The organism is Clostridium sp. HBUAS56017 (assembly GCF_007115085.1).
Classification (GTDB): Bacteria; Bacillota; Clostridia; order Clostridiales; family Clostridiaceae; genus Clostridium; species Clostridium cibarium.
The window spans coordinates 1-57671 of record NZ_SULK01000006.1 but is presented as its reverse complement, the minus strand read 5'-3'; the positions used below and the strand labels follow the sequence as shown (position 1 = coordinate 57671).

Here is a 57671-nt window from a genome sequence, read left to right as displayed (position 1 = left end):
CTTAGTAATGAGCGGAATGCCATTACCACTTGCAGTAATGATTACAATACCAGAGCCATGGAGTAAAGATAATAGTATAAGTCAATCTAAAAAAGATTTTTATCAATATTATGCTACAATGATGGAACCATGGGATGGCCCAGCTTCTATACTTTTTAGCGATGGCGATATGATGGGAGCAATATTAGATCGTAATGGACTTAGACCATCTCGTTATTATATAACTGATGATGATTATTTAATACTTTCTTCAGAAGTAGGAGTGCTTGATATTGATTCTTCTAAAATTATTGTAAAAGAAAGATTAAGACCAGGTAAAATGTTACTTGTTGATACTGTTAAGGGGGAGCTTATTGACGATGAAGTATTAAAAGAACATTATGCGCATAAACAACCATATGGAGAATGGCTTGATAGTAATTTAATAAAATTAAAGGATCTTAATATTCCAAATAAGAGAGTGGAAGAATATTCGAATGAAGAGAGAGCAAGACTTCAGAGAGCTTTTGGATATACATATGAAGATTTAAAAACAGCAATTCTTCCAATGGCTAAAACAGGAGCAGAACCAACTGCTGCTATGGGAGTGGATAGTCCGCTGCCAGTTTTATCTAGAATGAAACAACCATTATTTAATTACTTTAAACAGCTTTTTGCACAAGTAACTAATCCACCAATAGATGCTATAAGAGAAGAAATAGTTACATCAACATCTGTATATATTGGGGAAGATGGAAATCTTCTAGAAGAAGAAGCGATTAATTGTAGAGTTTTAAAAGTCAATAATCCAATACTTACAAGTACTGATTTATTGAAGATAAAAAATATGAAGGTAGATGGATTTAAAGTAGTAGTAATTCCAATTACTTATTATAAGAATACATCATTAGAACGTGCTATTGAGCATCTTTTCCTTGAAACTGATAGGGCATATAGAGATGGCGCTAATATTCTAATACTTTCAGATAGAGGAGTAGATGAAAATCACGTAGCAATACCATCACTTTTAGCAGTTTCAGCGCTTCAACAACATTTAGTTAAGACAAAGAAGAGAACTTCAGTAGCTATGATACTTGAAAGTGGCGAGCCAAGAGAAGTACATCATTATGCAACTTTACTTGGATATGGTGCATGTGCGATTAATCCATATTTAGCACAAGATAGTATAAAAGAACTTATTGATAATAAAATGCTTGATAAAGATTACTATGCAGCAGTAGATGACTATAATAATGCAATACTTCACGGAATAGTTAAGATTGCATCTAAAATGGGGATATCTACAATTCAATCTTATCAAGGATCGCAAATTTTTGAAGCAATAGGAATTAACTCAGAGGTTATAAATAAATACTTTACAAACACCGTAAGTAGAATTGAAGGAATTACTATTAAGGATATTGAGAGACAGGTAGATGAACTTCATTCAACAGCTTTTGACCCACTTGGACTTAATGTGGATTTAACTTTAAACAGTGTAGGTAGTCATAAGCTAAGAAGTGAAAAAGAGGAGCATTTATATAATCCTCAAACAATTCATCTTCTACAATCAGCAACGCGTAATGGAGATTATGAAACGTTTAAACAATATACTTCACTTATTAATAGTGAAACAGATATTGGGAATCTTAGAGGCTTATTAGAATTTAATTATCCTAAGAATGGAATTCCTATTGATGAAGTTGAAAGCGTTGAGTCTATTGTTAAGAGATTTAAAACGGGTGCTATGAGTTATGGATCTATATCAAAGGAAGCTCATGAAACTCTTGCAATAGCAATGAATAAACTTCAAGGAAAATCAAATTCTGGTGAAGGAGGAGAGGATTTAGAAAGACTTACTGTTGGAAAAGATGGTCTTAATAAGTGTTCTGCAATAAAGCAAGTTGCATCAGGTAGATTTGGGGTTACATCTAGATATTTAGTTAGTGCTAAAGAAATTCAAATAAAGATGGCACAAGGTGCTAAACCAGGTGAAGGTGGTCAATTACCAGCAGGTAAAGTATATCCATGGGTTGCTAAAACAAGACATTCAACTCCTGGAGTAGGATTAATATCACCACCACCACACCATGATATATATTCAATTGAAGATTTAGCTCAATTAATATATGATTGCAAGAATGCAAATAAGGATGCTAGAATATCAGTTAAACTTGTTTCAGAAGCAGGGGTAGGTACTGTTGCAGCTGGTGTTGCTAAAGCTGGTGCACAAGTTATTCTTGTTTCAGGTTATGATGGAGGTACAGGTGCTGCACCTAGAAATTCAATATACAATGCAGGACTTCCATGGGAACTTGGAGTTGCAGAAACACATCAAACATTAATAATGAATGATTTAAGATCAAAAGTTATTCTAGAAACTGATGGTAAACTTATGAGCGGTAGAGATGTACTTGTTGCAGCTTTACTTGGAGCAGAAGAATTTGGTTTTGCAACTGCACCGCTTGTGACTTTAGGATGTGTAATGATGAGAGTTTGTAATTTGGATACATGTCCAGTTGGGGTTGCAACCCAAAATCCAGAACTTAGAAAGAGATTTAAAGGTAAGCCAGAATATGTAATGAATTTTATGCGATTTGTAGCAGAGGAATTACGTGAATATATGGCTAAGCTTGGAATAAGAAAAGTTGACGAGTTAATAGGAAGAACTGATCTGTTAAAACAAAAAGGAAATGTTAAGACAGGCACTGCTAGTGCAGTAGATCTTTCTAGAATAATCAATAACCCTTATATAGGAGAAAATTATGCTAACATTAGTTATGCTAATAAACAAGTATATGATTTCGAACTTGAGAAAACTGTGGATGAAAAAATTCTGCTTAAGAAGTTGAAATCTGCACTTGATAATAAGGAAAAGAAAATTATTGAAATAGGTGTGACCAATATAGATCGTACGCTTGGAACAATATTTGGTTCGGAAATTACAAAGAAATATCATAATACTTTAGAAGATGATACTTTTGTAGTTAAGTGTAATGGTAGTGGTGGACAAAGTTTTGGAGCATTTATTCCAAAGGGATTAACACTTGAACTTGTTGGAGATAGTAACGACTATTTAGGAAAAGGTCTATCTGGAGGAAAGATAGTGGTTTATCCGCCAAAGGGAGCTAGATTCAAAGAAGATGAAAATATTATAATAGGTAATGTTGCACTATATGGTGCTACTAGTGGTAAAGTATTTATAAATGGTGTTGCAGGAGAGAGATTCTGTGTACGTAACTCAGGAGCAACGGCAGTTGTTGAAGGAGTTGGGGAACACGGTTGTGAATATATGACTGGTGGACGTGTTATTGTACTTGGTAGAACAGGTAAAAACTTTGCTGCTGGTATGAGCGGTGGAATTGCTTATGTATTAGATGAAGACAGAGATTTATACAAGAAGCTAAATAAGGAGCTTGTTTCAACTGAAGGAGTTACTTCTAAGTATGACGTTTTAGAATTAAAAGAAATTATTGAAGAACATGTAAAACATACTAATTCTAAAAAAGGTAAAGAGATACTAGAGAATTTTGGAGAGTACTTACCAAAGTTTAAAAAGGTAATCCCATATGATTATAAGCGTATGCTTATGACAACAGTTCAAATGGAAGAAAAGGGACTTAGCAGTGAACAAGCACAAATTGAAGCATTTTATGCTAATACAAAGAGATAGGAGAGAATAACATGGGAAAACCAACAGGCTTTTTAGAATTTGAACGTGAAAATAGTTTAGCTATAGATCCAAAGGAAAGAATAAAGAATTTTAATGAATTTCATACACCACTGTCACAAGACAAAAGAAAAGCGCAAGGAGCTCGTTGTATGGATTGTGGAGTGCCATTTTGTCAATCAGGAATGACAATAAAAGGAGCTACTACAGGATGTCCTTTGCATAACTTAATTCCAGAATGGAATGATTTAATATTTGGTGATAATTGGGATCAAGCATATAAGCGTTTATTAAAAACAAATAACTTCCCAGAGTTTACAGGAAGAGTATGTCCAGCTCCTTGTGAGGCAGCTTGTACTTCAGGAATTAACTCTTCTCCGGTTTCTATTAAGGAAAATGAGTTAAGTATTATTGAAAATGCTTACGAAAATGGTTTTGTTGAAGTTAAAAAATCAAAGGTTAGAACAGGAAAGAAGATTGCAATTGTGGGGTCTGGACCATCAGGTCTTGCAGCTGCAGATCAGTTAAACAAGCGTGGACATGATGTAACAGTATATGAAAGGGAAGATCGTATTGGTGGATTACTTATGTATGGAATCCCAAATATGAAACTTGAAAAAAGTGTTATAGAAAGAAAAGTTTCTATAATGAAAGAAGAAGGCGTTAATTTTGTAACTAATGCAAATGTTGGTGTAAACATTAAGGTTGCAAAGTTAAAGAAGGAATATGACAGCATTATACTAGCTTGTGGTTCATCAAATCCAAGGGATATTAAAGTTCCAGGAAGACAAGCTAAAGGAATATATTTTGCAGTGGATTTTCTAAAGTCGACCACAAAGAGTCTTTTAAATTCGAATTTGCAAGATAGTAAGTTTATATCAGCTAAGGGTAAGAAGGTTATTGTAATTGGTGGTGGAGATACTGGAAATGACTGTGTTGGAACATCTATTAGGCATGGAGCAGCATCAGTAACTCAACTAGAAATGATGCCAAAATTGCCAGATCAGAGAGCGGAAAATAACCCTTGGCCAGAATGGCCTAGAGTTTGTAAAACAGACTATGGACAAGAAGAAAATATTGCTGTATTTGGACATGATCCTAGAGTTTATCAAACTACAGTAAAGGAGTTTGTAGCTAATGAAGCAGGTGAAGTTTGTAAGGTAAAGTTAGTTAAGCTTGAGAGTAAGAAAGATAAAGAAACAGGTAGAATAAAGATGGTAGAAATACCAGGATCAGAATATGAGATAGAAGCTGATTTGGTTCTTATAGCTGCAGGTTTTTTAGGAAGTGAAAACTATGTTACAAAAGCTTTTAATGTAGCTGTGGATGGACGTACTAATGTACTAACTGAGTCTGGAAAATATAAGACAAGTGTTGAGGGGATTTTTGTAACAGGTGATATGCATAGGGGTCAGTCTTTAGTTGTTTGGGCAATTAGAGAGGGGCGAGAAGTTGCAAAAGAAGTTGATTTTAGTTTAATTGGATATACAAATTTAGAGTAAAACAAAGAAAAGTGGATTCGATTGAGTCCACTTTTTTTATACATAGTTAAGTAGAAAGATTCTCATCTTTTAGGATTTAAAAATCACTAGAAGAGAGAATCTTTTATTTTTATTATTTATTAGATTTTTTTAGTTCATCTACATGTATTGTGGCACAGTTATTATCTTTTATGGATTTAACTATAGTTTTCATTGGAGAATCATCTTTTAGCGTATAGTTAAGTTTATCATTATTTGTATTAAAGTCGATGTAGTCAACTTCTATAGATGGATGATAAAAGAAACTTTTTAACACTTCAGGGTCATTAGAAGCAAGACCATTAGTTATACTTGCTGAACTTCCGTTTTCTACAAAACCTAGAGGGGTTGGAACAAAGAGATTACCACTCTTAGTTTTGTAAATATTTTTCTTTGAATTATCATAAGGTTCATAGACGTACCTAAAATATTCGCCTATTATTTTTTGTTGAAATGGAGTATCTCTATAATGAGGACTCTCATAAAAGCTTATTGGTATATTTAGTGCACTTGCAGTATCAATGCCCTTTTCAATAACTTGTCTAGTGGATTTTTCATCACTATTGACAGTTTTGGACATTTCTTCACCAACAGCACTTCTTTCATCTCCATGCTGATGAGTATATCCGTGTAATCCTATTTCACATCCTTTATTAAGTAAGTAATCAAGGATATTAATAAATCCTACATTAGTAATATTATTATTCTCCAGCAAATCATTATCTATATTATCAACAGGAGCCTTAAATCTAGGAATCCAACCTATATGAAATTTAATTCCTTGAGAATATAAATAGCTTGCCATAATTTTGACTTTTGTTTGATTTTTGTCGACCAAATTTGAATCACCACAAGCAAAATCTTCGAATCTAAATAATGCAATATCTTGATTGTCTTGAAGCGGTATTTCTTTAGGGGCTTTCACATCAGAAGATAACAAACTAATGCTATTTGTTTGAAAGTTAAAAACAGCAAATAAGTTGAAAATTTCTTCTATATCAGAGATAGAGATATAAGGTTCGTTATCTTTATATAGTAAATTTCCTCTGAGCGAACCAGTAATATTATTTTTTGTAAATGAGTTGCTACTGATCAAGATTTTAGTTGAATTATTTTGTAGTGAACACAATTGATCAGTGTTAAGATCAGTATAACCTAATTTTTTTGATATGTATGATACTGGAATGTAATACCTTTGTGCTTTTAAAAGCACAGGGACATTTTTTATATTATGATCGCTTAAAATGTTAAAAGTAACATTAGAAACTTCAGATACAGGCATATAATCAAAATACAGTTGAGCTTTATATACGCTCTTAAAGTCATCATCTGGTAAAAGATAGGATGACAATACGTTATTTCTTATTGTTACTTCATCGCTAAAGAAATCATAATATGAAAGCACCTCATATGCTACAAAAGCACTGATTAAAATAGCTGGAATAAATATTAATTTTATAATTTTTCTCACGTTAAACACCTACCAGTTATATTACAAATTTATATTTATTATAATTATACTATTTTTAGTAAAAGTAGTATACAAAAATTTTGCTTAATTTGACGAAAGAGATAATATTTATATAAATAAAAAATTGTGATTTAAATCACTTTAAATTATGGTAGATATAATATATAATACTATTATTGATATTAATTATCAACAAAAGGAGGAAATAAAAATGTATATTCAATGGAATGGTTTTAAAGAAGGAACTTGGCAAGAAAGAATTGACGTAAGAAATTTTATACAGAAGAATTATAAATTATATGAAGGTGATGGAAGTTTCTTAGAAGGAACTACTGAAAAAACTGATAAAGTATGGAGCAAAGCCCATGCTTTAATAGTGGAAGAAATAAAAAAAGGAATAATAGACGTAGCAACAGATAGAGTATCTGGGATAGACAACTATGAACCAGGATATATAGATAGAGAAAATGAAGTAATTGTAGGGCTTCAAACAGATGCACCACTTAAAAGAATTGTGAATCCTTTTGGTGGGATGAGGATGGTAGAAAGTTCTTTGAAGGAATATGGTTACGAATTAGATTCAGACATAAAAAAACATTTTTCAAATTATAGAAAAACACATAATGAAGGTGTTTTTGATGCATATACAAAAGAAATAAGACTAGCAAGATCCGCTGGGCTTTTAACTGGACTTCCAGATGCATACGGACGAGGTAGGATAATAGGAGATTATAGAAGAATAGCTCTTTATGGAATTGATTTCTTAATAGAAGAAAAAATGAAAGATTTAGATAGTGATATCATGCATGGAGATATGCTTGATGAATTGGTAAGAAAGAGAGAAGAGGTTTCAGAACAAATTAGAGCCTTAAAAGCTATTAAATCTATGGCGTTAAAATATGGTATAGATATATCTAAGCCAGCAGCTACAGCAGCAGAAGCTGTACAAGCTTTATATTTTGGATATTTAGCTGGAGTAAAAGAAAATAACGGTGCTGCAACTTCACTTGGAAGAACTTCTACTTTCCTAGATATTTATATTGAAAGAGATTTGGCAGCAGGAATTATTACAGAAAAAGAAGCTCAAGAATTAATCGATCAATTTATAATCAAGTTAAGATTAGTTAGACATTTAAGAACTCCTGAGTATAATGAATTATTTGGAGGAGATCCAACATGGGTAACAGAATCAATCGGAGGAGTAGGCATCAATGGAAAGTCATTAGTTACAAAAAACTCTTTTAGATATTTACATACTTTAATAAATTTAGATACAGCACCAGAACCAAATCTTACAGTTTTATGGTCTCAAAACTTACCAGAAAACTTTAAGAAGTATTGTGCTAAAATTTCAATAAAAACTGATTCTATTCAATATGAGAATGATGATGTAATGAGACCAATATATGGTGATGATTATGCTATAGCATGTTGTGTATCTGCTATGAAGGTTGGTAAGCAAATGCAGTTCTTTGGAGCTAGATGTAACGTTGCAAAATCACTTCTATATGCAATAAATGGTGGTGTTGATGAAAAGAAGGGTATTCAAGTAGTTCCAGGAATAGAAAAACTTACAGATGAACTTCTAGACTTTAATAAGGTTAGAGAAAATTACAATAAAGTTTTAGAATATGTAGCCAAGCTTTATGTAGATACAATGAATATAATACACTGCATGCATGATAAATATGCTTATGAAGCAGGTCAAATGGCTTTACATGATACACAAGTAGAAAGACTTATGGCTTTTGGTATAGCAGGTTTATCTGTAGCTGTAGATTCATTATCAGCTATAAAATATGCTAAGGTAAAACCAATTAGAAATGAAGAAGGTATAGCAATAGATTTTACTACTGAAGGAGATTTCCCTAAGTACGGTAATGATGATGATAGAGCAGATGATTTAGGGGTAGAATTAGTTACTAAGTTCTCATCAGAACTTAAAAAGCATCCTTTATATAGAGATGCACATCATACATTATCAGCACTTACTATAACTTCAAATGTTATGTATGGAAAGAAAACAGGTTCAACTCCAGATGGTAGAAAAGCTGGAGAAGCATTAGCACCAGGGGCTAATCCAATGCATGGTAGAGATATAAATGGAGCATTGGCATCTTTAAATTCAGTTGCTAAAATTCCGTATAATGAGGTGTGTCAAGATGGAGTTTCTAACACTTTTTCTATAATACCAGATGCTTTAGGAAAAGAAGATGAGCAAAGACTTAATAATCTAGTATCTATTTTAGATGGATACTTTGTACAAGGTGCACATCATTTAAATGTTAATGTACTAAATAGAGAAACACTAATAGATGCAATGGAAAATCCAGAAAAATATCCTACTTTAACTATAAGGGTTTCTGGATATGCAGTTAACTTCAATAGATTAACTAAAGAACAACAATTAGAAGTAATAAGTAGAACATTCCATAAGAGTATGTAAATAAATATAAAAATTATAGAAAGGTGAAAGAATTTTGTTTTATTATTCTTTCACCTTTCCATATACTATGATATGTTATAATAAAGAGTATTAAAAAGTTAGAGTTATTAATGGAGGAAGATATGGCTATAGGAAGAATACATTCAATAGAATCAATGGGTCTTGTAGATGGGCCTGGAATTAGAGTGGTAGTGTTTTTTCAAGGATGTGCGTTAAGGTGCAAGTACTGCCATAATCCAGATACATGGGCTATGGATGGTGGGGAAGAATATACAGCTGAAAGGCTGGTAAAAAAAATTGAAAGCTTTAAACCTTATTTTCAAAGAAGTGGAGGAGGAGTTACTTTTTCAGGAGGAGATCCTCTAAGACAGCCAGATTTTCTTTTAGAAGTGCTTAAACTTTGTAAGGAAAATGGTATAAACACTTGTATTGATACAGCCGGATATGGATTTGGAAATTATGATGAAATCTTAAAGTATACTGACTTAGTTCTTTTTGATATAAAAGATATAACTAGGGAAGGTTATAAAAACATAACGTTAATGGAAATGGACGAATCATTGAAATTCTTAGAAGCTATGAAGAAGAATAATACGAAAATGTGGATTAGGCATGTGGTAGTGCCAGGATTTACAGATGGAGAAGAGCATATAAGAGCATTTAATGAGTATATATTAGATATTCCAAATGTAGAGAAAGTAGAACTATTACCATATCATCTTTTGGGTGTAAATAAGTATGAGGGAATGAATATGAAATATCCATTACAAGATGTTCCTGCAATGGATAAAGAACTATGTGAAGGTTACAAGAAAATAATAACTAAATAAAATAAGCACCAGTTACTATAAAGTTTTAGTAATTGGTGCTTTAATTAACATTAATTATGAATATTTTCATTAGAAGTTTGTTTTTTCTCAAATTTTTTTTTAGCGGCTTCATATTTCTTTGGATCATAAAACATGCATATAGATAAAAAAAGACCTATTGGTATGCTTATATAGATTCGTTGAAACAAAAATGTGAAACAAGCAGACAAGCCTATAAAGGATAATAGAAATAAGAAAAAGTTTCTAGTAGTGAAATTCATAAATAAGACCTCCTAAATAGTTATAAGTTAATTATACATAATATTTGGAAAAGTAACAATAAATATGAAAAATAAAATTAAATGTTTACATTAGCTTTTTAAGGATTATTTCTTTAAGATAGTAATATATATAGAAGTGGATGGAGGAGATGTGATGAAGAAATTTCTTATAAGAACGATGGTAGGATTTGCTTTAATATTTGTTATATTATTTTGTATAACTATGTTTTTAGAGTATAAGAACAAAAGTAATTTACTAGAGGAGGTTAAAATTGAACAAATTGTTGAGGATGGAAAGATTCAGGTGCCTGCTACACCTAGTAAGGTAGAAGTTAATTATGAATTTTCACAGGTTTATTTTTATAGTGGAATTTTAATTAACTTATCCATTCCGGTATTATTTTATTACTTTGGAGGAATTGAAGTAATTAAGAAAGCAAATTTTAGGAAAAAGATAGTAGAAGGAGGAGTATTGTGTATTTTATATGGAGCATTATCTGAAATATTGATTTTTCCTAAAATATTATTTAGTAGTTTTTATAGAGCGAAGTTGGTAGGGTTAAGCAATCAAAGTTTTTTTGATTTTTTGGGTGATTTTGCAAAGGGAATAGGAGAAGATTTATTGCTAACTTTACCTATAGCCGTTATTATATATTTGATTTTTATAAATAAGAAAAGATGGTATATATGGGTATCAGCTATACTTGTAGCAATTAGTTTGGTTAGCAATTATGTTTATCCTTATATTGATGAAATAGAGAATGATCTTGTTGATATGGAAGGTGGTGGACTAAAAGATAAAATTTTAGAGCTATCAAAAGATGCAGGAATTGAAAATTTAGAGATTAAAGTTATTCCTAAAAGCCATAAAACTGGAAGTATGAATGCCTATATGACAGGAATACATAATAGTAGAAGAATTGTATTTTGGGATACAACATTAAATAAGTTAAGTGACAAAGAAATATTATCGGTAGCAGCACATGAAATGGGACATTACAAGCTTAATCATATTCAAAAGTCGATGATTTTTGAATTGATAGGGATAGTATTATTAATACTATCAATTCATATATTAATGACAAAAAATAAAGGAAAGGACTATAGGAAAATTGAAAATATCCCTAAAATACTTTTGATAATAAATATAATATCTATCTTAATTATGCCTATTGAAAGTGCCTATTCAAGAAAGGCAGAAGTAGAAGCTGACGAGTTTGCAATGAGGATAACTGGGGATAATTTAACAAATGGTTTATTAGAATTAAGATTTGTGGAAAGTAATTTAACACCTGTTGATGTTAATGGATTATACAAATGGTTAGCGTATGATCATCCAACGGTTAAGGAAAGAATTGAAAATAGTAATAACTTTAAAAATTAATTAATAAGAGGTTATCTAGTAGTAGATAACCTCTTATTATATCTATTTTCTTGAACTAAAATATCCTGGTGGAATATATCCTTGTTTCATACCTTCAATGATTAGCAAATATGTTGCGGCAGTATCAAATCTTGCATCATGATAATCACCACTACCTTGAAATAATTGATCAGCTTTAGCTGAAATTTGATCTTTGCTTATATTTAAGAAAGATATAACTTCTTCAAGTTTTGGGTTTTTATAGTCTCCATTAGGACGCAAGATTTTGCATATATCTTTATAATAGTTCATTGTACAGAAAGTGTTTTTTGGCATATAGTCAATCCCCATACCTTCAAGTTCATGCTTTAAAAACTTTATATCGAAATTAACATTATGACCTATAACAAAATCAGCTTGGCTAAAATCATCTTCAAACTCTTCAAGTAAATCCTCGAAATACTTACCATCAGAAAGCTCGTATAATTTTTCTAATGAAAAGCCATGAATCGCTTGTGCAGAAGAATCCATTTCATCTACTGTTATAAAAAAGTTTTTTCCTTCTGTTTTTTGAGGTTTAGCTGAAGCATCTATTGTAATATAGCTTAACTGGCATATGTGACCAGGTTTTATACTAGTAGTTTCTGTATCGAAAATTAGTAATTTCATTTTCTTCCTCCTAAAGATTATTGTAATAATAATTTTATTATATCATAAATTAATATTTAGGAACTATAGTGAATCACTAATAGTATTTAGAAGAGATATGCAACTATTTAAGCAAATGTTATCTCTATCAAGTAGAGGATTAAACTCTACAAAATCCATAGATTTTACTTTTTTTGTTTGTAATATATTACGTAATATTTTTTTTCCGCCTTCTATTGTTAAGCCATCACTTACAGGAGTACCAGTACCAGGCACAAAGGAGGGGTCAATCGAGTCTATATCGAAACTTAAATGGATATTTGATATATTTTTTTTGTTAATAATATCTATAACTTCTTGTAGGCAATTATCCAACCCTTTTTCTTTAATATTGTTCATTGTCCATACGTTTAAGTTGTTTAATTTTATCAAATCTAATTCACCTTGATCTAAATCTCTAGCACCTATTATAAAAACATTTTCCATTGATACTTTTACATTTTTAGAAAATATAGAAGTAAGGCTGTCGTATCCAACTCCCATAGAAGCAGCTAGAGGCATTCCGTGAACGTTGCCTGAAGGTGATGTAATTTCTGTATTGAGATCACCATGAGCGTCAATCCATATCACAGCAAAATCATCCTTGTAAAATTCCCCAGCTGCAGCTACACTACCGAGGGCTAAAGCATGATCCCCACCTATAACTAATGGAAATTTATTGTCCTTTAAAGTGTTCCATACAGAATTAGCTAAAAGTTCACTACTGTTTAATATTTCACTTAGATACTTCATTTTTTTACTTTTTATGAATTTATCATTTGAGTGCACATCATTTATTTGAATGTTTCCTAAGTCATCTACTGAATGAGTCTTAGAAAAAATATTAACAAGTCCATTCTCTCTTAGTGTGTCAGGTCCAAGCTCCACTCCAGGTTTATCACAACCATAGAATAAAGGGACACCAATTATATTTATATTCATATTGCACCTCCAATTTTAGAGTTTATAGTCCATTAATTATATTAATAGCATAATGGTATAAAGTAAATATTAAATTTTATTTTATTTTTCTAATATAGTTTATGTTAAAATTAGGAGGAAAATTAATAAATATGTGGTATTATGATAAATATAAGAAAAGAAGTACAAAGGAGGATTAGTTATGTTTCAAGATGGAAAAAGAAAAATATCAATAATTGGTGCAGGATTTGTTGGGGCAACTACAGCATATGCTTTAATGAATAGTGGTATAGCTACTGAGATATGTATATATGATATTAATATGGATAAAGCGCTAGGCGAGGTAATGGATTTAGTTCATGGAACATCCTTTGTTAAGCCAGTAAACATTTACGCAGGAGGGCTTAGCGAAACAAAGGATTCGGATATAGTTATAATTACAGCAGGAGCAGGACAAAAAGAAGGTGAAACTAGATTAGATCTTATAGAAAAGAATCATAAGATATTTCAAGGCTTTATACCTGACATAGTGAAATATAGCCCGGAATCTATATTATTAGTTGTATCAAATCCTGTTGATGTTTTAACTTATATAACTTATAAATTATCTGGTTTCCCAAAGGAAAGGGTAATAGGCTCAGGTACAGTCTTAGACACATCAAGATTAAAATATGTTTTAGGAAAGTACTTTCAAGTAAATAACAATAACATTCATGGTTATGTCGTGGGTGAGCATGGAGATAGTGAAGTAGTAACTTGGAGTAGTTCTAGCATTTCAGGTGAAAGCTTCGAAAAATATTCGAGTCAAACTAATTTGCAATGGGATGAAGATATAAAGACGGTAATAGAAAATGATGTAAAAAATGCTGCATATGAAATAATAAGTAGAAAGAAGGCTACCTATTTTGCAATTGGGCTAGCAGTTAATAGAATAGTTGAAGCTATATTTAGAGATGAAAATAGTATTTTAACAGTTTCTAGTCTTTTTGAAGGGCAATATGGAATAGAGGATATTTATTTAGCTGTTCCAACTATAGTTGATAGAAATGGAGCAAAAAGTGTTATAGAAATGCCTTTAAGTGATATAGAAAAAGATAAACTTAAAAAATCGGCAGATATTTTAAAAGGGCATTTAAATAAATGCAATTTATAATAATAAGACCTATTAGGTAATTTATATGGTATAGTAGAGAACGTTTAACTGATCTACTATACCTTTTTGTTTTTATACTAATCAAGAATGGGTTGGTACTATTAATTAGAAATTATTACAAATAAAAGTAAATGATAAAAATAATAATATTTTACAATAATAAAAAATAGAAGTATAATTAAAAAGTATGTTTAAAATAAAGTCAAATATTAAAAAAAAATTACTTTTATTGATATAATTAAGTAATAATTATATAATAAAGCAAACAAATAATTTGCAAAATAAGCAAATTAGATGGAGAGGAATTGAATGGAGAAAAAGGTTAGAAGGAAGATTAAGAAAGATAATAGAGTAATTAGAAAATTTAGTTGGAAGTTACTTATAGGATTTATGATATTTCAATTGTTTTTTACAGTTATAACAGCTCCTTTTATATTATTTTATGGGCCTTTTCAAAATGCAAAATCAATGTTTGTTGGTGGAGCTATGGGGTCAATGCATTATCAGTGGTTAGCAACTACTTTTCTTTCTAAAGAGCAAATTAACAAGATATTGGGGAAAAGTGAAGTAGAAGAAGATGTATCGACAGATGGTTCAGGTTTAATAAGCATACCAAAGAATCATGATGATAATATAAAATATGCCACTTTAGAGAATAATGATAAATTTCGTGGACATGTTCTTACTGTTAGTGATCCTACAAGAATTAAAATAGGATATACATCAAAGCTAAAAAAAGAAGGAGAAACTACATCACAAATAGCCGAAAACAATAAGGCAGTAGCTGGAGTTAATGGGGGAGCTTTTTCAGATGAAGCAAATTCGCAGGCATGGACTGCTAATGGAGGTACTCCTTCAGGTGTAATTATAACAGGTGGTAAAGTTATCTATGATGATACTTCAGGTAGTAAACAAGGTACTATACTTATGACAAAGGATGGACGCTTAGTTGCAGGTAATTATACTACAAAAGAATTATTGTCAAAAGGTGCTTCTGAAGCTGTAAGTTTTAATACGGATATTTTGGTTAGTAATGGAAAAGCAGCAAAATTACAATATCATATGGGAGGGTCTTCTCCAAGAACAATAATTGGGCAAAAACAAGATGGAAGCATTTTGTTAGTAGTTTTAGATTCAAAAAATAATAATAGAATTGCAGCGACTTTAGATGAAGCTCAGGAAATAATGCTTGATTTAGGTTGTGTAACAGCGGCTACATTAGATGGAGGTAAGTCTGCTACAATGTACTATAATGATGAAGTTGTAAATACACCTTCCTACGCATTTGGTGAAAGATATATACCAACTGCTGTTATAGTTAAATAAGTGAGAGAGGTATGATTTATGAAAGGATTCAAAAGAATTATAGTATGGGCTTTGCTTTCTATAATGATGCAAGTAGCAGCTCTATTATATTTAGATAAAGTATATTTAAAACATTCTTCTGAGTTTCAACTGAAAGAAGTTAAAGAAGATGTTGTTGGTAGTAAAGCTGACTTATCAATACCACAAGGAGCAAAAAAGATTCAAAGTTCTTATGATGGTAAATATATATCATATTTCGTTGACAGTAAGTTCTATCTTTTAGATACAAAGACAGGTACTTCAGAAGAGATAATAACTAATAAAGGTAATAGAGAAGTATTAAATAGTGAATGGTTGCCAGATAGAAATAGATTAACAATAGCAGAAAAGGTAACAAGTTCAAGCAAGAAAAATGTAATTAACGTTATTAATTATGATGCAAAGAACAAAACAGAATCTCAAATTACAGAAAATGAAAAAGTGTGTGATTACAAGAGTGGAATGCAAGTTGATGCAATTGAAACTACAACTCTTTCTGGAGTCACTTTTGTATCTGTGAGTAAAGGTGGGAATAATGCAGTTATTTATAGAATAAATATAGAAAAAAATGTGGAGAGTATTGGAAGCAACATTTCCGCTATGGGAGAAATGAAAGTATCCCCTAGCAGTGATTCTATAATTTATCAAGATAAAAAAGCTAAAAGATTTTATGAATATACAAATGGTAAAGCATCAAAAATCAATATTACAAATTCAAGTAACTTGACGCTTTTGGCAAGGGATAGTAATGGAGTAGTATATATGGGCGAAGAGATTGAAGATAAAGTAACTAAAATCTTTTCTGGAACTCTTAATCAAAAGTTTGCTACGTGGAAAGTAACTCAGCTAGATAAACCAAAGAATTCTACAGATATATATGTTAATGATAAAGGTGAGTTTCTAGTTAATGATAGTTTAGATGGAAAAGTTAAAAATCTTACAACATCAGAAAGTGTAAGTTATAAAGGAAAGTTTATATCTGTAAACAATAAAGTTATTTTAAGTTCTGATAATGGCAAGATATATTTAACAAGTCTATCAAAGTAGTAAAATAATGAAAATTGGTGAGCTATAAAAGACTTCTGTGGGAAATCTACAGAAGTCTTTAGATTATAAATTCAAATTTCAAAAAATTTATGGTATAATACCATTCAGAATACTTTTTAGGAGAGGAATATAGATTTAATGAATAGTTTCAATTTTATGGATATAATATATAACAAAATTCTAATTATTCCAGCTATACTTTTAGCTTTTACATTTCATGAGTTTGCTCATGCAAAGGTAGCTGATATGTTGGGAGATAAAACACCAAGATTTCAAGGAAGACTTACCCTTAATCCAATGAGTCATATCGATCCTTTAGGGACATTACTTATTTTAATTGCTGGGTTTGGATGGGCAAAGCCAGTTGAAACAAATCCTTCAGCTTTTAAAAATTATTATAAGGACGATTTAAAAGTAAGTCTAGCAGGGCCATTAGCAAATTTAGTGTTAGCCTTTTTGGGATATTTGTGTTATGGACTATTTGTAATTTTTCAAACAAAAACAGGCTTATTACCTGCTTCGATTTCGAATGTGTTAGCAGAGATGTTAGATGGGGTTTTTTCTATTAATGTTTCGTTATTTGTATTTAACTTATTACCAATACCTGGATTAGATGGCTTTTGGGTATTAAGAGATTTAAAACCAAAGTTTTTCTACAGTATTAGCGAGTCAATATATAAATATCAGATGGTAATATTAGCATTATTAGTTGTTGGTGGTTTTAGATTTATACATGTACCGGTTGTATATGTTATGAAGTTTATTATAATGATAGTTAATCCAGTGTTAGGATTGTTATATTAACCTAGGAGGAAAAACATGAGACTTAGAAAAAAGTGGTGGGCTAGACCTGAACTTGAAGAAAATAAATTGTTTATAAATAACCCAAGAGAATTAAAGGGAAGATGGAAAGAGGAATTTCGTAATAATAATCCTATACATCTAGAACTAGGCTGTGGTAGAGGAGGATTCTTAACACAAAATTGCTTAAGATATCCGGAAGTTAATCATGTGGCTATAGATTTAAAAGATGAGGTGCTTGTATACGCTCTAAGAAAGGTAGAAGAGTACTCTGAAATAACAAATGGAAGATTGGTTGCATTAAATATTAGCTTTGTTAGTGAGCTTTTTGATAAGGATGAAATTGAAAAAATATATATAAACTTTTGTAATCCGTGGCCAAAGGATAGGCATAATAAAAGAAGACTTACTCATTCAAGGTTTTTAGAAGAGTATAAGAAATTCTTAAAAGTTGGCTCTGAAGTATGGTTTAAGACAGATGATACGGATCTTTTTAATGATTCTCAGGAATATTTTAAAGAAAGTGGATTCGAGATAGAATTTTTAACTTATGACCTACATAGTTCGGATTTTAAAGAGAATATAATGACGGAGTATGAAACAAAATTCACAAAACTAGGGATGAAAACAATGTTTTTAAGAGCTAGTTTGAAATAAGACAGGCTGTCTAAAGGTTAATTTATATTAACCATTTAGGCAGTCTGTCTTATTTTTTATAGATTAGCAAATTCTTATCATAAATCTCATGAAACATTCTAGAAGCATTCATTGCTCGATTAATTTGAAATTTTAAATCCAATTTTGAAGATATTATAATAATTACTGAGTTTTCTTTTATACTAACTTCAATGTTTTCTATAGAATCTTCAAAACTTTCATTTAATCCTTCGGCTATACTCAGAAGAACGCCTATTTTATCAATAGCTTTTATATCAAGTTTATTTATTAAAACTCCATAGGTAGGAGATAGAAAGTTATAACTGCTATTTTTTGGAGAAGCAACAATTGCAGAACTAATAAGTAATTCTCTATGAGTTAATCCGCTAATATAAGAATTTAATATCATATAAAATGAATGATTGTGATAATTGTAGTAATCAACGCTTATACCACTATCATGTAGATAAGATGCAGTTTTTATTATATTATGATAACCATCATCTAGGTGATGAAGAGGTTTTAGTGCAGTAAATAATTCTTTTGTAGTATAGTAAAGTTTTTCTGCATGGGATTTATTTATATTTAAATTTTCCATAATACCATAGAGATTATAATCTAGAATGTTTGAAACAGGACAATAGTTTTTATATACATAATCAAATATAATGCCTTCTTTTAGACCACGCCCACAAATAAGTATGTTGGATATATCGTAATAAGAAACTATCTCTTTCAAAATAAGAGCACCACCTACTATTATATCTGCCATGCAGGGAGTAAGCTTATAAAGTCGTTTTCTCTGAGCAAGACTCTTGCATTTTAGTAAATTATATATATCCTGAATATCAATATCTGTTGTAGTATAATTGTGAATAATGTCTAAAGGGTATTTTTTTCTTTCTTTATCTAGGTTTGCTATGGAGTGTATAGTTTTTCCAGTTCCAACAATGTTGTTAAGTTTTATTCCTTTAAATTTATTTATTTTGCTTAGTTCCTTTTTAATATATAAAATAGCATTATCTAAATCTTCTTTTAATATTTTATCTTCCAAATTAAAAGCATAGGATAAATTCAATGTGCCTAGAGGTAGAGTAAAACTATCTTTAATTGCTCCGTTAAGCATCCATGATATATGAGTTGATTCTCCTGAGATATCTACCAGTAGTGCATTATTTAAATCAATGCTATTTACTACTGCCAGATAATTATAATAAATTATATCTAAATCATTTAAAATGGTAACCTCCATATCTAAATTTTCGTTTATAACTTTTACAAATTCATCTTTGTTTTTTGATTTTTCTAAAAAACTTGTAGAGAATACTATAGGTTCCCTTGATCCATGAATTTTAGAAAGAGATTTATAACTTCTTAAGATAGATAAGGTTTCTTCAAGTTTTATATTAGATATTTTATTGTTTAGAATTAAGTCATAGTAAAGTCTTATTGGAGAATTTAGCTCGTCAATTATTTTAAAATAGCCATTATCTTGAATCTGGGTAATCAGAAAACTAATAGAATTACATCCTATTACAATGACACTTGTTTTCTCCATAATTACTCCTCTTTAAATAAAATAAGTCTAGATAATATTATATTGCTAGTGGGTGGATAAGTGTTAATAAAATTCTATATTGACATGAAATCTTCTTTATATGTATAATATATTCAAGAATTTAATATAGTGATTCTATGAAGAGAAGAGTAGGATTAATTGATTTTTAAAGCGAGTAAGGGATGGTGTAAGCCTTATAAATAGATTAATTTGAATAGAGACTCGGAGAAACTACATTGAAGGTAGTCGCAAGAAGTTGCGTTAAAAATTTTTAAGTGGCATTTACTGCAATTAGAGTGGTACCGCGGGAATTTTTCCGTCTCTTATTTATTAAGAGGCGTTTTTTTATTTTAACAACTTATTTCATATAAGTATAGTATTTAGGAGGATTTTATGGATTATAAAAAGAAGGTTGCTGAGTTAATCAGTGCAGAAGTAGAATTAGAAATTGAAAAGATTGAACAACTAATAGAAATTCCACCAAGGCCAGAAATGGGGGATTATGCTTTTCCTTGTTTTCAGCTCTCTAAAACTATGAGAAAAGCTCCAAACATGATAGCAGAAGAATTAAAAGAGAAATTAAATAAAGAAGGATTTGAAAAGATTGAAAATCTAGGACCTTATATTAATTTCTTTGCTGATAAAAGTATTTTTGCAAAAAATGCAATAGAGAAGGTATTAGCAGAAGGAGACAATTATGGTTCTTCTAATATAGGGGAAGGAAAAACTGTATGTGTAGAATATTCTTCACCTAATATAGCAAAACCTTTCCATGTAGGTCATCTATTTACAACAGCAATAGGTCATTCTTTGTATAAGATGTTTAAAAAAGAAGGGTATAATGCTGTAGGGATAAATCACCTTGGAGATTGGGGAACTCAATTTGGTAAGTTAATATCAGCATATCACAGATGGATAGATGAAGAAGCTTTAGAAGAGGATCCTATAAAGGAACTTTTAAGAATTTATGTAAAGTTTCATGATGAAGCAGAAAAGGATCCAACTTTAGAAGATGAAGGAAGAGCATATTTTAAAGCTTTAGAAGATGGAGATAAGGATGCTGAAGCCCTTTGGAAGAGATTTAGAGATTTAAGTTTAAAAGAGTTTGAAAGAGTCTATAATATCTTAGGAGTGGAGTTTGATTCCTATGCAGGAGAAGCTTTTTACAATGACAAGATGGATGTAGTTGTTGATAAATTAAAAGATAAAGAACTTTTAGTTGAAAGTAATGGTGCACAAGTCGTAATGCTAGAAGATTATAATATGCCACCATGTATAGTTCTTAAGGGGGATGGAGCATCCATATATGCAACTAGAGACTTAGCTGCAGCTATGTATAGAAAGAAAACATACGACTTCTATAAGAGTATATATGTAGTGGGAACCCCTCAAGCGCTTCATTTTAAACAAGTATTTAAAGTGTTAGAACTTGCAGGAAATGAATGGGCAAAAGATTGTGTCCATGTAGGATTTGGATTAGTTAAATTTGCAGACAGAAAGCTTTCTACTAGAAAAGGTGAAGTAATATTATTAGATGATCTTTTAAGAGAATCAGTGGAAAAAACTTTAGAAATAATAAATGAAAAAAATCCTGATTTAGAAAATAAGGAAGAAGTTGCAAAGAAAATAGGAGTAGGTGCAGTAGTATTTACTTATCTTAAAAATTCAAGAGAAAAGGATATAGTCTTTGATTGGAAAGAAATACTTTCATTTGAAGGGGAAACAGGACCTTATGTACAATATTCATATGCAAGGGCAAAGAGCATTTTAAGAAGAGCAGGAGAAATTAAAGGAGAGCCTAATTATAGTAAATTAAACTCAAAAGAAGAATTTGAATTAGTTAAAACGTTGGAGAATTTTAATAAATATATACTTATTTCATTAGATAAATTAGAACCTTCTGTATTAACTAGATATGTAATAGAAGTAGCTAAGGATTTTAATAAATTCTATAATGCTCATTCTGTACTTAATCTTGAGGATGAAGAATTAAAAATTGCTAGAATAAAACTTGTGGAAGCAACTTGTCAAGTTATAAAAAATGGTCTTGAACTTATAGGAATTGAAGTTGTGGAAAAGATGTAATTTATTAAATTAGAAATTTAATTGGAGTTTAAGGAATGGGGGGGTAAGATGTTCTTTGATAGGAATATTAAGTATAGGGATATATTAATTTTTGCTTTAATTGGAATAGTAGGATACAAAGTTATTGATAACTATACTTTTATATTTGATCTTGTAGGCAAATTTATATCTATAGTATCTCCATTTATATATTCATTGATATTTGCTTATATACTTAATCCTATAATGAAGATGTTTGAAAATCGTCTTAGATTTAAGAGAGGTTTATCGATACTTGTTACATATGTTAGTATATTTAGCATAGTAGTTTTGTTATTTATATATGTTATTCCAAGTATACTAGATAGTATTATATCTATAACATCAGATATTCCTACATATGTAAGAATGGTTCAAGGATGGATAAATGAAGCTACAAAAAATGAAAATATATATGAAATAGTGAAGGAAACTGGGGTCTTAGACTATTTATCAATTATTACTACAAAATTTGGTAGTTTGCTTGTATCTGCTCTTGAAGGATCTTTATCATCAGTTTTATCTATAACTACTAATTTAGTTAAGATTATTTTGGGATTTTTGATTTCTATTTACGTACTTCTCGATAAAGAAAGATTCATAGAAGAAAGTAAAACAATAACTTATATTTTACTTAAAGAAGAAAGAGGACAGAAGCTAATTTTGTGGTTAAAAACATATAATAAAATGATAGGGATGTATGTCGGGACTAAGGCTTTAGATTCTCTTATTATTGGGTTAATTGCATTAATTGGGCTAATAGTTTTGAAAGCTCCATATACAATACTAATTGCATTGGTAGTTGGATTCACAAATATGATTCCTTATTTTGGTCCGCTGATTGGGGTAATAACTGGAGCTATTGTTGGGATATTTGTATCCCCAAGTATGGCCTTTTTTATAGCATTGTTTCTTTTAGCGCTTCAACAGTTTGATGCTTGGTTTTTAGAACCAAAGTTAGTTGGGAAATCTATTGGAGTTAGACCGTTTCTTATTATTGTTGGAGTAGTAGTTGGTGGAGGTTTCTTTGGGCCTGTAGGAATGATTTTAGCCTCACCTACTGTGGCAACTATAAAACTTTTTTACGAACAAAAGGTAGCTATCTTTAAAGCGAAAAATAAAAATTTGATGAGACGAATACAAGAAAATAATGAAGAAGATCCAGAAAAGAACAACCCCTAGTATTTTAAACTAGGGGTTGTTCTTATAATGAGCAAATATCGAAGTTAATTAATATCATTAGAAATATCTTTTTCACAATCATCAATGGTAGAATTATCTACCTCAGTTTTAGAAAAGTCTTTATTAATAAATTGTTTCCAGTTTACAAAAATATGATAAAGATTAATAACATCTTGCTCATTATATAGTAATATATTCTCTAATTTTTCTTTAGGCATTCTACTTATGTAGTCTTTATCTTTCATGACTTTATGAAAGGTTTTAGCTAGATTAGAACCACTTATAACTTCGCTTTCACGTACTATCCCAAAAGATTTCTCAAGATTTTTAAGGCCTATAGAGGTATCATTGTACAGTTCATATTCTTTTTGAATATCCACAGAATCAAATTCGTTTTTAAAATTAAATTCTATACCGTATTTTTCAAATAGATAATTAATAACAGAAAAGTCGTTGTTTCCTGAAAATGTTACTATAGCTTTTTTATCTTGATTTTTCATTTTTATAAAATATTTTTGAGCTAGATAAAGAATATCTATAGATTCAGATCTATTCTCTATCATATACTGAGTTACATGAAGTTCAGTTGTTTCTTGATTAAATACACAAGCACCAAACACTCCTATACATTTAGGTTTTTTATAAACATAATGCTCTAAATCAAAGAAAATTATATCTTTAGGCAAATAATGCATTTTTTCATGACACAGCATAAATTCATTTGAAACATTGCTAACCTTTATTATATTTTCTCTAATTATCATAGTACCACAACTTTCCTATATAAATTTCAGTTATATTAAGGCAATATACTTAATAATGAATGTATTTATCCTTAAGTGTAATTAAAGTTTCATTTTATTATACCATTATTACTATAAATAATAATAGTATGAAAATTTTATAATAACATTTAATAAAAATATTTTAGAGAAATTTATACCTAGTATGGTTGACCAATTACAGTTGAGATGATATTATAATTATATGATAATGATTTTCAATATGAGGTGATATTATGTGTCTATGTGATTTAGAAATAGGTGAATGCGCAACCGTTAAGATGGTAAGTGGAGATGAAAAGTTAGCAAAAAGACTTTCTGCTCTTGGATGTATTGAAGGAACTAAAGTTTTATTAAAGAGAATGGCGCCTTTGGGAGATCCGATGATAATTAATCTTAGAGGTTTTGATTTAGCAATTAGAAAGAAGGATGCTAAAAATATATTTATACATAATTAGAGGGGGAGCTTATGACAACAGTAGCACTACTTGGTAATCCAAATGTAGGAAAGACAACACTATTTAATGCGCTAACAGGTTCGAAACAATATGTTGGAAATTGGCCTGGAGTAACAGTAGATAAAAAAGAAGGATATTTTGAAGATATAAAGGTAGTAGACCTTCCAGGAATTTATGCTATGGACACATTTTCTAATGAAGAGAAGATAGCAAAAGATTATTTAAAACAAGATGAAGTTAATTTGATTTTAAATATTGTAGATGCAACAAATCTTGATAGAAATTTATATTTAACAACTCAGCTTAAAGAATTTAACAAGCCAATTATTCTAGCGGTAAATATGGTTGATATAGCTGAGAATAGAGGAATTATAATTGATTATAAAAAGCTAGGTGAATTATTAAATGTAACTGTTATACCTATTTCAGCATCTAAGAAGATAGGTATAGATAAGTTGACTAATATTTTAAAAAATGAACCATCAGAAAAAGTAAATGATGGTGATAAGTTTGATTTTAAAGATGAAAAACAAGCATATGATTTTATAGAAAAAGTAATATTGAAATGCAAGATTAAGGAAGACAAGAAAAAGAATTCTCTAACAGAAAAATTTGATAAAGTTTTACTTAATCCATGGCTTGCATATCCTATATTTATATTAATGATGATATTAACTTTTGAAATAACTTTTTCATGGATAGGACAACCTTTATCTGATTTGTTAGATGGATTATTAAATGATTCATTTATGCCTTGGGTAAGTGAATTGCTTGGAAATTCCTCACCGTGGTTCCAATCACTAATTGTAGATGGAATTATATCTGGAGTTGGAGGAATATTAGTATTATTACCTGTTATTTTAGCTTTATTTGTTTGTATAACTTTCTTAGAAGATAGTGGCTATATGGCTAGAGTAGCTTTCTTAATGGATAAGTTTATGAGGAAGATTGGTTTATCAGGTAAAGCATTTATTCCAATGATAGTAGGGTTTGGATGTTCTGTTCCAGCAATTATGACTGCTAGAACTCTTGAAAGTGAAAAGGATAGAAAACTTACTGCACTACTTGTACCATTAATGTCATGTAATGCTAGACTTCCAGTATATACAGTTTTTGCAGCAGTGTTTTTCTCTAAACATCAAGGGCTTGTCGTTGCATCACTTTATCTATTGGGAATAGTAGTAGCCTTTTTAATAGGAATATTATTTAAGAAGACAATTTTTAAGAAGGATGAAGAGCCTTTTATAATAGAGTTACCTGAATATAAAATGCCTAGTGTTAAATCAGTAGTAAAACAAACTTTAGATAAAGCTAAAGGATTTATAAAAAAAGCAGGAACAATAATATTTGCAATGAGTGTAGTTATATGGTTCCTTTCAAACTTTAGTATTACAGGTAAGGTAGAAAATATAGATGAAAGCATTTTGGCAAATATAGGAACATTTATGGCACCAATCTTCGCTCCATTAGGATTTGGTAATTGGCAATCAGCTGTATCACTGCTTTCTGGAATCTTAGCAAAAGAAACAGTATTAGCATCTATGCAAGTGATTTTTGCTGGTGACTTAAGTGTTATATTATCAGCTCATTTTACGGCCTTATCAGCTTATACATTCTTGGTGTTTGTTTTGCTTTATACACCTTGTGTATCAGTTATTGGAACTATGAAGAAAGAATATGGTACTAAGTTAACGTTATTTTCAGTATTTTATCAGTTAGTACTAGCTTGGTGTGTATCATTTTTAGTATTTAACATTGGAAGTTTATTTTTTTAAAAGAAGGTGAATATATGGAAATTTTAATTACAGGAGCAATTGTATTAATTGCAGGATTTATAATATATAAGAATGTGAAAAATTCTTCAAAAGGGAAATGTAATTGTGGAGATTGTTCAAAAAATTGCCCTTCAAGAAAATAGACTATAATAGGATAAGAACTCTTATCCTATTATTTTTTTACCTTACATATGTTTTTTCCATCTGAAGAAAGGGTAATGGTTCCATCCTTATCAGTTCTGAAAATTTTGATCTTATTTGAATTAAGTAGAGCTAACGTTTCCTTGTGTGGATGACCGTAAGGATTATCCGTGCCAGCACTTATCACTCCTATAGAAGGGTTAACGGCTTTTAAAAAGGCTTCTGAAGTTGAACTGGAGGAGCCATGATGTCCTAGTTTTAGTACATCTGATTTTACATTGCTATTTTGAGATAGAATCTCATTTTCGACTTCTTTTTCTGCATCACCTGTAAATAGAAATTTATTTTCGCCAAATTTAATTAATATAGCTGGAGAATAGTTGTTTAAGTTTTCTTTTGATGAATCATTTATGGGGGAGAAAACAGATATTTCAGTATTTTCTCCTAAGTCTATAGAAGATAATCCAGCTTTAAGAATATTAATTTTTAAGTTTTTACTTTTTAGTGCTTCAACCATAGATTCAAAACTTTTAGTAGTACTTTGTACTTTTGGGGAATAAAAGCGTCCTATATCAAATTGTCTTATTATAGAGGACATGTTTCCAATATGGTCTTCATGAGGGTGAGTTGCTATTAAATAATCAATTCTATTTATGTTTAATTGTTTGAGTGAAGTAAGTAATTTCTTCCTTGAAGTTTTTGGACCGGAGTCAATTAATAGATTCCTATTATTTACTTGAATAAGTATCGAATCACCTTGACCTACGTCAAAATAGTGCACTAACATTTTATTATAATTACTTTGAAGTCTTAAATTATTACTTTTACAGAAAAAAAGAATAAATGGAATTATGATTATTAGAAAAATTATAATTAAGTTTTTTCTTTTCATTAATGTAATCTCCTTAACTATTAGTATAATATCCATTAAGATTACAAATATACAGTTAGGAGAAGTAATACATTTAGTTGCATATATTATTTAAGAATAATATAATAGTTTTGATTTAAATAGAAAGGTGGATTTAATTTGTACATAAGAATAATATCATATGGGATATACATGATTTGGATGAGGCTTAGAGGTTTTAAAAGATATTTTATAGAAAAAACAAGGGGAGAAGAAGAGGCTTGGAGATATGGACAAAAAGTTTTCTTAAAGTGGAGTAAATTCACTATAAAGACATTGCAAATGGAAATTGAAGTTATAGGTGCTCAGAATATACCAAAAGGAACTTGCGTCTTTATGGGAAATCATCAAAGTATATTAGATATACCAGTCATTAGAGCTACAGTTGGAAGAACTGTAGATTTTGTGGCAAAGGAAGAACTTCTAAAGGTTCCTGTCATTGGGTATTGGATTGCTCATTTAAAGAGCGTTTCTTTAGATAGGAATAATGTAAGAGAAGGTCTTAAGGCTATGAATACAGCAATAGAGAGAATAAGTAATGGATATAATTTTGTTATATTTCCAGAAGGAACAAGAAGTAAGGATGGGAGAATTAATAGTTTTAAGAAAGGGAGCGTAAAAATAGCTACAAAATCGAGAACTCCTATTGTACCCTTTGCAATAAATGGAACAGCATCTTGTTTTGAAGAAAATAAAAAATTTAAATCCGGAAAAGTAAAAATAATATTTGGAAGGCAAATAGATACAAATAACTTGTCAAAAGAAGAAGAAAAAAGTCTTGTGGATAAATTATACAGTGAAGTGTACAATATGTATGAAGAGATTTGCTAAATGCAAATCCTTCATATTTATTTAAAATTTCTTTATGTCAATGTTTACATAGCGGAAAAATGAAAAAATGATAGTTTAAGAATTGCAAAGCCTATGATATAATGACTTTATTGTTAGTTAAAAATGCAATTATTTGAAAGCAAAATCATAAGGGGGCAAAATTAAATGAGGAAAGAGTTTTCTATAAGTAATGACAAGATTATTATTAATTTTACAGCAAAGTATTGCAAAACTTTTGAAAGTTTGTTAGAAAGTGAAGGATTTAGAAGAGTATTAGATGTATATTTAAAACAAGCCCAAAAGAAAAAAAATCTATCTTATGGATATTTAAGCAATGTGCTTAAGGAAGATGATATTGCAAATTTAAGAAAAGATTTAGTAAAAGTTTTCAAGTGTTTAACTGTTATGAGTGCTAGTGAGATTACTGATACTAATCCTAAATTTGAGGAGTTGCTATCAAATAAGGATAGTTTTATTCGTGTTGTTGAAGATTTTTATTTATTCTGGAGAAGACTTGAAAGATATACACTTATTCATAGTGGAAAAGTTGAACAAGGATTAGCAGCAATGAGTTTTACCGAAGCTAATGATAGATTTTCTAATTTAGTATTATCTTTATATAGAAAGATAGAAAAAAATGTGTTAGGAGTAGTTCCTAAAGTATTTAGAGAATTACCAGCTGGCGGAAATGCATCTATTATGATTAACAAATTAGTTTGGCCTATACCAAAAGGATATGAAATCTTAGAAGATATTCCATTTGTTGATTCAATATTATTAGAGGCACCATTTATAACTTATCCAAAGAGAAATACTAGAGATGGTATGTTTACAGAAATAGATGAGAATCCGTTAAAAGTAGCTAATATAAATAAGGATCATTGGTTCTGTTATCCTGCTAAAGTTGGTGAATTATTAGCATATATATATTTTCATAGAGATTTTATGGAACATGGAATTACACTATGCAATCTTTTCGAAATGGCTAGAAAAGAAGAATGTAGAGGAAGAAAGCCAGATATTGTTTATGTTTATGGGGCAACAGATGAAGGACAAGAATTAAAGACAGTATTTTACGATGACAGTGAAAATGATATTATGTTAGGTTATATAAATCATTCAGATAAAATTGATTATTTTGGATATATTAAAAAGATGACTTTAACTCTTCATAATTTAATAATGATTAAAAGAGGATATTTACCTATTCATGGGGCCATGGTTAACTTGACATTAAAGAATGGTAACACTGCAAATGTTGTTATTATGGGAGATAGTGGAGCAGGTAAATCAGAAAGTCTAGAAGCATTTAGATCTTTAAGTGAAGATTATATTTCAGATATGAGTATAATATTTGATGATATGGGTACATTCAAATATGAGAATGGTAAGATAGTTGGATATGGTACTGAAATTGGAGCTTTTGTTAGATTAGATGATTTAGATCAAGGCTATGCATTTAAAGAAATTGATAGAAGTATTTTTATGAATCCTGATAAAATAAATGCAAGACTTGTAACACCAGTAGCGCCATATAATGTAATAACTAAGGGATATCCAGTTGATTTATTTTATTATGCAAATAATTATACAAAAGTTGATGAAGGGGGAAATTCTCTTGAATACTTTGAGTCGCCAGAAGAAGCGATTAAGGTATTTAGAGCTGGAGCTAGAATGGCAAAAGGAACAACAACCGAGAAAGGTTTAGTTGAGTCATTCTTTGCAAATCCATTTGGGCCAGCCCAAAAGGAGAAAGAGACAGATTTATTAATAAATAAATACTTTAATGCTATGTTTAAAGAAGCAGGAGTTAAAGTTGGACAAATTAAGACTTGTCTAGGAGTTCAAGGTCAAGAAAAGACTGGCCCTAGAAATGCGGCATTAGAGTTGTTTGACGAAATTAAAAAGTTAGTATAGAAATCCAAAAAAGGAACTCTTTTAAGAGTTCCTTTTTAGTAATATTTATTTTTCCATTTTAATAATTTCTTTTTAAGTTCATTGAATTTTATTTCTAAATTTGAATTTTGAATAAATGTTGAGTATTTATTTGCTAAAATACCAGCATCAAACTGAATCAAATAAGCTATTTTTTTCAAACTAATTAAAGATTTTAATGTTGAATAAAAATCCATAAGTAGGAAGATTGCTAAAGTAAAAAATAGTGTTGGTTTAATGTTTTCTGGAATCATATTTATCAAATTAGTTACCATAGGATGAATTATTTTAACTATTCCTATAGATACAGCTCCCCACATTAATGAGAAGTGTAAACAAATTCTACCGTGAAGATTAAGTGGATCTTCTGTATAATCCCAATATTTTGTTTTAAACAATTTCTCTAATAAAAAGCCTGTGATATACTCTATTGAGGAAGTAAATAATGTTGCAAATATTAATAATACCAGTATGTTGTTGTTCTTAAAGTTAGTAAGTAATATTATTATAGATAATAAACAAGCACCATAAATAGGACAAAGAGGACCATGTAGAAAGCCTCTATTTACAAATTTCCTTTGGTTTTTATATGCGTAAGCTACTTCAGCGCACCAACCTAAAAACGAATAAAAAATATAATAAAAAAATAAATTAAAAATGTTAAAATCTAAAAAATTAACTAACTGCATACTATCCTCCTCCTGATTGTTATATCCATTATATAATAGAATTATTAACAATATATTAAAGAAAAACTTAAAAAAATCTTAAGTTTATAGTTAATGTACCAATTTACATAAAAGCATAATAAATATAGCCCTTTCTTAGTAGAAGGGCTATAGAAAATTTAATCTGCATCTCTAAAGCTTTTTTTTGCAAAAAATGATAAACAATATAATCCGGAAACTCCAACTAGACCGTATATAATTCTACTAAATGTTGTCATTTGTCCAAATAGTACTGCTACTAAATCAAATTGAAAGAATCCTATAAGTCCCCAGTTTATTGCCCCAATTAAAACTAAAATGAAAGCAATCCTATCTAATATTTTCATAAATACACACTCCTTCACATTAATACAATATATAATATATCCAGAATGTATAATATTATTCAAAATTGCTATAAAGTAATATTTCTGTCAATTGGTTGAGATAATGAAACAAAAGTATAAGTTCTTTGAATTCCATGAATATTGTTGATTTTTTCAAGTAAAACATTTTGAAGATCATGAATATTTTTGGAAATTACTTTTGCAAACATAGAATAATCACCAGTTGTCAAATGTAATTCAACAACTTCATCTATTTTTTTCATTTCTTCAAAGACATTTGTAAAAGAAGAAGCTTTGTCCACATAAATTCCAACAAAACAACAAACATCATAACCAAGCTTTCCAAGATCTAAAAGAATTCTTGAACCCTTAATAATACCTAGGTCCTCCATTTTCTTCATACGAACATGTATAGTTCCACCACTTACATGGCATATTCTAGCTATCTCCAGATATGGAGTTCTACAATCTTTAATAAGCAAATCTAAAATTTGAAGATCTAACTCGTCCAATTGAAGCGTTACATTTTCAGTCATATTATCACCTCTTTAACTTATCATTAATAATATTCTATCAAACAATATGCTATTTTCAAAGAAAAAAATAAAAAATTGCAAAAAATATATATTATTATTAATATATTCTCAAATTTGAACCATATAAAGTTAAATTGGCATAAAAATTAAGGTAACATGTTTTTATTATTGTACTTGAAAAAGAATAACTTATAATCTAATATTATAAGTAGAGTTAGTTAATAGGAGGATATAATATGTTAAATACACTTGTAGGGATACTATATTTAGTATTAATGATAGCTGTAGTAATAGGAATACTTACATTACTAAAGAAGTTTGTTTTTGCAAAAATAAGGATTAATAAATTTATTCCACTAGGAATAGCAGTAGCTGGGCTTTTGTTTCAGTTCTTTTTAAGAGTTGATAATATATATGTAAATGCAGGTATTACTATATTGGTTGTTGTAGCCTTCGCCTGGTTTTTAGATATACAACAAACTGGTGGGCCAAGAAAAAATGCGAAGAAAGTAGTAATAAAGCCAAAAGCAAAACCTAATAGAATAAAAAATAACAAGTAAAATAGAAGTTCTTGCAAAATTTGCAAGAACTTTTTTATAATTTATAATCTAAAAATATTGGTGAACTTATAGCTATTCTATTACCTTCTTGATGGATTTTAATTATATACCAATTTTCGCCCTCTTCTTTCTCATGTTCATATAAATATTTAATAGAGTTTAGATTAATATTATCAATTTTTTTAACTAGAACTCCTTTATTAGTAATTATTTCGATTTGCTTAATTTTATTTTTAGGGTCTTCTGCATATATCATAAACTTAAGCTTTTTTTTATCTATTTTTAATATATCTCCCATGAGGATATTATTAATGGTGAAATACATTTTTAGATTTCTAGATTCTGTTGAAAATGTTCGTCTTTTTCTAAATGCATCTATAATTTTTTCACTGCTTAGTTCAGTTGCTAATACTACAGTAAGGTTATCACTATCTCCAAAATTAATTCTGTGATTATCTTGACCGTTTATAGCTCCTAGTTTCCAACCTTTGTCAAGAAGGGAATAATAATATTTTTCATAACGTGAATATTTGTGAGGAAAAGATCCATTTCCTACTTCAATGGAAGTTATTAATTTATTTATTAATTCATTATAGGTTAAAGATAAGACATTTTTGTGAGGATGATTTATCGTTATAAATGAATCAGGGTTATTTATCATCCATAAGGCTAAAGCATTTAAGTTTCTAACTGTACCGGTAAAAAACGTATCACAGTTTATTATATTAAAATCACCATAAAGGGCGGTCCTTGTTTCAAATCCTACTAGAGGGATAAGGCTAGCTGATTTTTTTGAAAATTTGTCACGGGCATAATTCATAGCAATCCATTTTGAAACATGATTATTATTTATAGATGTTTCATTATTTAGATAAGAGTTATGATCAGTTAGTGCTAAAAAGTTTAATCCATTATTTTTCCCATATTCATATGCTTCTAAAGGGGTTCCTCTGCCTGTAGAAAAATCGGTATGAGCATGAGGTATTCCATAATAATATCTTAATGATTTTTTTTTGCTTTTACCCAAGCTAATTACCTCAAATAATTATTTACTATATTTATAGTGCTTATATCCTTTAAATAATGACAATAATAAATAGTAATGATAAAATAAATTTAACAATAAGAAAAAATAGAGGTAGGAGATTTAAATGATATTTGTTGGTGAGTACAATGATTTGAAAGTTGATAGAAAGGTTGACTTTGGATATTATTTGACAGATGAAGACGGGAATGATGTATTACTTCCTAATGCATCTATAAAAGAAAGAGATATAAAACTTGGAGAAGAGATAAAGGTTTTTATATATAGGGACTCTAAGGATAGACCTATTGCTACATTAAAAAAGCCATTAATTAAAGTAGGGGAAGTATCATATTTAAAGATTGTAGGTGAAAGTTCTTTTGGAGCATTTGCGGATATTGGTTTAGATAGGGATATTTTCATTCCATTAAAGGAACAAAAATTTAAATGTTTAGTTGGAAAGAGTTATTTATTATATGCTTACATAGATAAAACAGGCAGATTAGCTGCAACCACATATGTTGATAATTATATGGAAATAGGTGAAGGGTTTAAAGTTGGAGATGAAGTAGAAGTTATAACTTATGGAAAAGGCGGAGAAAAAACTATAAGAGTTGCTATAGATGGTAAATATCAAGGAATAGTTTTAGGTAATGAACATTATAATGATATTTATCCAGGAGAGAAGTTTAAAGCTAGAATAAAAAAGATATATGAAGATGGTGTCGTTGGAGTTTCTACAAGAAGAAAAAGACTCGAAGAAAGAGATGTATTGAAAGAACAAATTCTTGATTATCTAGAAAAACATGATGGATTTATGGTATATAATGATAAGACTTCTCCAGAGATAATAAAGGAAACCTTTAACACTTCCAAGAATTATTTTAAAATGACGCTTGGAGGTCTTATGAAAGAAGGGAAAATAGAGCAATCACTAGAAGGTACTAGATTAAAAAAATAATATTAAATAAAAATACTGTCTAAAAGTTCTAATTTAGACAGTATTTTTTTATGGGAAGGTAATTGAAAACCTATATCAACTATTGACTAAATTCGTATTTGGCTGTATAGTATTCCTATATAGAAATACTCATTCAAGGAGTGCAGAAAATGGACATTGTAGAAAGATTAATGTGTTTTGGATTAACTAGACATGAAGCAAATATATATTTATTACTATTTGCAGAAGGAGAGTTAAATGGATATGAAGTTTCAAAATTAACAGGCATATCAAGATCCAATACATATAATTCATTAGCTGGGCTAGTTGAAAAGGGGGCTGCTTATATTATAGATAGTGGGGCAATTTTATATACTCCAGTTAGTATAGAAGAATTTTGTAGTAATAAGATTCGGTTTATGGAAGATAATAAAGCTGAGATTATAAAAAACGTTCCAAAAAGAAAAGAAGAAACCAATGGATATATAACAATAAAAGGAGAAAAGCATATTAAAGATAAATTTAGAAATATGTTGATGCAGGCTAAGGAGAGAGTATATTTAGATATGTCTGAGAAAATGCTTAATGATGTAAAGTCGGAATTAATTGAGCTTAGAGATAGAGGTATTAAAATAGTAATAATTACAGATTCAACATTTAAATTAGATGGGACTATAATATATAATGCTGAAAAGGATCCAGTGCAAATTAGACTTATTGTAGACTCAAAATATGTTTTAACAGGGGAAATTGGGGATGAACTTAACTCCACATGTTTATATTCAAGTAATAACAATTTGGTACAAGTATTTAAAGACGCTTTAATCAATGAGATGAAGTTAATAGAAATCATGAAAGGATGAATATTTAATGAATAAGAAGCCATTTGTTACAAAAGATCAATTAGTAGAAATTATTAAAGAGTTTCCAACACCATTCCATATTTATGATGAAAAAGGAATAAGAGAAAATGCACGTAAATTAAAAGAAGCTTTTTCGTGGAATAAAGGTTTTAAAGAGTATTTTGCTGTAAAGGCAACTCCAAATCCACATCTGCTTAAGATTTTACAAGAAGAAGGATGTGGAATGGACTGTTCTTCTTTAACTGAACTTATGATGTCAGAAAAATGTGGGTTCCTTGGTGATGATATTATGTTTTCATCAAATAATACTCCAGCTGAAGAATTTCAATATGCACGTAAATTAAATGCTACTATTAATTTAGATGATATAACTCATATTGACTTTTTAAGAGAAGTAGCAGATATTCCTAAAATAATATCTTGTAGATATAATCCAGGAGGAAAGTTTGCCCTTGGAACAACTATAATGGACGATCCAGGTGATGCTAAATATGGATTAACTAGAGAACAAATGACAGAGGCTTTCTTAAGATTAAAAGAATTAGGAGCTGAAGAATTTGGAATGCATTCATTTTTAGCAAGTAATACAGTTACTAATGAATATTATCCAGAGCTTGCAAAGATTCTTTTTAAAGTTGCAGTTGAATTAAAGGAAGAAACAGGCGTACATATAGGGTTTATTAATCTTTCAGGAGGAGTAGGAATTCCATATACTCCAGATAAGGAACCAAACGATATTATTGCAATAGGTGAAGGTGTAAGAAAAGCATACGAAGAAATATTAGTTCCAGCAGGTATGGGAGATGTGGCTATATATACAGAACTTGGACGTTTTATGCTTGGGCCTTATGGACACCTTGTTACAACTGCAGTTCATGAAAAACATATATATAAAGAATATATAGGTGTTGATGCATGTGCAGTTAACTTAATGAGACCAGCAATGTATGGAGCATATCATCATATAACTGTAATGGGCAAAGAAAATGAACCTTGTGATTATGTTTATGATGTAGTAGGATCATTGTGTGAAAATAACGATAAATTTGCAGTTGATAGAAAGCTTCCAAAGATTGATAAGGGAGATATACTTGTTATTCATGATACTGGTGCTCATGGATTTGCCATGGGATATAATTATAATGGTAAATTAAAATCTGCTGAAATCCTACTTAAGGAAGATGGATCTACTAAGCTTATTAGAAGAGCAGAAACTCCAGAAGATTATTTTGCAACTTTAGATTTTTAAAATTTGACAAAAATTACTTGAAGTTGTAATATAAAAATTGGAAAATTTAATAATAAGGCTAGGGGTGCTGACTATAAGTTAGCTGAGAGATATTCTGTTAGAATTGAGACCCTTGAACCTGATGTGGTTAGTACCATCGTAGGGAAGCAGTGAATACTATGTATTCTTCATAGATTTAAAATTTTAGACTTGCCTATTATGGCAAGTCTTTTTTTATAGCTGAATTCCTAAGGTGAAGAAGGAGGTGCGAAATAAATGAAGGTTAATGGAAAAGAGTTTGAACTAAAGGAAGAAAAAACATTAGATAAGTTTTTAGATGAACTTACAATAAATAAGGAAAAAGTAATAGTTGAATTAGATGGAGCTATTATAACTAAAGAAGACTTTGTAAATATAGTACTTAAAGATAGTAATGTTATGGAAGTAATAAGCTTTGTTGGAGGAGGCTAAATTAATGAAAGTATTAATAAACGAAAAGGAAAGAGTTGTTGATAAGGCTTCGGTTTATGAGCTTAGAGATGAATTTAAAAAAAATGCTGATATTGTTATATTAAATGGATTCCCTATAAAAGATGATATTAATGTACAAGAAGGTGATAGAATCTGCTTTATAAAAAAAGGAGAAATGCCAAAAAAGGAGGAACTTGAAGCATTAATGGCAAGTCGTCATACTCCTAAGGTTCATGAAACTTTAAAAAGAGGAAAAGTAGCTATAGCAGGAGCTGGAGGGTTAGGCTCTAATGTAGCTATATCTTTAGCAAGAATTGGAGTTGGACATATAAAGGTTATAGACTTTGATGTAGTGGAACCAAGTAATCTAAACAGGCAACAATACTATATAAAGCATATAGGAATGAAAAAGGTATATGCATTAAAGGAAATTCTTACAGAGATTAATCCTTTTATAGAAGTAGAAGTGTTAGATTTAAAAGTTGAGAAAGATAATATTAAGGATATTTTTAATGGATTTGATATAGTAGTTGAAGCTTTTGATAATGCAGTATATAAAGCTCTTCTAGTAGGAGAAATATTAAAGAATTTCAAAAAAACTAAAATTATATCAGCCTCAGGTATGGCGGGATTTTATTCCAATAACATTATATATACTAAAAAAATAAATGACAGATTATATATTTGCGGAGATAGAATTCATGAAGCAGGGATAAATGAAGGGCTTATGGCTCCTAGGGTTGGAATTGTAGCTAACCATGAGGCAAACACAGTACTAAGACTATTATTAAATGAGATAGAAGTATAAATATTGGGGGAGTAGAAATGAATAAATTTATATTAGGCAAGCAGGAACTTAGTTCAAGGTTATTAGTTGGTACAGGAAAGTATGGAAATAATAAAATACTTCCAGATGTAGTTAAGGAATCAGGCACAAATATAGTTACTATGGCTGTAAGAAGAGTTGACCTAGATAACAAAGAGGAAAATATAATAGAATATATACCAAAAGATATAATATTACTTCCAAATACATCAGGAGCTAGAAATGCAGAAGAAGCTATTAGAATAGCAAGAATAGCTAAAGCTATGGGATGTGGTAATTGGATTAAAATAGAGGTTATTTCAGATACCAAATATTTAATGCCAGATAATTTAGAAACTCTTAAGGCTACTGAGGTATTAGTAAAGGAAGGATTTAATGTTTTACCATATATGAATCCAGACTTAATGATGGGTAAGCGGATGGCAGAGGCAGGGGCAGCGGCAGTAATGCCATTAGGTGCACCAATTGGAAGTAATAGAGGAATAAGAACAAAAGAACTTATAGAAATTATGATAGATGAAATAGATACACCTATAATAGTTGATGCTGGTATAGGTCGACCTTCAGATGCAGCACTTGCTATGGAGATGGGAGCTTCAGCAGTTCTAGTAAACACTGCACTTTCATCAGCTAAAGATCCTATAGCTATGGCTAAGGCATTTAAAAAGGCTGTAGAAGCAGGAAGAGAAGCATACCTAGCTGGTCTTGGAGCAGAAAGTACAAAGGGCAATGCATCATCTCCTTTAACAGGATTTTTAGGTTAAAGAGGTGGAAAATATGAGTGTATATGAATATATAAAAGAAAATACAGATTTTGATTTTTACGAAGCTCTAGATAAGATTACAGATGAGGATATAAAGAGGGCTATAAACAAGAAAAAACTTATGCCAGAAGATTTTTTAGCCTTAATCTCAAAAGGAGCAGAAAACTATTTAGAAGAAATAGCTCAAAAAGCTCATAAATTAACTGAGCAATATTTTGGGAAGACAGTGTTATTATATACTCCTATATATCTTGCTAATTACTGTGTAAATAAATGTGCCTATTGCGGATATAATCACGATAATGACATTCATAGAAAAAAATTAACCTTAGAAGAAATAGAGAAAGAAGCCATAGCTGTAAGTAAAAGAGGATTTAAGCATATTATCTTTTTAACTGGTGAGTCGCAAAAGGATACACCTGTTGAATATATAATTGATGCTACAAAGATACTAAAGAAATATTTTTCATCACTAGCTATAGAAATTTACCCACTAACAGAAGAAGATTATAAAAGGGTTGTAGAAGCTGGAGTGGATTCTTTAACTGTATATCAAGAATGTTATGATGAAAAAATATATGATAAGGTTCATGTAGCTGGGCCTAAGAAAAATTATAAGTTTAGATTAGATGCTATAGAAAGAGGCTGCAAAGCAGGAATAAGAAGTGTCAATTTAGCTCCACTCTTAGGATTAAATGATTGGAGAATTGAAGTTTATAAGATGATGCTTCATGGCTTGTATTTAAGAAAGAAATATCCAGAGGTTGAAGTGGGATTTTCTACTCCAAGAATTAGACCATGTGTAGGGGGATATAATGATTTAAAGGAAGTAAGTGATAAGGAATTAGTTCAAGCTATTATAGCGATGCGATTGATGTTCCCTAATTGTACTTTAAATATTTCATCAAGAGAAGGAAGAGGATTTAGAGAAAAGCTTATTCCACTTGGAGTTAATAAGGTTTCTGCTGGAGTATCTACTGCTATTGGTGGACATACAATGGACATGGAGGAAGCAGGAGAAGTTCAGTTTGATATAAACGATAGTAGAGATGAAAATGAAATGAAAGAAATGATAAGAAACATAGGTTATGAACCTATATTTAAAGATTGGCTGGGAGCATTTTAGATGAATGTAATAGGGGTTACCAACAGAAAATTGTGTGCTGATTTTTATAAGAGGATAGAAGAAATAGCTAAAAAAGATTTACAATATCTGATACTTAGGGAGAAGGATTTACTAGCTAAAGATCTAGAAATAATGGCTTTAAAAGTGATGGATATACTTAAAGGATCTGGGATGGGTTTGATAATAAATGGGAACTTAGGTGTAGCAAAAAAAGTTGAAGCAGCAGGGGTACAACTTTCTTTTAGGGATTTTATAAAAGGAAAAAGTATTAATTATGACGGAGTAGTAGGAGTATCTATTCATAGTTTTGAAGAGGCCATTGAAGTGGATAATAGAGGTGCTAGCTATATGATTTATGGGCATATATTTGAAACTGATTGTAAAAAAGGTGTTTTGCCCAGAGGACTTAAGGAATTTAAAGCTATATGTGAAAGTGTTACAACTCCTGTATATGCTATAGGTGGGATTACCAAAGAAAATGCACAGTTTGTAATGGATAGTGGTGCCTATGGTGTAGCATATATGTCTTCATTAATGAAGGGTAAAAGGTTGGAATAACCTTTTATAATATGTATAATATAGGTATAAGAGCGTAGAGGAGGAGTATAAAATGGTTAAGCATATAGTATTATGGAAACTTAATGATGAGGGAAAGAAAGATGGAGCTACTAAAGTAGTTACCTTATTACAAGGCAAATTTAAAGCACTTTTAGGTGTGGTAGATGGACTTAAGGCAATAGAAGTTGGAGAAAACTATAATGGTGGAGAATATGATATGACATTATATTGTGAATTTGAAAGCAAAGAAGCACAAGATAATTATCAAACACATCCAGCTCATTTAGAAATTAAGAAAGTAGTTCATACATTTGTAGATGGTAGAGCTTGCGTAGATTACGTAATTTAAATTTTAAAAGGCATTACAGTCAGTATTAAAAAATAATATGAATTGACATATTAAATAAAAAGATGTAATATGAAAAAAGTAAAATGTAATATGATGATATGGTAGAGGCGCTATATATAATTAGTATCTTATTTTAGTGGGCACACGTTTTGAGGATAAGAGAAAGGTATAATAGCCGAAGGATAAAAATATTTGCAATTTTTTATTCTGGGTATGCATATAATATATGTATAACTGTCACGAAAGTGGAGGGCTACAAATTTACAAAATTTCTATAAGTATGACTTTTTAGAATTGTTTTGCCCGTCATGAAAATGATGGGCTTTATTTTTGAAAAGGACAGGCCCTTACCTAGAATATGGAGGTAAGAAAAATGAAAATTAAAGGAATTTGGTTACCTATAGTAACCCCATTTAAAGAAGAAAAGGTTGATTTAGCATCTTATGAAAGGCTGGTAAATCATTATATTAATGAAGGGGTAGATGGAATAATGCCCCTTGCAACAACTGGCGAAACACCAACATTAACAGAAGAAGAGTATGAAATGTTACTAGAAAAGACTATGGAATTAACTAGTGGTAAAGTGGGAGTGTTTGTAGGACTTGGAGGAAATAATACTAAGGCTTTATTAAATAAGTTGAAATTAGTTGAGAAGTATAAGGTAGATGGAATTTTATCAGTAAGTCCTTACTACAACAGACCTGATCAAAGAGGTATTTATGAACATTTTAATAGAATTTCTGAAAATACAGATTTAGATATAGTTCTTTATAATATTCCATATAGAACGGGAAGAAATATAGAAAATGAAACTTTATTTAAATTAGCAGAAAAGAAAAATATTATAGGGGTTAAGGATGCTTCAGGAGATTTTAATAAGACTATAGATTTACTTCTTAATAGGCCAGAAGGGTTTAGTGTTCTATCTGGAGAAGATGCTTATTTTTATAATTCACTTTTACTTGGTGGAAATGGTGGTATTATGGCCTCAGCTCATTTAAGAACAAGAGATTTTATAAAAGTTTATAAGGATATAGAAAATAATGATCATAAGGAAGCATTAAAAACTTGGAGAGAATTAAGTAAGTTTATTCCTCTATTATTTAAGGAACCAAATCCTACACCTATTAAATATATTTTAGAGAAAAAGGGTTTAATTGATTCAGGGGAAGTAAGGTTACCTTTGGTTGAGATAACTGATGAACTAAAAAAAGAATTAGAATTTTTAATTTAATATTATTAAAAAAACTTCATTTCTATGTTAGAAATGAAGTTTTTTTATAGGGAGAAAAGGCTATTATTGCAATACAACTCATTAGTTGGTATAATTACCCACTGGAGGGTGAATAACGATGAAGAAAAAGATTTTAAAAGAACTAAAAGAAGAAATGCAATTAAACTATTTGAAAAAGGAAGGTGTTTTAACTGGCTATTATAGGGGATATAGTCTATCAATAGGTTCTTTGGATCTATATGGTAGATCATATATAATAGTACCAGTAAAGTGTGCAGAAGGATTTGGAGTAGATAGGATTAATGAGTTCCTTAAAACATTAAGAAAAAAATACAAATCAATATCTTTAGCTAATTACGAAGATTATAGAATAGCTTTAAATTATGCACCTAGATTTAGATGGAACAATAGGACAAAAGTTTATTTATCTATAATAAATGAAATAATTGATTTTTGTGTGCAAAATAATTTTGTAAGGTGCTGCGAAGTTTGTGGAGAAAATAATGAACTAAGTCCAGCGTTTGTTAATGGTGTGATAGTATCATGTTGCGGTGAATGTAAATTAGAGTTTAAAGAGTCATTGGAAAGAAACAAGGAGGCTCTTAGGGGGCAGAGAAGTAATATTCTTGGAGGAGTAATAGGTTCTTTTATTGGGGCTTTAATAGGATCGATAGTTTGGATTATAATATATCAACTAGGATATATAGCTGCTATAGGTGGACTAGCTATTTCTGTATGTAGCATAGTAGGTTATGAAAAGCTCGGAGGGAAACTGAATATAATAGGTATAGTTGTAACTTCGGTAATAACTATAATAGCAGTATTTTTAGCTCAATATATGTCTTTGGGCTTGGAAATATATAATACTTATAAGTTAGATGGATTTACTATTTTAAGTTCTATAGAATCAGTGCCAGTTTTTTTAGAAAACTCAAGTGTTTCTAGTGCTTTCTTCCAAGATCTAGCGATTGGATATTTTTTAACTTTAGTAGGATCAGTTTCATATATATCAAAAACATATAGAGAAAGAAATTTTAAGACTGAGATAAGAGATGTTAATTTGTAATATATAATAAATGAAGTTAAGGTATTACAAATATAAAATTTAATTTAGTAATAAAGCATAGGTTATTCCTATGCTTTATTTTTATAAAAATATTATTTGTAAGTTGTATTGTTTGAGGGTTCGTTTTCGCCAAAAGGACTTTTTTCATGAGCTTTGCTATTTATTTTATCTGAATAATTATTTGAAGTTGGGTCAGATTTGATTTTTTTTGTAGAAGAAAAATTATTTTTGTTGTCCATATTAACACCTCCTTTAAAAATATTTATTCTGTATTAGATTATCCAATTAAGAATAAAATATAAAAAAATTTATTTTTACAATCTGAGTATTTTAGATATTTCATAAGATTTTTACTGTAAATTTAAGTAAGATAAGCAAATTTTTAAAATGCAAAGAAAAAAGAATTGGTGTATAATAAATCATCAAATCAGTTAAAGTTGTATAAGAGAAATTAAGCTCAAACTATAACTAATGGGAGGAAATGGTGTACATGAAAATTATTAAAAGAGATGGTAGCACGGTGGAATTTAATAAACAAAAGATAAGAGATGCTGTTATAAAAGCTATGAAAAATGGTAGCGGTATTTACTTGCCAGATATAGCTAGATTAATAGCTAATGATGCAGAAAAGAAGTTTGATAAAGAAGAGGAAACTCCAACTATTTATAAGATTGAGAGTTATGTTTATGATAGATTAGTACACTATGGTCAATCTGTTACAGCAAAGGCTTACGAAGGATATAGAGCTGTGCAAGAATTTAAAAGAAATACAAATACAACAGATGAAAGTATTTTATCTTTACTTAGTAAAACTAACGAAGATGTAATGAAAGAAAATTCCAATAAGAATTCTGTTATAGCAGCAACACAAAGAGATTTAATTGCAGGAGAGGTATCTAAGGATATTTCACGAAGAAGATTAATACCTTCACATTTAGTGCAAGCACATGATGAGGGAATTATTCACTGGCATGATATGGATTATACATTGTCACCTATTTTTAATTGCTGTCTAATAAATTTAGAGGATATGCTTGATAATGGAACAGTAATAAATGATAAATTAGTTGAGTCTCCAAAGTCTTTTGGAACTGCTTGTACAGTTACTACTCAGATAATAGCTCAGGTAGCTAGTAATCAGTATGGTGGTCAAAGTATAACAATCAAGCACTTAGCTAAATATCTTAAAGTTACAGAAGAAAAGTTCTATAAATTCTATTTAGAAAAATATAAAGATGAGAATTTAGCTAAAGAATTAGCTAAAGATATGAAGCTTAAGGATTTAAAAGACGGTGTTCAAACTATAAGATATCAATTATCGACTTTACAAACTACAAATGGACAATCCCCTTTTGGTACGATTTATCTTGAGGTAGAAGTAGGGCATAAGTATGAAGAGGAAATGGCTTTAATCTGTGAAGAGATGATTAGGCAAAGACTTGCAGGAATGAAGAACTATAAAGGACAAGAAATTGGAGAAGCTTTCCCTAAATTAGTGTATTTATTAGATGAACATAATTGTCTTGAAGGTGGAAAATATGATTACATAACAAAGCTAGCAGCTGAGTGTACCGCTAAGAGATTAGTACCAGACTATCAATCAGCTAAAATTATGAGGATGAATTATGAAGGTAATACATTCCCTCCAATGGGATGTAGATCACACTTAAGTCCATGGAAAGATGAAAATGGAAATTATAAGTGGTATGGAAGATTCAACCAAGGAGTTGTGTCATTAAATTTACCTCAAATAGGTATTATTGCTGAAAAAGATATGGAATTATTCTGGGATATGCTAGATCAAAGACTAGAGCTATGTAAGGAAGCATTACTTGTTAGACATAATATGTTACTTAGTACGACTTCAGATGTATCACCAATACATTGGCAACATGGTGCTATAGCAAGGCTTGAGAAGGGTGAGAAGATAGATAAACTTCTTAAGGATGGGTATTCTACATTATCTCTTGGATATGTTGGTATACACGAAATGGTACAAGCGATGCTTGGGGTAAGTCATACGACTCCTGAAGGTGAGAAGTTTGCTTTAGATGTTATGAATCATATGACAGAAGCATGCAATAAGTGGAAGGAAGAAACTGGACTTGGATTTAGCTTATATGGAACTCCAGCAGAAAATCTAATATATAGATTCTGTAAGATAGACAAGACAAAATACGGAGAAGTTCCTGGTGTTACAGATAAGTTATATTACACAAATTCATATCATGTTCATGTATGTGAAGAAATTGATGCATTTAGCAAACTTAAGTTTGAATCTCAATTCCATAACATAAGTTTAGGTGGATGTATTTCGTATATAGAAGTTCCAGATATGAGTAGAAATTTAGAGGCTATTGAGCAAGTTATTCATTTTATATATGAGAATATTCAATATGCAGAAATCAATACTAAACCAGATATATGCTATAAATGTGGATATACAGGTGAAATTAAGTTAGATGAAAACTTAGAATGGTATTGTCCTTCTTGTGGAAATAGAGACGAAAGTGATATGCAAGTTATGAGAAGAACTTGTGGCTATATTGGTACGAATTTCTGGAATAAGGGAAGAACTGCAGAAATAGGAGATAGAGTTTTACACTTATAATTTTATAAGAAGGTGTTTTGGTGAAATATGCGGAAATAAGAAAATTTGATGTGTCCAATGGACCTAATGTTAGAACTACTCTTTTTGTAACTGGTTGTACTAATGATTGTGAAGGCTGTTTCAATAAAGATTTACAAAGTTTTAATCATGGTAATGTTTGGAGTAAGGATCTTGAAGAAAAATTTATATCTTATGTAAAAAATCCTAATGTATATGGTGTTAACATACTTGGGGGAGAGCCCATGGAACAAACAATGGATTCTGACTTATTTGATCTTTTAACTAGGGTGAAAAAAGAAACAGGTAAAACAATTTGGCTTTGGTCAGGATATACATTTCAACAGATTATGAATGATGATAAGAAAAAGAAAATTTTAAGTCTTGTAGATGTTCTTATTGATGGAAGATTTGAAATAAGTAAAAGAAATATAAGCTTAAAATACAGAGGTTCTGAAAATCAAAGAGTAATAGATGCAGTTAAGTCTATGAAAGAAAATAGAGTTGTTCTAATAGAAAAGATTTAATCAAAGATGTTTAAAGAGATGTTAAAAGCTCTTTAAACATCTTTTTTACTATTAGCTTTTTATTAAAAGCTAATCATATATATTCCAGCTATCATTTCCTTTAAAAATATTTGATAGTGAGTATTTTTTTACTTCATCTTCAGATAAAATATGACACCAAGGAGCTCTAGTTTCATTAGAAGCTCCAGGGCCATAACTATTATATTCAGCATAGAAGGCTTCTTTTTCTGCGGTAGGCTTGTCCCAAGAATGCCAGCCCTCTTTACATATATGCTCACCAAGATAGCAGTTAATAAAAACAGTTTTTGCATAGTTTCTCCATGGTCTACCTAGATATACAGTTTCTTTTGGAGCATCACTCGTTAGCTTACAATCTATAAATACATATCCGAATTCTTTTCCTTCTACAGTAGAGGCTGCAGAGACATAACCGTTAATTTTAGATTGTTTATCTTTTGAAAATATTTCACATCTATTAAATACAGCAGTGGCAGATCCAAAAATGAAATCTATATCTCCTTCTATATAGCAATCTTCATAATATTGTCTTCCTACAATTCTAGGTTTTTCATCCATAGGACCACCAAAATTATTTCCCTCTATAGATTTTGGTGGAAGAGGACCAGTAAATAGGGTATCTTGATTTCCAAGTAGTTTGCAATTCTTAAATTTAGCTTTATCCCCTTCTACATAAACAGCTACGGCTTGTCCAACAACATCTCCAGAACCTGCTGAATTCTCGAAGGTTAAATTTCTTGCTGTAAAATTATGAGCTCCAATAAAGATTGTATAAGTATTAAATGTTCTGTAAGCTTCGCCGGTTGAAAATGTTTTTTTTGCATAGTCATCGTAAGTTATTATTGTTTCCTTTGGATCTTCTCCTATAAGTGTCAAAAAAGGTGTGTCTATAAAAATCTTTTCTTTATAGATTCCCTTTTTAATAAAGATTTCAATAAGGCTCTTGTTATCTTTTGGAATAGAGTTAATTGCATCATTTATGTTATTATAATCACCTGTTCCATCTTTAGATATAGTTATCATTTTTTATACCTCTTTCAAATTGTTATATACATATATTATAACTAATTGTTGAAAATTGCACATTAATTTATATGTAAAATTAACCAATAAAGTGATATCATTACTTTAAGAAGGAAAAAAGGGGACAAGATTTATGCAAGAAAAAATTAAATTCCCATTAGTTATGGAAGATGGCAACATAATAAAAAATGAAGATGAATTGAAAAGATATTTAATTATTAAGGAATATATTTATAACGAAGCCAAAAAGGAAGAGAGCTCAGAATTTAAAGAATATTATGGAGACTATTTAGGTGGATATGGCATAGAGCTTATATAGAAGAAGGGATTGTAAAATAGTGATGGATGGATTTCATTCTAATTGGACTTTACCGTTTTTTAAAGTAAATAAAGATAAGGATTACTATATTGAAGATTTTGAAATCTTAACTACAATTTTATCTGCCTTAAAGTGGAGGCAGAATAATGGAAGGATTAAGATGGTAACCGATAGGAGAGGTGCTAATTATTATAATAAGATTGGTATTTGTTCTATTTGGGATTTAGGAATAGATGATAATTTAGATGATTATATAGATAATGATATTGACTCTAATATATTTTGGGCAGCAGGAAAAATATATGCTTTAAGGCATCAGAAAGTGCCTTGTGTAATGATAGATACTGATTTTATTGTATGGAGAAGCTTAAAAGAAAAACTTGTTGGTATGGATATATGTGCAATTCATAAGGAAAATATATCTAATGAGGTTTATCCAGATAAAAGTTATTTTAACATGAAGGAAAGCTATAAGTTTGATGAAGATTGGGATTGGAGTGTGTTACCTTCAAATACCGCCTTAACATATATTTCAAATGATGAATTTAAGAAGTACTATGTAAATTCTTCAATAAAGTTTATGAAAGGAGTAGCAGCAAGTAGTGATAGACTAGTAAATATGGTATTTGCAGAGCAAAGATTATTTTCAATATGTGCAGAAAAGATGAATAAGAAGTCTTATGAATTTATGAATTTAGAAGACTTAACAAATGGAAAGCAGAACTACTTTTCTCATATATGGGGTTATAAAGATGTCATGAGAAAAGATTTTAAAAAGAGGGTTCAGTTCTGCGTTAAATGTATAAGGCGTATTATTAAGGACTTTCCAGAATATGAGGGCGTTATAGCAAATGTGGAAAGTTTAAATCGTTATTACAAAATAGCTAAAAGTAATTAATATGAACATTTTTCCATTAAATATAGAGCGATTAATATTTCAGTAATTAAAATTAGTGGAACTCCAATAGTAAATTTTTTGTGCTTAGTTTTATGTCTAAAAAAAGACATACCTAAAAGCATACCAATTGATCCTCCGAGGATGGATAAAGTTAAAAGATTAGCCTCGCTTATTCTCCATTTATTATGTTTAGCTTTTTGCTTATCTATAAACATGGCTAAACAAGCTATAAAATTAATTGCAATAAAATATAATATTAAGATTAACATAAATTACTCCTTTAAATATAAATTATAGGTGGAAAAAATCCACCTATAACTACTTATTTTTATTATATTATACCATATAAATTAAGCGTAAACTTTCCATTCAAGGATACCAGTTGATGCAGAATTGTTAGAATTCATTTCAATTGCTATGTTACTTGTCTTTATTGGAGCAAAGGTTGTTGTATTAAATTTATTTGGTGAGATACCTAAGCCAGAGGCGTTTGGAACATCAAGCCAATTGCTACCATCCCAATACATTATTCTATAAGAAGATGGAACATCTATACCGCCATTATCTTTAAACCAATAAATATCAGTTTTTGAAATAGTGTACTCTTTATCAAAGGCGTATTGAACCCATTGAGTATCAGTTTTTGGCCAATTGCCATAAACAGGATGGTTCCTATCATTAGAATTTGTAGGTGTAAAACCATCATTTAGTGCTGCAGTAGTCTCCCATGGAGAACAATATGAAGTTGTTATAGTAGCTTTAGATGCTATGTTTCTTAAAGTTGGGTTTACAACAGTGCCAGCAGATTTAACAAAAGTCATATTATCACCAATATCGCTAATGTTTGAAATATCTAATCCTGAAGATGTATTATTAAACCATTTAGAGCTTGGACTACTTGTGTTATTAAATGTGTTGTTAAAGCCAGTGTGGAATAAGTCACCATATGCTCCGCCGTTTATATTTTTTTCTATTTCAAATTTATTATCAGCTTGTACAACTGAAACTTTATTATGGTGGGTATTACCATAGTCTGAATTATCTCCAGTTTCATCAATATGCCATATCATTAATCCTGAATCAGGAAGGGAAGAATATCTACCTGCCTTTTGTAAATTCTCAATTAAATAATATTCCTTTGGATTATTTCCTGACCATTTATATACTGGTTGACTACCATTTCCGTTAGAAGTAGCAGTTATTGTAGAGTTATTACTGTAAGAGTTTAGATTAAGGGTAGTATTCCATCCTGTCATAATATTTCTACAATATGGATCAGGTGGTTCAGGATTCTTTACATCTGTAACATTAGACATAAGGCTATATGCACCGCATCCATTTGATTTATAGGTGTAATCATATAGGTCTGGATATTCAAAAAGAAGATGTCCATTTTCGTGGCAGATAGTGAAGAGAGACAAATCAGAACCTATGTTACTTAATTCAAATCTTTGAATGTTTACACCATTAGCAGTAAATACATTGCTAAGATAATCTTGATGTGGCCACAATCCTTTTGCCCATCCGCAATCAGCTTCTCCAGCATAAAGAATATTAACTCCTTTAACGTATCCGTTTGAATCTGTAGTTAAGGTTGAAAAATCAAATCCATTAGACTTAAGCCAGTTTAGTGCTTCATTTGCAAGTTCGCCAGAAGTTCTATAATCACTTATATTTTCATTGTCATAATACGATTTATTATGTTTTGCTGTATAAAATGTAGTAACTGTATTTGTATAAGTTACTTTTCCACCTGAAACATCATAAAAGAAATCTCTAACAGACCCGTTGTTGGAGAATCCTGTGTAACCAGGTAGATTAAAGAAGTTATTTATTTCTTCCCCAGATATATCACTATCCTTATCAGGGAAGTTAACTAAAATTGTTAATCCGTTTATCTTACCACTTGCTGATGCCTTAGGGGCAGATTTTGCTTGAGAAATAGTTTTGTTTGAAAGAATATCCTTTTTTACATCTTCTCTTTTTTCTTCTTCAGATTCTTTAGATATCTTTAAATGTTTAGTTTTATTAACAGATTTACTTTCTCCAAAGATATTATCAAAAAATGAATTTTTTTCATTCTTATCAGTACCGTCATATACTTTATCTGTAGCTACAAGATCAGTATTGTCGTTATTTATCGATGCATAACAGATCCAACCATCAGAATTTCTGCAAAGAGTAAACCCATCTAAACTTTCTACCTGTTGATAATATTCATCTCCAGTGATTTTAACCTTTACTTCAGTATTATCAGGTTGTTTAAGTGTGGATAATTTATCATGGACAGGTGCTGCACTAGCGTAAAGGCTTGTCCCTAAGCAAAGTGAACCAGATATGATAAATAGCAAAGATGCTTTTTTGAATTTGTTCATTATTGAACCTCCTAAATGTATATTGTGCAATTATTCATAAGTAGAAAAAATAGAATATTCCCCCTTTCCATGTCGAAAGTTAATGAAATTGCAATAACAATATACATAATTAAGGTAAAATATACAATATATATCAAGGGAATTTAAGGTAAATTTAAGTGAAAGACAATATTAAAATTATATTGTATAATAAGTGATATAAAGAATTAATATAGACTGTCGATAATAAAATATAAAAATTAAAGGGGTAGAGAGTATGAATAATAATATCTTATTAGAATCAGGTACTGGAGAACTAGAAGTTATTGAATTTATTGCTAATGGTACTCATTATGCAATAAATGTAGTAAAAGTTAAAGAAGTAATAGAAATGCCAGCAAGTGGATTGACAACATTACCAGATCCTAAGCCTGAAATAGCTGGACTTATTCTTTGTAGAAATGAAATTCTTACATTAATTGATTTAAAATATATTTTAACTAAGAGAAATGCAGGAAAACTTGGTAAAAAGGTAATAGTATGTGAATTTAATAAAATTAAAGTTGCTTTTAATATAGATGATATAGTAGCAGTTCATAGAATCAAATGGAGTGATATAAGAAAACCGGATGAATTAGTTGAAGATACATTATCTGTTGGAAATATATTATTAGGTGAAAAATTAATTATTATGTTAGATTTTGAAAAGATAGTTACAGATATTTCTCCAAATACAGGAATTAGCGAGGATAGACTAGTTGATGTAGATTATAAAGATAGATCTAATGTAAAGTTAGTTTTAGCAGATGATTCTCCATTAATCAGAAGACTTCTTAAGGAGACTTTAACAAAGGCTGGTTTCAAAGATTTAAGAATTTTTGATGATGGACAACAAGCACTTGATTTCTTAAATGCTTTAAAGGACAAAAAAGGAGAAGACTTTACTAAAGATGTTCAAATGGTTATTACAGATATTGAGATGCCACAATTAGATGGGCTTACACTTACAAGAAAAATAAAAGAAGATGTTGTTTTAAGTAAGTTACCAGTAGTAATATTCTCATCATTAATAACAGATGAGTTAAGACATAAAGGTGAATCAGTTAAGGCAGATGCGCAGTTGAGCAAACCAGAGATAGAAGAACTTGTTGAGACTATAGACAAGCTATTAAACGTGTAAATTGTTATACTAAAAGACATAAAATTTCTTTTGAAGTTATATGTCTTTTTGTTTTTGAAAAAATAGGAGAAGAGTAATTTGTAATTTTGTACATAATAAAAATGTAGATAGAAATAATAAGAAGTGAATATGATTTTTAATGTATTAATATTATATTAAAAGGAGATGTAACTTATGAAAAATAAACCAGATGACAGAAGAGACAATGTGGAGAGAATTCAACATAATATTTCAAATACTATTAAAAATATTCATCTTGGTGAAGAAATGATTGAAAAAACAGATGATAGAAAGACGAAGGTGGATCTTACTGAAAAAAATAAAAGAAGAGAAGAAGCTCTTGATGGAATGAGATCAGAAATTAAAGACGAGGCTATAAATGAAAAAGTAGGTATAGAACATTAAAATAAAAAGGCAGCTTGAAGGAGCTGCTTTTATTTTTAATTATACTAGTTTTAATATTTATAGAAAATAATAAATATTTTATGGAGGAATCTATATGAGATATGTGGTTGTATCTTTAGTAAAAGGTGAAGCGGGAAAATTCAATAATGACTTGAGAAAGGAAGTATGGCAAAGGTTTAAAGCTAAATCATCTAAGTTACCAGCTCACTTTACAATAAAAGCTCCTTTTGAATATTGTGGAGATATATCATTACTAGAGAATGTACTAGAAAAATTTTGTGAAAAAGAGAAAGCTCAAAAGTATGAAATAGATGGATATGGGCATTTTAATGAAAGAGTTATTTATATGAATGTAAATATGTCAAAGGAAGGTAAGGCTCTTCATGATAGATTAATTTCAGAAATGAGTTTAATTCCATATATCAAATTTGATAAAAAAGATGGTAAGAATAAGATATTTCACGTAACAATAGCATCAAAAAATTTAGGACCAATTTATGATAAAGTATGGGGATATGTTAATGAAAACTTATGTGATTTTAATGATTGCTATTTTGATAATATAGTAATATACAAATGGGAGGATAATACTTGGAAAGTTTTTAAAGAATATAATTTGAAACTCTTGTAAAATAATTGATTATGAGTATATTAATGTAAAAGTTAAAATTTATGTACCAATATGATAATATACTGTTAAAAATATTGGCGAAAATAGGTAAAAGGGTGTATAATATTGTAGCAATAGATAAAATTATTACTACGAGGTGAGAACATGAGAAAAAAGAAAAGTTTAAAGGCTACGCTAATGGCAATAATAATATCATTAGCTGCTTTGCCGGTAATTGTTATGGGGGTTACATCCGGAATGGCTACCAGTAGAAATACACAAAGCAATTTTGTTAATAATGGAACATTATTAATGAGTATAGCTAAAGATACCATAGAGGAAAGAATTAAAGGTTACGAAGATACTTTAGAAACAGTAATAAGAAATGGTAGCTTTACTGATTTGCAAAAGTTAAAAGAAGAAATGGGACTATTAAAAGATAATGATAATAGCATATTAAATATTTACTATGCTGATGAAAAAACTGGTTCTATGACTCAAGTGCTTAATAATGAATTGCCAGCAGGATATGATCCAAGAATTAAGCCTTGGTATAAAGATTCAGTTTCAGATAAAAGTAAATATGTAATACATAGTCCTTATCAAGATATACTTACAGGAAAATTTGCAACTACTATTTATAAAGCAGTTTTTAAAGATAATAGTGTAATTGGTGTAATGTGTATTGATATAGATTTAAATGGGTTAGCGGATAAATTGTCAAGTATAAAATATGGAGAAACAGGGGAATTAATTATCGCGGATAAGGATGGACTTGTTGTTTCTAATAGTGATATGAGTAAGATTGGCGGGCAGGAGCCAAAAGAATATGAAATATGGAATAATGTGCTTGATAGCAATGAGGGAAATTTAAACTTCAATTATAATGGGACAAAATATGAAGGTCATTATGATACATCAGAGATAACAGGATGGAAGTTAATGTTAAAGATACCTTCTAGTGAGTTAAGACAAGATGAAAAAAGAGATATAATTACTACCATAGTAATACTTATAATATTAATAATTATATCTTCATTAATATCTGTATATGTAGCAAGAAAAGTTGGTAAGAGTATTAATATACTTAAGGTTGGAATGGAAAAGGCTGCTAAAGGTGAATTTGATTCGGATATACATATTCACAGTGAAACAGAGGAATTTGTAGTTTTGGAACATAGCTTTAATGAAATGAGATCAAATATCTCAACTTTAATTAGGCAAGTGGATGACTCAGTTAAGAAGTTAAATGAAAATACTAATAATTCTGCTGATATGAGTGAGGATATAGCATCTTCAATGGGACAAGTTTCTAATACAATAACAGAAATATCATCAGGTACAATGGAATCAGCCACTGGTCTTGAAAATATTTCTGGTAATATGGATTCTTTATCTAATGGAATGGACAAGATAAAGGATGGAATCAATCGTATTAATGATATGGCTAAAGAAACTAATCGTCTAGGAGAAAAAGGAATATCTGTTGTAAAAACAGTTATGGACAAATCTAATGAGACGAAGAAGAGCACTGAAGAAGTAAGTAAAGTTGTATCTGAAGTTTCTAATAGTGTTAGCAGAATAGAAGAAATAAATAAGGCAATAAGATCTATTACTGAAGAAACAAGTATTTTGGCATTAAATGCAGCTATAGAAGCTGCTAGAGCTGGGGAAGCAGGAAAAGGCTTTGCAGTTGTGTCAGAAGAAGTAAGAAAGCTTGCAGAAGAGACTGCAATTTCAGCAAAACAAATTGATGAAATAATTAATGAAATAAATGATAGTGCAAGATTAGCGGTAGCAAAGGTGGCTAATACAACAAATACTGTTAATACTCAAGAAGAAGCAGTAGCAGAATCACAAGAAATATTTACAGAAATTGTATCTTCTATAGAAGAGTTGTCTAATAAGTTTAACTTAATAGTTAATGGAGCAGAATCTATAAATACTATGAAGGATGAAGTTGTTAACCAAGTTGAAAATCTTTCATCTATATTAGAGGAAACAGCTGCAGGTACAGAAGAGGTAACAGCATCTGCAGAAGAAGTTTCAGCTTCAACAGATGAATTCGTACATAGTATAAATGAATTAAAGGATATGGCAAATATTCTTAAAGAGCAAGTTTCTAAATTTAAATTCTAATATGAAAAATACAAGAGTCAACATGCTCTTGTATTTTTTAATTACTCTTAAAAAGAGCTTACTTTAATTTTATACTTAAGTTTATAAACGAATAAAAGTAGAATTTATATCTGAATATATAGAAATAATATTATAGTAATAAGTGCATAAAAGAATAAATTTAAATTATGATTATGTTTTAAAAGCATTAAATAGTGGAAAGAATGTTATTTCAGAAAAACCATTAACTTAGCAGATAACAAATAAGAGATATATAATTATTAGAAGATTAGGGAGCATACTAAAATGTTACCTAATCTTTTTTTATTAATATAGAATCTGTATAATTACCAGCTATTTAAAAAAAACTATAACTATAGAAATTAAAAAAGAAAGAGGGGAGAGTTATATGAATAAAAAAACAAATAGAAAAAATATATTAATTGCATTAGGTGCAGTAGCAAGTATAGCAGCAACTGCAGCTACCATAAATGCTAAGAAAATAAGGGATAATAAAAAGTTAGAGGAACTTGGAAAGCTAAGAATAAATTATGGAGATAAACAGGTATATTTCATAGGTGGAGGCTTATCATCATTAGCTGGTGCATCTTATCTTATAAGGGATTGTAATTTCAAAGGAGAAAATATACATATTTATGAAGGACTTAGTGTATTTGGAGGAAGTAATGATGCTTCTGGTGATGAAATTTCTGGTTTCCTTTCTCGTGGTGGCAGAATGTTAAACGAGGAAACCTATGAAAACTTTTGGGAACTATTTTCTAGTATCCCATCCTTGGAGCTAGAAGGAAAAAGTGTAACTGAGGAAATACTGAATTTTGATCATTTACATCCAACCCATGCTCAAGGAAGATTAATAGATAAGCATGGTGTGATTCAAGATGTAAAGAGTATGGGACTTAATAACGCTGATCGTTTAGCAGTAGGTAAATTAATTATGACTTCAGAAGAAAGTTTAGATGAAATGACTATAGAAGAATGGTTTGATGATACCCCTCATTTCTTTGAAAGTAACTTTTGGTTTATGTGGCAAACAACATTTGCTTTTCAAAAATGGTCTAGTATATTTGAATTTAAACGTTACATGGAAAGAATGATTCGAGAAGTTTCACGTATAGAAACATTAGAAGGTGTTACACATACACCATATAACCAATATGAATCAATTATAATTCCATTAAAAGCTTATCTAGATAAAAATGGAGTGAAATTTATTAAAGATACTAGAGTAAAAGATTTAGAATTTAAACCAGGAGAAGATATTACAGTAACTGCTATACACGTAGAAAATGATAAGGGTGAAAGTGTTATAAAACTAAATAGTGGAGATATATGTATTATGACAAATGGATGCATGACTGATTCAACTACCATAGGAGATTTTTCAAAAGCTCCAGATTATAATCCAAGAGTGCCAATGTCAGTTGACCTTTGGATTAAGGTGGCAAGAAAGAAAATAGGGTTAGGTAATCCTGAACCATTTTTTATGAATCCAGATGAAACAAATTGGGAAAGTTTCACTGTAACTTGTAAAGGAAATAAATTAATAAAATTAATTGAAAAATTCACTAATAATATTCCAGGCAGTGGAGGATTAATAACTTTTAAAGATTCAAACTGGCTTATGAGTATAGTTATTCCAGCTCAGCCATACTTTAAAAATCAACCTCTTGAAACAACTGTTTTCTGGGGATATGGTTTATATACTAATAAAAAAGGAAACTATGTTGAGAAATCAATGAGAGAATGTACTGGAGAAGAAATTTTAATAGAGCTACTACATCATCTGCATTTTGATAATGAAATTAATTCAGTTATGGAGACTGTAGTAAATGTTATACCATGTTTGATGCCTTTCGTAGGTGCACAATTTCAACCAAGAAAAAAGAGCGATAGGCCAAAGGTTGTACCAAAAAACTCAACAAACTTTGCTATGATTGGACAATTTGTTGAAGTTCCAGAAGATATTGTTTTCACTGAAGAATATTCGGTTCGTTCAGCAAGAATGGCTATATATAATCTCTTTAATATAAAGCATAAGGAAATCTGTAAAGTGACTCCATATAAGAGAAATCCAAAGATCTTAAAGAATGCATTAAAAGCACTTTATAGATAAAATTCAATATTTGGAGGGATATATATATGTTAAAGGAATTTAAGGAATTTGCAGTAAAGGGAAATGTAATAGATTTAGCTGTAGGTGTTGTTATTGGAGGTGCTTTTGGGAAGATAGTAACTTCTATGGTAAATGATATAATTATGCCTATAGTTGGAGCATTAACTGGTGGAGTAAATTTTACATATTTAAAATTCGTAATTAGAGGAGCTAGTGGTGATATTCCAGCAGTTACACTGAACTATGGGAATTTTATTCAAAATGTAGTGGATTTTTTAATTGTATCATTTTCTATTTTTATGTTTATAAATTTAATTAATAAGATTAAGAGAGAAAAGAGGGCAGAAGAGAAAAAGGAAGAAGAAGTAAAGGAAAGAGAGGAAGTTACTTTATTGCAAGAAATAAGAGATTTATTGAAAAATAAGTAGATATAAAAATTCTAAATTTTCAAAAAAGTTATTTTAAAAATATATATTATATAGTAAAATGCTAATATAGGATAAAATTTATCTTATATTAGTATTTTAAAGCAAAAGGGGAGAATTTTATGGAGATAAAAAGTATTATTAAATCAGAAAATTACACAGTAAAAGAAAACGATACCATAGATAAGGTTTTAGAGATGATGGACAAGCTTCATATTAATGGTATACCTGTAGTTAATGATTCAGATAATTTAGTAGGGATGGTTGTTAAAGCAGATATATATAGATTTATGATAACGCCAGGTCATTATGATAGTTGTCCAGTAGAGTGGGTAATGTCTAAGTCGGTAATTTACGCTGAAGCTCAAGATGATGTTTTAGCTATAGCTGAAAGACTTAGAAAAAATAATATTAATTCAATGCCTGTAGTTGATAATGGTGAAGTTATAGGAACTATTAGTGTTGAAGATTTAGTTGATTATTTTATGAAAAGTAAATAAAGATTGGATTTATAGATAAAGAAGAATTTCTACACTTAGAAATTCTTCTTTATTTATGTGTGCCCAGCATGGGCACGTACTAGTCGGTGAAAGTCCGATATGGGGGTTGATAGTGCCAACCATTAGCTT

General features: G+C 29.8%; 55 protein-coding genes, 2 riboswitches and 1 other annotated feature (1 of these 58 running past the window's edge). Of the genes, 40 read left to right on the top strand and 15 right to left on the bottom strand.

What is annotated here, in order from left to right; translation table 11 throughout:
• Positions 1–3652 carry the 3' portion of a glutamate synthase large subunit gene (gene gltB / locus FAY47_RS07360; protein WP_143316054.1) on the top strand. It extends 911 nt beyond the left edge of the window, so 3652 of the gene's 4563 nt are visible here — the last part of the coding sequence; its start codon lies beyond the left edge, outside the window; the stop codon is at positions 3650–3652.
• Positions 3653–3663: 11 nt separating this feature from the next.
• Entirely contained in the window at positions 3664–5151 is a 1488-nt protein-coding gene (locus FAY47_RS07355) for a glutamate synthase subunit beta (protein WP_143316053.1), read from the top strand.
• Positions 5152–5263: 112 nt separating this feature from the next.
• Here FAY47_RS07355 and FAY47_RS07350 read toward each other — a convergent pair whose 3' ends face one another.
• A complete protein-coding gene (locus FAY47_RS07350; protein WP_243129568.1) occupies positions 5264–6640 on the bottom strand; it encodes a DUF2334 domain-containing protein in 1377 nt (458 codons plus the stop codon).
• 211 nt (positions 6641–6851) lie between these two features.
• On the opposite strand from FAY47_RS07350, the gene pflB reads away from it, so the two are divergent.
• Positions 6852–9086, top strand: coding sequence for a formate C-acetyltransferase (pflB, locus tag FAY47_RS07345; RefSeq protein WP_143316051.1), 2235 nt, complete (start codon positions 6852–6854; stop codon positions 9084–9086).
• Positions 9087–9208: 122 nt separating this feature from the next.
• Positions 9209–9916, top strand: coding sequence for a pyruvate formate-lyase-activating protein (gene pflA / locus FAY47_RS07340; RefSeq protein ID WP_143316050.1), 708 nt, complete (start codon positions 9209–9211; stop codon positions 9914–9916).
• Between the two features lie 50 nt (positions 9917–9966).
• Here pflA and FAY47_RS07335 read toward each other — a convergent pair whose 3' ends face one another.
• Positions 9967–10176, bottom strand: a complete 210-nt coding sequence (locus tag FAY47_RS07335; RefSeq protein ID WP_143316049.1) for a hypothetical protein — start codon at positions 10174–10176, stop codon at positions 9967–9969.
• 154 nt (positions 10177–10330) lie between these two features.
• Between FAY47_RS07335 and FAY47_RS07330 the strand changes: the two genes are divergently transcribed.
• Positions 10331–11560 carry a M48 family metalloprotease gene (locus FAY47_RS07330; RefSeq protein ID WP_143316048.1) on the top strand — a complete coding sequence of 410 codons (1230 nt, stop codon included), beginning with the start codon at positions 10331–10333 and terminating at the stop codon, positions 11558–11560.
• Positions 11561–11602: 42 nt separating this feature from the next.
• On the opposite strand, the gene FAY47_RS07325 is transcribed toward FAY47_RS07330, so the two are convergent.
• Both FAY47_RS07325 and rocF read right to left on the bottom strand, forming a co-directional pair.
• Positions 11603–12208, bottom strand: a complete 606-nt coding sequence (locus FAY47_RS07325) for a 3'-5' exonuclease (RefSeq protein ID WP_143316047.1) — start codon at positions 12206–12208, stop codon at positions 11603–11605.
• 63 nt (positions 12209–12271) lie between these two features.
• Positions 12272–13168, bottom strand: coding sequence for an arginase (gene rocF / locus FAY47_RS07320; RefSeq protein ID WP_143316046.1), 897 nt, complete (start codon positions 13166–13168; stop codon positions 12272–12274).
• A gap of 181 nt (positions 13169–13349) precedes the next feature.
• Here rocF and FAY47_RS07315 point away from each other — a divergent pair, with 181 nt between their 5' ends.
• The 5 genes from FAY47_RS07315 to trmB all read left to right on the top strand — a co-directional run bounded on the left by FAY47_RS07315 (position 13350) and on the right by trmB (position 18149).
• A complete protein-coding gene (locus FAY47_RS07315; protein WP_143316045.1) occupies positions 13350–14300 on the top strand; it encodes an L-lactate dehydrogenase in 951 nt (316 codons plus the stop codon).
• A 309-nt stretch (positions 14301–14609) separates the two neighbouring features.
• Positions 14610–15626, top strand: a complete 1017-nt coding sequence (locus tag FAY47_RS07310) for a phosphodiester glycosidase family protein (protein ID WP_143316044.1) — start codon at positions 14610–14612, stop codon at positions 15624–15626.
• Between the two features lie 18 nt (positions 15627–15644).
• A complete protein-coding gene (locus FAY47_RS07305) occupies positions 15645–16691 on the top strand; it encodes a dipeptidyl-peptidase IV (RefSeq protein WP_143316043.1) in 1047 nt (348 codons plus the stop codon).
• A 138-nt stretch (positions 16692–16829) separates the two neighbouring features.
• Entirely contained in the window at positions 16830–17495 is a 666-nt protein-coding gene (locus FAY47_RS07300; protein ID WP_243129567.1) for a site-2 protease family protein, read from the top strand.
• A 15-nt stretch (positions 17496–17510) separates the two neighbouring features.
• Positions 17511–18149, top strand: coding sequence for a tRNA (guanosine(46)-N7)-methyltransferase TrmB (gene trmB, locus FAY47_RS07295; protein WP_143316042.1), 639 nt, complete (start codon positions 17511–17513; stop codon positions 18147–18149).
• A 49-nt stretch (positions 18150–18198) separates the two neighbouring features.
• On the opposite strand, the gene FAY47_RS07290 is transcribed toward trmB, so the two are convergent.
• Positions 18199–19707 (bottom strand): Ppx/GppA phosphatase family protein, encoded by a 1509-nt coding sequence (locus FAY47_RS07290; protein WP_143316041.1) that lies wholly within the window; start codon positions 19705–19707, stop codon positions 18199–18201.
• Positions 19708–19835: 128 nt separating this feature from the next.
• Positions 19836–20034, top strand: a binding site (T-box leader).
• A 66-nt stretch (positions 20035–20100) separates the two neighbouring features.
• Here FAY47_RS07290 and argS point away from each other — a divergent pair.
• Both argS and FAY47_RS07280 read left to right on the top strand, forming a co-directional pair.
• Entirely contained in the window at positions 20101–21792 is a 1692-nt protein-coding gene (gene argS / locus FAY47_RS07285) for an arginine--tRNA ligase (RefSeq protein ID WP_143316040.1), read from the top strand.
• A 48-nt stretch (positions 21793–21840) separates the two neighbouring features.
• Positions 21841–22992 (top strand): AI-2E family transporter, encoded by a 1152-nt coding sequence (locus tag FAY47_RS07280; protein ID WP_143316039.1) that lies wholly within the window; start codon positions 21841–21843, stop codon positions 22990–22992.
• 44 nt (positions 22993–23036) lie between these two features.
• Here FAY47_RS07280 and FAY47_RS07275 read toward each other — a convergent pair whose 3' ends face one another.
• The gene (locus tag FAY47_RS07275) at positions 23037–23756 is read right to left on the bottom strand and encodes a ribonuclease H-like domain-containing protein (protein ID WP_143316038.1); all 720 of its coding nucleotides are present in this window, start codon (positions 23754–23756) and stop codon (positions 23037–23039) included.
• A 254-nt stretch (positions 23757–24010) separates the two neighbouring features.
• Between FAY47_RS07275 and FAY47_RS07270 the strand changes: the two genes are divergently transcribed.
• Genes FAY47_RS07270 through FAY47_RS07260 form a run of 3 tightly spaced genes read left to right on the top strand, consistent with a single transcriptional unit; the run spans position 24011 to position 26150 of the window.
• Complete coding sequence (locus FAY47_RS07270; RefSeq protein ID WP_143316037.1) at positions 24011–24232, top strand: ferrous iron transport protein A; 222 nt, start codon at positions 24011–24013, stop codon at positions 24230–24232.
• Positions 24233–24243: 11 nt separating this feature from the next.
• Positions 24244–26007 (top strand): ferrous iron transport protein B, encoded by a 1764-nt coding sequence (gene feoB, locus FAY47_RS07265; protein ID WP_143316036.1) that lies wholly within the window; start codon positions 24244–24246, stop codon positions 26005–26007.
• 14 nt (positions 26008–26021) lie between these two features.
• Complete coding sequence (locus FAY47_RS07260) at positions 26022–26150, top strand: FeoB-associated Cys-rich membrane protein (RefSeq protein ID WP_143316035.1); 129 nt, start codon at positions 26022–26024, stop codon at positions 26148–26150.
• Between the two features lie 29 nt (positions 26151–26179).
• Here FAY47_RS07260 and FAY47_RS07255 read toward each other — a convergent pair whose 3' ends face one another.
• The gene (locus tag FAY47_RS07255; protein WP_143316034.1) at positions 26180–27040 is read right to left on the bottom strand and encodes a ComEC/Rec2 family competence protein; all 861 of its coding nucleotides are present in this window, start codon (positions 27038–27040) and stop codon (positions 26180–26182) included.
• Positions 27041–27178: 138 nt separating this feature from the next.
• On the opposite strand from FAY47_RS07255, the gene FAY47_RS07250 reads away from it, so the two are divergent.
• Together FAY47_RS07250 and FAY47_RS07245 are read left to right on the top strand one after the other, a co-directional pair.
• Positions 27179–27889, top strand: coding sequence for a lysophospholipid acyltransferase family protein (locus tag FAY47_RS07250; RefSeq protein WP_243129566.1), 711 nt, complete (start codon positions 27179–27181; stop codon positions 27887–27889).
• A 165-nt stretch (positions 27890–28054) separates the two neighbouring features.
• Positions 28055–29806, top strand: a complete 1752-nt coding sequence (locus FAY47_RS07245) for a phosphoenolpyruvate carboxykinase (protein WP_143316033.1) — start codon at positions 28055–28057, stop codon at positions 29804–29806.
• A 35-nt stretch (positions 29807–29841) separates the two neighbouring features.
• On the opposite strand, the gene FAY47_RS07240 is transcribed toward FAY47_RS07245, so the two are convergent.
• The 3 genes from FAY47_RS07240 to FAY47_RS07230 form a co-directional block, all read right to left on the bottom strand.
• Positions 29842–30513 carry a putative ABC transporter permease gene (locus tag FAY47_RS07240; protein ID WP_143316032.1) on the bottom strand — a complete coding sequence of 224 codons (672 nt, stop codon included), beginning with the start codon at positions 30511–30513 and terminating at the stop codon, positions 29842–29844.
• Between the two features lie 158 nt (positions 30514–30671).
• Positions 30672–30878 (bottom strand): DUF378 domain-containing protein, encoded by a 207-nt coding sequence (locus tag FAY47_RS07235; RefSeq protein WP_143316031.1) that lies wholly within the window; start codon positions 30876–30878, stop codon positions 30672–30674.
• 68 nt (positions 30879–30946) lie between these two features.
• Entirely contained in the window at positions 30947–31414 is a 468-nt protein-coding gene (locus FAY47_RS07230; RefSeq protein ID WP_143316030.1) for an Lrp/AsnC ligand binding domain-containing protein, read from the bottom strand.
• A gap of 236 nt (positions 31415–31650) precedes the next feature.
• Here FAY47_RS07230 and FAY47_RS07225 point away from each other — a divergent pair, with 236 nt between their 5' ends.
• A complete protein-coding gene (locus FAY47_RS07225; protein WP_143316029.1) occupies positions 31651–31974 on the top strand; it encodes a hypothetical protein in 324 nt (107 codons plus the stop codon).
• Positions 31975–32008: 34 nt separating this feature from the next.
• On the opposite strand, the gene FAY47_RS07220 is transcribed toward FAY47_RS07225, so the two are convergent.
• Positions 32009–33001 (bottom strand): CehA/McbA family metallohydrolase, encoded by a 993-nt coding sequence (locus tag FAY47_RS07220; RefSeq protein WP_207729651.1) that lies wholly within the window; start codon positions 32999–33001, stop codon positions 32009–32011.
• Positions 33002–33125: 124 nt separating this feature from the next.
• Here FAY47_RS07220 and FAY47_RS07215 point away from each other — a divergent pair, with 124 nt between their 5' ends.
• The 11 genes from FAY47_RS07215 (at position 33126) to FAY47_RS07165 (ending at position 42423) form a co-directional block, all read left to right on the top strand.
• Positions 33126–33959, top strand: a complete 834-nt coding sequence (locus FAY47_RS07215) for a S1-like domain-containing RNA-binding protein (protein ID WP_143316027.1) — start codon at positions 33126–33128, stop codon at positions 33957–33959.
• A 149-nt stretch (positions 33960–34108) separates the two neighbouring features.
• Positions 34109–34801, top strand: a complete 693-nt coding sequence (locus tag FAY47_RS07210) for a TrmB family transcriptional regulator (protein WP_143316026.1) — start codon at positions 34109–34111, stop codon at positions 34799–34801.
• A gap of 7 nt (positions 34802–34808) precedes the next feature.
• Positions 34809–36050, top strand: coding sequence for a diaminopimelate decarboxylase (locus FAY47_RS07205; RefSeq protein WP_143316025.1), 1242 nt, complete (start codon positions 34809–34811; stop codon positions 36048–36050).
• A gap of 50 nt (positions 36051–36100) precedes the next feature.
• Positions 36101–36212: riboswitch (TPP riboswitch) on the top strand.
• 93 nt (positions 36213–36305) lie between these two features.
• On the top strand, positions 36306–36500 hold the full coding sequence (thiS, locus tag FAY47_RS07200) for a sulfur carrier protein ThiS (protein WP_143316024.1): 195 nt from the start codon (positions 36306–36308) through the stop codon (positions 36498–36500).
• A 4-nt stretch (positions 36501–36504) separates the two neighbouring features.
• Positions 36505–37308 carry a sulfur carrier protein ThiS adenylyltransferase ThiF gene (gene thiF, locus FAY47_RS07195; protein WP_143316023.1) on the top strand — a complete coding sequence of 268 codons (804 nt, stop codon included), beginning with the start codon at positions 36505–36507 and terminating at the stop codon, positions 37306–37308.
• 17 nt (positions 37309–37325) lie between these two features.
• On the top strand, positions 37326–38090 hold the full coding sequence (locus FAY47_RS07190; RefSeq protein ID WP_143316022.1) for a thiazole synthase: 765 nt from the start codon (positions 37326–37328) through the stop codon (positions 38088–38090).
• A gap of 13 nt (positions 38091–38103) precedes the next feature.
• Positions 38104–39216, top strand: a complete 1113-nt coding sequence (gene thiH / locus FAY47_RS07185) for a 2-iminoacetate synthase ThiH (RefSeq protein ID WP_143316021.1) — start codon at positions 38104–38106, stop codon at positions 39214–39216.
• Positions 39217–39774: a thiamine phosphate synthase gene (locus tag FAY47_RS07180; protein WP_143316020.1), complete on the top strand. Its 558-nt coding sequence runs from the start codon at positions 39217–39219 to the stop codon at positions 39772–39774. It abuts the gene before it with no gap.
• Positions 39775–39826: 52 nt separating this feature from the next.
• Positions 39827–40123 (top strand): Dabb family protein, encoded by a 297-nt coding sequence (locus FAY47_RS07175; protein WP_143316019.1) that lies wholly within the window; start codon positions 39827–39829, stop codon positions 40121–40123.
• Between the two features lie 94 nt (positions 40124–40217).
• Positions 40218–40387: riboswitch (Lysine riboswitch) on the top strand.
• A gap of 109 nt (positions 40388–40496) precedes the next feature.
• Positions 40497–41357: a 4-hydroxy-tetrahydrodipicolinate synthase gene (gene dapA / locus FAY47_RS07170; RefSeq protein WP_143316018.1), complete on the top strand. Its 861-nt coding sequence runs from the start codon at positions 40497–40499 to the stop codon at positions 41355–41357.
• A 118-nt stretch (positions 41358–41475) separates the two neighbouring features.
• Entirely contained in the window at positions 41476–42423 is a 948-nt protein-coding gene (locus FAY47_RS07165) for a hypothetical protein (protein WP_143316017.1), read from the top strand.
• Positions 42424–42515: 92 nt separating this feature from the next.
• Here FAY47_RS07165 and FAY47_RS20240 read toward each other — a convergent pair whose 3' ends face one another.
• Complete coding sequence (locus FAY47_RS20240; protein WP_185966758.1) at positions 42516–42662, bottom strand: hypothetical protein; 147 nt, start codon at positions 42660–42662, stop codon at positions 42516–42518.
• A 251-nt stretch (positions 42663–42913) separates the two neighbouring features.
• On the opposite strand from FAY47_RS20240, the gene nrdD reads away from it, so the two are divergent.
• Both nrdD and nrdG read left to right on the top strand, forming a co-directional pair.
• Entirely contained in the window at positions 42914–45034 is a 2121-nt protein-coding gene (gene nrdD / locus FAY47_RS07160) for an anaerobic ribonucleoside-triphosphate reductase (RefSeq protein ID WP_143316016.1), read from the top strand.
• Positions 45035–45054: 20 nt separating this feature from the next.
• Positions 45055–45558 carry an anaerobic ribonucleoside-triphosphate reductase activating protein gene (gene nrdG, locus FAY47_RS07155; RefSeq protein ID WP_143316015.1) on the top strand — a complete coding sequence of 168 codons (504 nt, stop codon included), beginning with the start codon at positions 45055–45057 and terminating at the stop codon, positions 45556–45558.
• 69 nt (positions 45559–45627) lie between these two features.
• Here nrdG and FAY47_RS07150 read toward each other — a convergent pair whose 3' ends face one another.
• Positions 45628–46599, bottom strand: a complete 972-nt coding sequence (locus FAY47_RS07150; protein WP_143316014.1) for a pectinesterase family protein — start codon at positions 46597–46599, stop codon at positions 45628–45630.
• A 133-nt stretch (positions 46600–46732) separates the two neighbouring features.
• Here FAY47_RS07150 and FAY47_RS07145 point away from each other — a divergent pair, with 133 nt between their 5' ends.
• Positions 46733–46918, top strand: coding sequence for a hypothetical protein (locus tag FAY47_RS07145; protein WP_143316013.1), 186 nt, complete (start codon positions 46733–46735; stop codon positions 46916–46918).
• Positions 46919–46940: 22 nt separating this feature from the next.
• Positions 46941–47816: a DUF6734 family protein gene (locus FAY47_RS07140; RefSeq protein WP_143316012.1), complete on the top strand. Its 876-nt coding sequence runs from the start codon at positions 46941–46943 to the stop codon at positions 47814–47816.
• Here FAY47_RS07140 and FAY47_RS07135 read toward each other — a convergent pair.
• Together FAY47_RS07135 and FAY47_RS07130 are read right to left on the bottom strand one after the other, a co-directional pair.
• Entirely contained in the window at positions 47813–48085 is a 273-nt protein-coding gene (locus tag FAY47_RS07135; protein WP_143316011.1) for a DUF1294 domain-containing protein, read from the bottom strand. The two genes, FAY47_RS07140 and FAY47_RS07135, sit on opposite strands and share 4 nt — an antisense overlap.
• A gap of 81 nt (positions 48086–48166) precedes the next feature.
• Positions 48167–50191, bottom strand: a complete 2025-nt coding sequence (locus tag FAY47_RS07130) for a M6 family metalloprotease domain-containing protein (protein WP_143316010.1) — start codon at positions 50189–50191, stop codon at positions 48167–48169.
• 256 nt (positions 50192–50447) lie between these two features.
• On the opposite strand from FAY47_RS07130, the gene FAY47_RS07125 reads away from it, so the two are divergent.
• From FAY47_RS07125 to FAY47_RS07095, 7 genes are all read left to right on the top strand, one after another.
• The gene (locus FAY47_RS07125; RefSeq protein ID WP_143316009.1) at positions 50448–51350 is read left to right on the top strand and encodes a chemotaxis protein; all 903 of its coding nucleotides are present in this window, start codon (positions 50448–50450) and stop codon (positions 51348–51350) included.
• Positions 51351–51524: 174 nt separating this feature from the next.
• Complete coding sequence (tlp, locus tag FAY47_RS07120) at positions 51525–51755, top strand: small acid-soluble spore protein Tlp (protein WP_143316008.1); 231 nt, start codon at positions 51525–51527, stop codon at positions 51753–51755.
• A 94-nt stretch (positions 51756–51849) separates the two neighbouring features.
• Positions 51850–52386, top strand: coding sequence for a 2'-5' RNA ligase family protein (locus FAY47_RS07115; protein ID WP_143316007.1), 537 nt, complete (start codon positions 51850–51852; stop codon positions 52384–52386).
• 144 nt (positions 52387–52530) lie between these two features.
• Positions 52531–54504, top strand: a complete 1974-nt coding sequence (locus FAY47_RS07110) for a methyl-accepting chemotaxis protein (protein ID WP_143316006.1) — start codon at positions 52531–52533, stop codon at positions 54502–54504.
• A 388-nt stretch (positions 54505–54892) separates the two neighbouring features.
• Positions 54893–56617 carry an oleate hydratase gene (locus FAY47_RS07105; RefSeq protein ID WP_143316005.1) on the top strand — a complete coding sequence of 575 codons (1725 nt, stop codon included), beginning with the start codon at positions 54893–54895 and terminating at the stop codon, positions 56615–56617.
• Positions 56618–56643: 26 nt separating this feature from the next.
• The gene (gene mscL / locus FAY47_RS07100; RefSeq protein WP_143316004.1) at positions 56644–57045 is read left to right on the top strand and encodes a large-conductance mechanosensitive channel protein MscL; all 402 of its coding nucleotides are present in this window, start codon (positions 56644–56646) and stop codon (positions 57043–57045) included.
• Positions 57046–57164: 119 nt separating this feature from the next.
• Positions 57165–57542, top strand: a complete 378-nt coding sequence (locus FAY47_RS07095) for a CBS domain-containing protein (RefSeq protein ID WP_143316003.1) — start codon at positions 57165–57167, stop codon at positions 57540–57542.
• Positions 57543–57671 lie beyond the last annotated feature (129 nt).

Coding starts and splice junctions, on each gene's coding strand:
- FAY47_RS07355 (WP_143316053.1), top strand. CDS start 3,664: ATGGGAAAACCAACAGGCTTTTTAGAATTTGAACGTGAAAATAGTTTA.
- pflB (WP_143316051.1), top strand. CDS start 6,852: ATGTATATTCAATGGAATGGTTTTAAAGAAGGAACTTGGCAAGAAAGA.
- pflA (WP_143316050.1), top strand. CDS start 9,209: ATGGCTATAGGAAGAATACATTCAATAGAATCAATGGGTCTTGTAGAT.
- FAY47_RS07335 (WP_143316049.1), bottom strand. CDS start 10,176: ATGAATTTCACTACTAGAAACTTTTTCTTATTTCTATTATCCTTTATA.
- FAY47_RS07330 (WP_143316048.1), top strand. CDS start 10,331: ATGAAGAAATTTCTTATAAGAACGATGGTAGGATTTGCTTTAATATTT.
- FAY47_RS07325 (WP_143316047.1), bottom strand. CDS start 12,208: ATGAAATTACTAATTTTCGATACAGAAACTACTAGTATAAAACCTGGT.
- rocF (WP_143316046.1), bottom strand. CDS start 13,168: ATGAATATAAATATAATTGGTGTCCCTTTATTCTATGGTTGTGATAAA.
- FAY47_RS07315 (WP_143316045.1), top strand. CDS start 13,350: ATGTTTCAAGATGGAAAAAGAAAAATATCAATAATTGGTGCAGGATTT.
- FAY47_RS07310 (WP_143316044.1), top strand. CDS start 14,610: ATGGAGAAAAAGGTTAGAAGGAAGATTAAGAAAGATAATAGAGTAATT.
- FAY47_RS07305 (WP_143316043.1), top strand. CDS start 15,645: ATGAAAGGATTCAAAAGAATTATAGTATGGGCTTTGCTTTCTATAATG.
- FAY47_RS07300 (WP_243129567.1), top strand. CDS start 16,830: ATGAATAGTTTCAATTTTATGGATATAATATATAACAAAATTCTAATT.
- trmB (WP_143316042.1), top strand. CDS start 17,511: ATGAGACTTAGAAAAAAGTGGTGGGCTAGACCTGAACTTGAAGAAAAT.
- FAY47_RS07290 (WP_143316041.1), bottom strand. CDS start 19,707: ATGGAGAAAACAAGTGTCATTGTAATAGGATGTAATTCTATTAGTTTT.
- argS (WP_143316040.1), top strand. CDS start 20,101: ATGGATTATAAAAAGAAGGTTGCTGAGTTAATCAGTGCAGAAGTAGAA.
- FAY47_RS07280 (WP_143316039.1), top strand. CDS start 21,841: ATGTTCTTTGATAGGAATATTAAGTATAGGGATATATTAATTTTTGCT.
- FAY47_RS07275 (WP_143316038.1), bottom strand. CDS start 23,756: ATGATAATTAGAGAAAATATAATAAAGGTTAGCAATGTTTCAAATGAA.
- FAY47_RS07270 (WP_143316037.1), top strand. CDS start 24,011: ATGTGTCTATGTGATTTAGAAATAGGTGAATGCGCAACCGTTAAGATG.
- feoB (WP_143316036.1), top strand. CDS start 24,244: ATGACAACAGTAGCACTACTTGGTAATCCAAATGTAGGAAAGACAACA.
- FAY47_RS07260 (WP_143316035.1), top strand. CDS start 26,022: ATGGAAATTTTAATTACAGGAGCAATTGTATTAATTGCAGGATTTATA.
- FAY47_RS07255 (WP_143316034.1), bottom strand. CDS start 27,040: ATGAAAAGAAAAAACTTAATTATAATTTTTCTAATAATCATAATTCCA.
- FAY47_RS07245 (WP_143316033.1), top strand. CDS start 28,055: ATGAGGAAAGAGTTTTCTATAAGTAATGACAAGATTATTATTAATTTT.
- FAY47_RS07240 (WP_143316032.1), bottom strand. CDS start 30,513: ATGCAGTTAGTTAATTTTTTAGATTTTAACATTTTTAATTTATTTTTT.
- FAY47_RS07235 (WP_143316031.1), bottom strand. CDS start 30,878: ATGAAAATATTAGATAGGATTGCTTTCATTTTAGTTTTAATTGGGGCA.
- FAY47_RS07230 (WP_143316030.1), bottom strand. CDS start 31,414: ATGACTGAAAATGTAACGCTTCAATTGGACGAGTTAGATCTTCAAATT.
- FAY47_RS07225 (WP_143316029.1), top strand. CDS start 31,651: ATGTTAAATACACTTGTAGGGATACTATATTTAGTATTAATGATAGCT.
- FAY47_RS07215 (WP_143316027.1), top strand. CDS start 33,126: ATGATATTTGTTGGTGAGTACAATGATTTGAAAGTTGATAGAAAGGTT.
- FAY47_RS07210 (WP_143316026.1), top strand. CDS start 34,109: ATGGACATTGTAGAAAGATTAATGTGTTTTGGATTAACTAGACATGAA.
- FAY47_RS07205 (WP_143316025.1), top strand. CDS start 34,809: ATGAATAAGAAGCCATTTGTTACAAAAGATCAATTAGTAGAAATTATT.
- thiS (WP_143316024.1), top strand. CDS start 36,306: ATGAAGGTTAATGGAAAAGAGTTTGAACTAAAGGAAGAAAAAACATTA.
- thiF (WP_143316023.1), top strand. CDS start 36,505: ATGAAAGTATTAATAAACGAAAAGGAAAGAGTTGTTGATAAGGCTTCG.
- FAY47_RS07190 (WP_143316022.1), top strand. CDS start 37,326: ATGAATAAATTTATATTAGGCAAGCAGGAACTTAGTTCAAGGTTATTA.
- thiH (WP_143316021.1), top strand. CDS start 38,104: ATGAGTGTATATGAATATATAAAAGAAAATACAGATTTTGATTTTTAC.
- FAY47_RS07180 (WP_143316020.1), top strand. CDS start 39,217: ATGAATGTAATAGGGGTTACCAACAGAAAATTGTGTGCTGATTTTTAT.
- FAY47_RS07175 (WP_143316019.1), top strand. CDS start 39,827: ATGGTTAAGCATATAGTATTATGGAAACTTAATGATGAGGGAAAGAAA.
- dapA (WP_143316018.1), top strand. CDS start 40,497: ATGAAAATTAAAGGAATTTGGTTACCTATAGTAACCCCATTTAAAGAA.
- FAY47_RS07165 (WP_143316017.1), top strand. CDS start 41,476: ATGAAGAAAAAGATTTTAAAAGAACTAAAAGAAGAAATGCAATTAAAC.
- FAY47_RS20240 (WP_185966758.1), bottom strand. CDS start 42,662: ATGGACAACAAAAATAATTTTTCTTCTACAAAAAAAATCAAATCTGAC.
- nrdD (WP_143316016.1), top strand. CDS start 42,914: ATGAAAATTATTAAAAGAGATGGTAGCACGGTGGAATTTAATAAACAA.
- FAY47_RS07150 (WP_143316014.1), bottom strand. CDS start 46,599: ATGATAACTATATCTAAAGATGGAACAGGTGATTATAATAACATAAAT.
- FAY47_RS07145 (WP_143316013.1), top strand. CDS start 46,733: ATGCAAGAAAAAATTAAATTCCCATTAGTTATGGAAGATGGCAACATA.
- FAY47_RS07140 (WP_143316012.1), top strand. CDS start 46,941: ATGGATGGATTTCATTCTAATTGGACTTTACCGTTTTTTAAAGTAAAT.
- FAY47_RS07135 (WP_143316011.1), bottom strand. CDS start 48,085: ATGTTAATCTTAATATTATATTTTATTGCAATTAATTTTATAGCTTGT.
- FAY47_RS07130 (WP_143316010.1), bottom strand. CDS start 50,191: ATGAACAAATTCAAAAAAGCATCTTTGCTATTTATCATATCTGGTTCA.
- FAY47_RS07125 (WP_143316009.1), top strand. CDS start 50,448: ATGAATAATAATATCTTATTAGAATCAGGTACTGGAGAACTAGAAGTT.
- tlp (WP_143316008.1), top strand. CDS start 51,525: ATGAAAAATAAACCAGATGACAGAAGAGACAATGTGGAGAGAATTCAA.
- FAY47_RS07115 (WP_143316007.1), top strand. CDS start 51,850: ATGAGATATGTGGTTGTATCTTTAGTAAAAGGTGAAGCGGGAAAATTC.
- FAY47_RS07110 (WP_143316006.1), top strand. CDS start 52,531: ATGAGAAAAAAGAAAAGTTTAAAGGCTACGCTAATGGCAATAATAATA.
- FAY47_RS07105 (WP_143316005.1), top strand. CDS start 54,893: ATGAATAAAAAAACAAATAGAAAAAATATATTAATTGCATTAGGTGCA.
- mscL (WP_143316004.1), top strand. CDS start 56,644: ATGTTAAAGGAATTTAAGGAATTTGCAGTAAAGGGAAATGTAATAGAT.
- FAY47_RS07095 (WP_143316003.1), top strand. CDS start 57,165: ATGGAGATAAAAAGTATTATTAAATCAGAAAATTACACAGTAAAAGAA.